The sequence below is a fragment of the Shewanella sp. SACH genome, from assembly GCF_001887095.2.
Taxonomy (GTDB): Bacteria; Pseudomonadota; Gammaproteobacteria; order Enterobacterales; family Shewanellaceae; genus Shewanella; species Shewanella baltica.
The window spans coordinates 1,071,803-1,129,473 of the sequence record NZ_MPDG02000001.1 but is presented as its reverse complement, the minus strand read 5'-3'; the positions used below and the strand labels follow the sequence as shown (position 1 = coordinate 1,129,473).

At 45.4% G+C, this 57,671-nt stretch carries 44 protein-coding genes and 1 tRNA gene (1 of these 45 cut by a window edge); 19 read left to right on the top strand and 26 right to left on the bottom strand.

The window, feature by feature from the left end; translation table 11 throughout:
* The 3 genes from BM607_RS04970 to BM607_RS04960 all read left to right on the top strand — a co-directional run.
* Positions 1 to 83, top strand: the final stretch of a protein-coding gene (locus BM607_RS04970) for an alpha-amylase family protein (RefSeq protein WP_071939789.1). The gene continues 2,191 nt to the left of window position 1, outside the view; the window shows 83 of its 2,274 coding nt (coding positions 2,192-2,274); the start codon falls outside the window, past its left edge; the stop codon is at positions 81 to 83.
* A gap of 472 nt (positions 84 to 555) precedes the next feature.
* Entirely contained in the window at positions 556 to 939 is a 384-nt protein-coding gene (locus tag BM607_RS04965) for a VOC family protein (RefSeq protein WP_006081510.1), read from the top strand.
* Positions 940 to 1,266: 327 nt separating this feature from the next.
* Positions 1,267 to 1,476 (top strand): hypothetical protein, encoded by a 210-nt coding sequence (locus BM607_RS04960; protein ID WP_006081509.1) that lies wholly within the window; start codon positions 1,267 to 1,269, stop codon positions 1,474 to 1,476.
* A gap of 21 nt (positions 1,477 to 1,497) precedes the next feature.
* Here the strand turns inward: BM607_RS04960 and BM607_RS04955 are convergent, their stop codons facing one another.
* The 4 genes from BM607_RS04955 to BM607_RS04940 form a co-directional block, all read right to left on the bottom strand.
* Positions 1,498 to 2,997 carry an FMN-binding glutamate synthase family protein gene (locus BM607_RS04955; RefSeq protein WP_071939788.1) on the bottom strand — a complete coding sequence of 500 codons (1,500 nt, stop codon included), beginning with the start codon at positions 2,995 to 2,997 and terminating at the stop codon, positions 1,498 to 1,500.
* Between the two features lie 9 nt (positions 2,998 to 3,006).
* On the bottom strand, positions 3,007 to 4,743 hold the full coding sequence (locus BM607_RS04950; RefSeq protein WP_071939787.1) for a thiamine pyrophosphate-dependent enzyme: 1,737 nt from the start codon (positions 4,741 to 4,743) through the stop codon (positions 3,007 to 3,009).
* A gap of 234 nt (positions 4,744 to 4,977) precedes the next feature.
* The gene (locus BM607_RS04945; RefSeq protein ID WP_249269551.1) at positions 4,978 to 6,675 is read right to left on the bottom strand and encodes an FAD-dependent oxidoreductase; all 1,698 of its coding nucleotides are present in this window, start codon (positions 6,673 to 6,675) and stop codon (positions 4,978 to 4,980) included.
* 47 nt (positions 6,676 to 6,722) lie between these two features.
* Complete coding sequence (locus BM607_RS04940) at positions 6,723 to 7,556, bottom strand: PRC-barrel domain-containing protein (protein ID WP_012587750.1); 834 nt, start codon at positions 7,554 to 7,556, stop codon at positions 6,723 to 6,725.
* Positions 7,557 to 8,621: 1,065 nt separating this feature from the next.
* Here BM607_RS04940 and proV point away from each other — a divergent pair.
* From proV to proX, 3 genes are read left to right on the top strand one after another with little or no spacing between them, the layout of a single operon-like run.
* Positions 8,622 to 9,848, top strand: coding sequence for a glycine betaine/L-proline ABC transporter ATP-binding protein ProV (gene proV / locus BM607_RS04935; RefSeq protein ID WP_170927449.1), 1,227 nt, complete (start codon positions 8,622 to 8,624; stop codon positions 9,846 to 9,848).
* 26 nt (positions 9,849 to 9,874) lie between these two features.
* Complete coding sequence (locus BM607_RS04930) at positions 9,875 to 10,726, top strand: proline/glycine betaine ABC transporter permease (RefSeq protein ID WP_006081503.1); 852 nt, start codon at positions 9,875 to 9,877, stop codon at positions 10,724 to 10,726.
* Entirely contained in the window at positions 10,723 to 11,757 is a 1,035-nt protein-coding gene (gene proX, locus BM607_RS04925; RefSeq protein ID WP_071939784.1) for a glycine betaine/L-proline ABC transporter substrate-binding protein ProX, read from the top strand. Before BM607_RS04930 ends, proX begins: the two co-directional genes overlap by 4 nt.
* A 165-nt stretch (positions 11,758 to 11,922) precedes the next feature.
* Here the strand turns inward: proX and BM607_RS04920 are convergent, their stop codons facing one another.
* The 3 genes from BM607_RS04920 to def all read right to left on the bottom strand — a co-directional run bounded on the left by BM607_RS04920 (position 11,923) and on the right by def (position 14,379).
* Positions 11,923 to 12,549, bottom strand: coding sequence for a LysE family translocator (locus BM607_RS04920; protein WP_071939783.1), 627 nt, complete (start codon positions 12,547 to 12,549; stop codon positions 11,923 to 11,925).
* 228 nt (positions 12,550 to 12,777) lie between these two features.
* Entirely contained in the window at positions 12,778 to 13,623 is an 846-nt protein-coding gene (gene rhlP, locus BM607_RS04915) for a rhombotarget lipoprotein (RefSeq protein WP_071939782.1), read from the bottom strand.
* Between the two features lie 264 nt (positions 13,624 to 13,887).
* Positions 13,888 to 14,379, bottom strand: coding sequence for a peptide deformylase (gene def / locus BM607_RS04910; protein WP_006081499.1), 492 nt, complete (start codon positions 14,377 to 14,379; stop codon positions 13,888 to 13,890).
* A 295-nt stretch (positions 14,380 to 14,674) separates the two neighbouring features.
* Between def and BM607_RS04905 the strand changes: the two genes are divergently transcribed.
* Entirely contained in the window at positions 14,675 to 15,112 is a 438-nt protein-coding gene (locus tag BM607_RS04905) for an MGMT family protein (protein WP_071939781.1), read from the top strand.
* Positions 15,113 to 15,328: 216 nt separating this feature from the next.
* Complete coding sequence (locus tag BM607_RS04900; RefSeq protein ID WP_086012652.1) at positions 15,329 to 16,120, top strand: DUF3108 domain-containing protein; 792 nt, start codon at positions 15,329 to 15,331, stop codon at positions 16,118 to 16,120.
* A gap of 438 nt (positions 16,121 to 16,558) precedes the next feature.
* On the opposite strand, the gene BM607_RS04895 is transcribed toward BM607_RS04900, so the two are convergent.
* Positions 16,559 to 17,338 (bottom strand): class II glutamine amidotransferase, encoded by a 780-nt coding sequence (locus BM607_RS04895; RefSeq protein ID WP_071939780.1) that lies wholly within the window; start codon positions 17,336 to 17,338, stop codon positions 16,559 to 16,561.
* Between the two features lie 243 nt (positions 17,339 to 17,581).
* On the opposite strand from BM607_RS04895, the gene fadE reads away from it, so the two are divergent.
* Positions 17,582 to 20,029, top strand: coding sequence for an acyl-CoA dehydrogenase FadE (fadE, locus tag BM607_RS04890; RefSeq protein ID WP_006087280.1), 2,448 nt, complete (start codon positions 17,582 to 17,584; stop codon positions 20,027 to 20,029).
* 47 nt (positions 20,030 to 20,076) lie between these two features.
* On the opposite strand, the gene BM607_RS04885 is transcribed toward fadE, so the two are convergent.
* From BM607_RS04885 to dnaQ, 6 genes are all read right to left on the bottom strand, one after another.
* A protein-coding gene (locus tag BM607_RS04885; RefSeq protein ID WP_087486476.1) for an IS3-like element ISSba4 family transposase occupies positions 20,077 to 21,305 on the bottom strand; the annotation gives its coding sequence in 2 pieces (ribosomal slippage) (positions 20,077 to 20,954 and positions 20,954 to 21,305; 1,230 coding nt in all).
* A gap of 344 nt (positions 21,306 to 21,649) precedes the next feature.
* On the bottom strand, positions 21,650 to 22,939 hold the full coding sequence (locus tag BM607_RS04880; protein WP_071939779.1) for an acetamidase/formamidase family protein: 1,290 nt from the start codon (positions 22,937 to 22,939) through the stop codon (positions 21,650 to 21,652).
* 92 nt (positions 22,940 to 23,031) lie between these two features.
* Positions 23,032 to 25,014, bottom strand: coding sequence for a sodium:proton antiporter (locus BM607_RS04875; RefSeq protein WP_071939778.1), 1,983 nt, complete (start codon positions 25,012 to 25,014; stop codon positions 23,032 to 23,034).
* Positions 25,015 to 25,289: 275 nt separating this feature from the next.
* A tRNA-Asp gene (locus BM607_RS04870) sits at positions 25,290 to 25,366 on the bottom strand.
* Positions 25,367 to 25,653: 287 nt separating this feature from the next.
* Positions 25,654 to 27,027 carry a TIGR03503 family protein gene (locus BM607_RS04865; protein WP_071939777.1) on the bottom strand — a complete coding sequence of 458 codons (1,374 nt, stop codon included), beginning with the start codon at positions 27,025 to 27,027 and terminating at the stop codon, positions 25,654 to 25,656.
* Positions 27,028 to 27,037: 10 nt separating this feature from the next.
* Entirely contained in the window at positions 27,038 to 27,766 is a 729-nt protein-coding gene (gene dnaQ / locus BM607_RS04860) for a DNA polymerase III subunit epsilon (RefSeq protein WP_063884330.1), read from the bottom strand.
* A 70-nt stretch (positions 27,767 to 27,836) separates the two neighbouring features.
* On the opposite strand from dnaQ, the gene rnhA reads away from it, so the two are divergent.
* Positions 27,837 to 28,307, top strand: a complete 471-nt coding sequence (gene rnhA / locus BM607_RS04855) for a ribonuclease HI (RefSeq protein ID WP_006081489.1) — start codon at positions 27,837 to 27,839, stop codon at positions 28,305 to 28,307.
* A 167-nt stretch (positions 28,308 to 28,474) separates the two neighbouring features.
* Here the strand turns inward: rnhA and BM607_RS04850 are convergent, their stop codons facing one another.
* Both BM607_RS04850 and BM607_RS04845 read right to left on the bottom strand, forming a co-directional pair.
* Positions 28,475 to 29,413: a LysR substrate-binding domain-containing protein gene (locus BM607_RS04850; RefSeq protein WP_006087268.1), complete on the bottom strand. Its 939-nt coding sequence runs from the start codon at positions 29,411 to 29,413 to the stop codon at positions 28,475 to 28,477.
* 33 nt (positions 29,414 to 29,446) lie between these two features.
* The gene (locus tag BM607_RS04845; protein ID WP_006087266.1) at positions 29,447 to 30,184 is read right to left on the bottom strand and encodes a class I SAM-dependent methyltransferase; all 738 of its coding nucleotides are present in this window, start codon (positions 30,182 to 30,184) and stop codon (positions 29,447 to 29,449) included.
* Positions 30,185 to 30,339: 155 nt separating this feature from the next.
* On the opposite strand from BM607_RS04845, the gene gloB reads away from it, so the two are divergent.
* Both gloB and BM607_RS04835 read left to right on the top strand, forming a co-directional pair.
* On the top strand, positions 30,340 to 31,131 hold the full coding sequence (gene gloB, locus BM607_RS04840; protein WP_071939776.1) for a hydroxyacylglutathione hydrolase: 792 nt from the start codon (positions 30,340 to 30,342) through the stop codon (positions 31,129 to 31,131).
* Between the two features lie 232 nt (positions 31,132 to 31,363).
* Complete coding sequence (locus BM607_RS04835) at positions 31,364 to 32,911, top strand: LysM peptidoglycan-binding domain-containing protein (protein ID WP_071939775.1); 1,548 nt, start codon at positions 31,364 to 31,366, stop codon at positions 32,909 to 32,911.
* A gap of 141 nt (positions 32,912 to 33,052) precedes the next feature.
* Here BM607_RS04835 and BM607_RS04830 read toward each other — a convergent pair whose 3' ends face one another.
* Genes BM607_RS04830 through BM607_RS04820 form a run of 3 tightly spaced genes read right to left on the bottom strand, consistent with a single transcriptional unit; the run spans position 33,053 to position 36,048 of the window.
* Positions 33,053 to 33,673 (bottom strand): BsuPI-related putative proteinase inhibitor, encoded by a 621-nt coding sequence (locus tag BM607_RS04830; RefSeq protein WP_071939774.1) that lies wholly within the window; start codon positions 33,671 to 33,673, stop codon positions 33,053 to 33,055.
* Complete coding sequence (locus tag BM607_RS04825; RefSeq protein WP_071939773.1) at positions 33,673 to 35,496, bottom strand: AsmA family protein; 1,824 nt, start codon at positions 35,494 to 35,496, stop codon at positions 33,673 to 33,675. Before BM607_RS04825 ends, BM607_RS04830 begins: the two co-directional genes overlap by 1 nt.
* 57 nt (positions 35,497 to 35,553) lie before the next feature.
* Entirely contained in the window at positions 35,554 to 36,048 is a 495-nt protein-coding gene (locus tag BM607_RS04820; RefSeq protein ID WP_071939772.1) for a putative 4-hydroxy-4-methyl-2-oxoglutarate aldolase, read from the bottom strand.
* A gap of 232 nt (positions 36,049 to 36,280) precedes the next feature.
* Here BM607_RS04820 and BM607_RS04815 point away from each other — a divergent pair, with 232 nt between their 5' ends.
* Positions 36,281 to 36,601, top strand: coding sequence for a hypothetical protein (locus BM607_RS04815; protein WP_006081481.1), 321 nt, complete (start codon positions 36,281 to 36,283; stop codon positions 36,599 to 36,601).
* Between the two features lie 249 nt (positions 36,602 to 36,850).
* Here BM607_RS04815 and BM607_RS04810 read toward each other — a convergent pair whose 3' ends face one another.
* A complete protein-coding gene (locus BM607_RS04810) occupies positions 36,851 to 38,623 on the bottom strand; it encodes a DUF885 domain-containing protein (protein WP_071939771.1) in 1,773 nt (590 codons plus the stop codon).
* Between the two features lie 588 nt (positions 38,624 to 39,211).
* Between BM607_RS04810 and BM607_RS04800 the strand changes: the two genes are divergently transcribed.
* Together BM607_RS04800 and BM607_RS04795 are read left to right on the top strand one after the other, a co-directional pair.
* Positions 39,212 to 40,615, top strand: a complete 1,404-nt coding sequence (locus tag BM607_RS04800; protein WP_071939770.1) for a DEAD/DEAH box helicase — start codon at positions 39,212 to 39,214, stop codon at positions 40,613 to 40,615.
* 97 nt (positions 40,616 to 40,712) lie between these two features.
* On the top strand, positions 40,713 to 41,213 hold the full coding sequence (locus BM607_RS04795; RefSeq protein WP_006081478.1) for a peptidylprolyl isomerase: 501 nt from the start codon (positions 40,713 to 40,715) through the stop codon (positions 41,211 to 41,213).
* A 297-nt stretch (positions 41,214 to 41,510) separates the two neighbouring features.
* Here the strand turns inward: BM607_RS04795 and BM607_RS04790 are convergent, their stop codons facing one another.
* Positions 41,511 to 43,307 carry a cyanophycinase gene (locus BM607_RS04790; protein ID WP_071939769.1) on the bottom strand — a complete coding sequence of 599 codons (1,797 nt, stop codon included), beginning with the start codon at positions 43,305 to 43,307 and terminating at the stop codon, positions 41,511 to 41,513.
* A gap of 346 nt (positions 43,308 to 43,653) precedes the next feature.
* Here BM607_RS04790 and BM607_RS04785 point away from each other — a divergent pair, with 346 nt between their 5' ends.
* The 4 genes from BM607_RS04785 to BM607_RS04770 all read left to right on the top strand — a co-directional run bounded on the left by BM607_RS04785 (position 43,654) and on the right by BM607_RS04770 (position 50,527).
* Complete coding sequence (locus tag BM607_RS04785) at positions 43,654 to 46,257, top strand: TonB-dependent receptor (protein WP_071939768.1); 2,604 nt, start codon at positions 43,654 to 43,656, stop codon at positions 46,255 to 46,257.
* 78 nt (positions 46,258 to 46,335) lie between these two features.
* Entirely contained in the window at positions 46,336 to 47,781 is a 1,446-nt protein-coding gene (gene yfcC, locus BM607_RS04780; protein WP_071939767.1) for a putative basic amino acid antiporter YfcC, read from the top strand.
* Positions 47,781 to 48,950 carry a beta-aspartyl-peptidase gene (gene iadA, locus BM607_RS04775; RefSeq protein ID WP_071939766.1) on the top strand — a complete coding sequence of 390 codons (1,170 nt, stop codon included), beginning with the start codon at positions 47,781 to 47,783 and terminating at the stop codon, positions 48,948 to 48,950. Before yfcC ends, iadA begins: the two co-directional genes overlap by 1 nt.
* Before the next feature lie 692 nt (positions 48,951 to 49,642).
* A complete protein-coding gene (locus BM607_RS04770) occupies positions 49,643 to 50,527 on the top strand; it encodes a DMT family transporter (protein WP_249269550.1) in 885 nt (294 codons plus the stop codon).
* A 348-nt stretch (positions 50,528 to 50,875) separates the two neighbouring features.
* On the opposite strand, the gene BM607_RS04765 is transcribed toward BM607_RS04770, so the two are convergent.
* The 5 genes from BM607_RS04765 to BM607_RS04740 form a co-directional block, all read right to left on the bottom strand.
* Positions 50,876 to 51,889, bottom strand: a complete 1,014-nt coding sequence (locus tag BM607_RS04765; protein WP_071939764.1) for a hypothetical protein — start codon at positions 51,887 to 51,889, stop codon at positions 50,876 to 50,878.
* Positions 51,890 to 51,994: 105 nt separating this feature from the next.
* Entirely contained in the window at positions 51,995 to 53,983 is a 1,989-nt protein-coding gene (locus tag BM607_RS04760; protein ID WP_071939763.1) for a GMC family oxidoreductase, read from the bottom strand.
* Positions 53,980 to 54,510 (bottom strand): hypothetical protein, encoded by a 531-nt coding sequence (locus tag BM607_RS04755; protein ID WP_071939762.1) that lies wholly within the window; start codon positions 54,508 to 54,510, stop codon positions 53,980 to 53,982. Before BM607_RS04755 ends, BM607_RS04760 begins: the two co-directional genes overlap by 4 nt.
* A gap of 19 nt (positions 54,511 to 54,529) precedes the next feature.
* Positions 54,530 to 55,846 carry a hypothetical protein gene (locus tag BM607_RS04750; protein ID WP_071939761.1) on the bottom strand — a complete coding sequence of 439 codons (1,317 nt, stop codon included), beginning with the start codon at positions 55,844 to 55,846 and terminating at the stop codon, positions 54,530 to 54,532.
* 763 nt (positions 55,847 to 56,609) lie between these two features.
* Positions 56,610 to 57,326: an SDR family oxidoreductase gene (locus BM607_RS04740; protein WP_006081468.1), complete on the bottom strand. Its 717-nt coding sequence runs from the start codon at positions 57,324 to 57,326 to the stop codon at positions 56,610 to 56,612.
* Between the last annotated feature and the right edge of the window lie 345 nt (positions 57,327 to 57,671).

The window sequence follows — 57,671 nt, the reverse complement described above, 5'->3', positions numbered from 1 at the left end:
CGCTGTCGTCGGCGATTCTCTCGCTCACCGTTGTAGCAGATGAGCGGAAAAGTGAGTCCGCGAGTAAGCAACTGAATGAGTAAGCGGCTGAATAAGTAAGGTCAAATGCGTTCGATAAATGCTGTGTTCTGCTTTTACGAGATAACACGTTGCGAAATAAGACCCGCCATCTTAGGATGATGGGGCTTAATCTAATAAGAACATATACCAATCGTATAAAATATCTGTTCATTCAGCGGGAGTTCAACGCGCTTTAGACAAGGCGAAGGCTTGAAGGCATAGTGGTGATCTGTCGAAAGCCTTAAACGCAGTATAAAGCGCGTTGCTACGCCGTTAACATCAGCCGCCCTTCGGGAGCCTCACAGGCATCCCACTCCCGTGTTGCATTGACTTAAAAGGGAATGACCATTTCTGCGTCAATGCGCCTTGGATTGAAATGCCTGTGAGGCTCTGAACTGATTAGATATTTAATGTGATTGGTATTACTCTGCACAAAAGAATAAATACTTAGATGCACTGCTAAGACAATATCTTAAACGCGATATTAGGAAACCTATGTTACTCGGCATACACCACGCGGCGATTATTTGCAGCGACTATGAAAAATCCAAACACTTCTACGTGACAATTTTAGGGCTCAAGCCGCTGGCGGAACATTATCGGGCGCAGCGCAGCTCCTTTAAACTCGATCTACAATTGCCGGATTTAAGTCAAATCGAGCTGTTCTCTTTTACCAAGCCGCCACAAAGACCGAGCTATCCCGAAGCTTGCGGGCTTAGGCATTTAGCCTTTCGGGTACAATCCATTGATGCAACCGTTGCACACTTGCAGTCACATAATATTGAAGTCGAAGCCATTCGTATTGATGAGTACACAGGTAAACAATTCACCTTTTTCAGCGATCCTGACGGTTTACCCCTAGAGCTTTACCAAGTGTAAAATCCCAATCGGAACTCAAACGAGCTGCAAATATGAAAGCGTGTTTAACGCCGCTATGAGGTCAAAATCCGAAGTCACTGTATCAAGTGCGAATCTCAAGTTGCCGTTCAAATGCCAATTACAAGTAGCAGTTCAAGTCACAGTGTGACGTCGCAATATGAAGAAAGCTTAATCGCCGAAAGTCTGCTTTAGGATTACACTCACTATGCTTAAGAACTCATTATGAGCAGTGACTAAGCGCTAATGCGATGGGCTAATGTGATGAGCTAATGTGATGAGCTATTACGACAAACTTAAGTCGATGCAGAAGATAAAAAGGAACAAAGCGTGCTAGATAATCCCGCGGTACTGATTTGGAGCATGCTATTTGGTGTCTTCGGCATAGGTTTCTTCACCTATGGTAAACGCCAAGGCGCGCCCATCCCCCTCGTCGTTGGGATAACCCTGATGATCTACCCTTATTTTGTCAGCAACCTAATCTTACTCGTCTGCATCGGCATAGCACTCATCGCACTACCGTATTTTGTGAAGTTGTAAGCGTAAGAGTCAGTGCAAAATTCATAAAATCCGCTGAGTTTTTACCACTTCAGCATAGGAATGCCATTGCTTATCCACTTTCCTATAAATTAAATTTCGATTCATTTCATCAAGTGAATGGCAGCCCGAAGCGGCCAATAATGCCAAGAAATCGTCCAACATATGTTGGTGATAATTGCGGACTCTTTTCCACTTTTCTGCAACCACTAAGCCTCGCACTAATGTGGGGTTATTTGTGGTGACGCCTGTAGGGCATTCATTGGTGTTGCATTTTAGGGACTGAACACAACCCAAAGCCAGCATCATACCCCGAGCGGAGTTACACACATCAGCACCAATACAAAGGGCTTTAAACAGATCAAAAGCGGTAAAAATCTTAGTCGCCGTAATCACTTTTATGTCTTTTTTGAGCTTGTAGGTATTGAGCGTATCCACGGCAAAAATCAGTGCATCTTCCCAAGGCATACCGACATAGTTTGAGAAATCGATGGGGGCGGCGCCAGTTCCCCCTTCCGCTCCATCCACAGTGATGAAATCGGGTTTGATACCTGTTTCGAGCATTTTTTCACATATTTCAATAAACTCTTGTTTACTGCCTATGGCAAGTTTGAAGCCGACTGGTTTTCCGTTGGATAACACTCTCAATTGCTCAACAAACTGCAATAACCCTTCTGCATCGCTAAAAGCGGAATGGCCGGGAGGTGAAAGCACATCGGTATGGGGTTGAACACCTCTTATTTCAGCAATTTCCTGATTATTTTTAGCTGCGGGAAGTACCCCTCCATGCCCGGGTTTTGCACCTTGTGAGAGTTTGATTTCAATCATCTTCACCTGCTCCCAATTGGCCTTTTGTTTAAACTTTTCCACATCGAAACAGCCATTCTCGGTGCGACAACCAAAATACCCAGTGCCGATTTCCCACACTAAATCGCCACCTTGTAAATGGTATTCGGATATCCCGCCCTCGCCGGTATCATGAAAAAAATCACCTGCTTTAGCGCCCAAATTTAAGGCTTGAATGGCATTTTTGCTCAAAGCGCCAAAACTCATGGCTGAGATATTAAACAGGCTGGCACTGTAAGGTTGTTGGCAATCTTTCCCGCCAATGATAACCCGTGGCGGAGTGTCCATTTTCTTCGCCGGATAGATGCTGTGCTGCATCCATTTATAATTATCATCATATACATCGAGCTGAGTGCCAAAGGGGCGTGTTTGATTTTGCTCTTTGGCTCGCTCGTAGATGTAATTGCGATGATTCTTGTTAATGGGTTTGCCATCAGTATCGGACTCAACGAAATATTGATGCAGCTCTGGGCCTATCATTTCTAATAGGTAACGCATATGTCCGATGACAGGAAAGTTTCTCAGTATCGAGTGTTTTGCTTGAAATAAATCATACAATCCAAGCAGCCCGAGCGAAGCCACCAGCATAATCAAACCCGCTAAAGGCCAGAGTATAATGCCTATGATGGCGACAAAAATAACCAGGACAATTGTGGTGAATCGAATGGCTTGCTTCATGATGTTTTATCATAACTCCCGTAAGTATTTTAAATCGTTCTTGGTCGTATCGACGATTTCGGCAAATTTTCCATTGACCATTAATTTTGTCATCGATGCTGCAAAGCCTTTTACTTGCTCGAAGTTTAGGGTGGGTGGCATTGCCAACGCATTGGGATCAGTAAAAATATTGATTATCGCAGGTCCCTTATGCTTGAATCCATTTACCAGTGCGAGTTCCACATCTTTGGACTCCGTCGCCTCCCATGCAGCAATGTTCATCGCCTCTGCCAATTTTATAAAATCAGGATTAACCATATCCGTCTGCCACTCCATATAACCTTCGACCCGCATTTCAAGTTTCACCATGGCTAACGAACGATTGTTAAAGATGATGATTTTGACAGGAATTTGATATTGGCTAATGGTCATTAAGTCGCCGAGCAGCATTGAAATACCGCCATCGCCACAAAACGCAATCACTTGCCGGTCTGGTTGTGATAAACCAGCCCCCATAGCCATAGGCATGGCATTCGCCATCGATCCATGATTAAAGGAACCGGTCAGATAGCGATTGGCTCCCGCCTTTAAATAACGCGCGGCCCACACGGCGCTCATCCCCGTATCAACGGTAAATATCGCATCGTCATCGGCAAGTTTATCCACCAAATGGGCAACATATTCTGGGTGAATATTTTTTTCAGAGCCCTTTTCTTCCACATAGCTCTCATAGATAGCTTCAATTTCTTGATGCAGTGAACGGGTTTTATCGAGGAAATCCGTGGATGTTTTAGCATCAATTAACGGCATGAGATCTTCAAGGGTTGATTTAATATCACCACAATAGCCAAAATCCACTTTAGCTCTACGACCTAATTTTTCGGGTTTAGTATCGACTTGAATAATTTTGCATTTTTCGGGAAGGAACTCACTATAAGGAAAATCCGTGCCCAGCATCAACAGGACATCGGCTTGATGCATGGCTTCAAAACCGGATTTATTGCCTAACAGCCCATTTAATCCAACGGCATAAGGATTTTCTTTACGCTCAAAAAATATTTTGCCTCGAAAACTATATCCCAAAGGAGCGTTAAGCCTTTCGGCCAATGTCATCACTTCTTCAACGGCATAGCGACAACCATGGCCACAAAACAGCATCACTTTGTCATGTTCATTAATGACGTTTGCCAGTTCTTGAAGCTGTTTATGGCTTGGGGTTATTCTGGGTTGGGTGTAGAAATTTTTATTAGCAGTATGCACAGATTCCAGACTTGCTGAAGCCACATCACCGGGAAGCCCGAGCACAGCGACCCCTTTCTTGCTGATGGCATGCTGAATCGCCGTTTGCAAACCATTGACAGCTTGTTTAGGGGTATTGGCGAGAAACACATATTTTGAACAATCTTGAAATAACGCTTCGGGTCTTGTCTCTTGAAAGTTGTCCAGGCCCATTTTTTCAGTATGAATAGTTGAAGCAATCGCGATAACCGGATTTTCAGCTCTATTGGCATCATAGAGTCCATTGACTAAATGAACATGCCCAGGACCACTGCTGCCCATGCAGCAACCGATACCATTTAGCTCAGCTTCCATAGATGCCGCATAAGCGCCCGCTTCCTCGTGTCTGACATGGATCCATTGCAATCTGCCATCCCTTCGTACAGCATCATTGACCGGATTAAGACTATCGCCAGTCACGGCATAAACTCGCTTAACACCCGCTTCTACTAGCATTTCGACTAGATGATCCGCTACGTTTTTTGACATAATTGGCTCCAACGTTTAGATAAAAAATTTCTATATTAATGACCAAGCTAGCCTGCAACTACAAAGTGCGGTTTATCTTGCCCCAGACAAAACCTGCCCGATAAAAGAGGATGCCCATGGTCGCAATCCACGTCTGAAATCGCTGTTGAGCAATTCACGTCGAGCTTTGAGCCAACATTATTCTCATGGTCATGCAGACGCCCTGCGTTATTTGTGTTTTATATCAGCCACTCTTTATCCGGCAATCCCAAAGGCAATGGCGCTCACCGACAAAATAACAATGACTGCCAAACCAACATCCAACACGTTAGGAAGTTTGCAGTAATAAAGCACATCATCAATTTTCCCAAGGATGGTCAACACCAGAAAGTTCGACTGTGGAATGACCTTAAGTTGCGGCTCAAAAACCTTTACCGCCAGCTTGCCACTCTCGACCGCCGCCTCAATGCTCCACACATCCGCCGTCGTTTTGGTGTGAGCGCCTGCAAGAACTAGGTTGGGTATCGTCGTCTTTTGCAGTGGTAGATATTGTTGGGTGTGGGTCGAATTCACCCATTTGGGTTGCGCCGATGTTATGCCTTCAGGAGAAAACGCCCATTCATGCCAAACTGTGATGTTTACGATGGAAAAATCTTGCCAACTTTTACCGCCGTTAGCCTTTTTGACCAATTCATCGAGGGCATGACTCTGTTTTAATTGAAATAACACTTCATCCAGAAATTGTTCCTCAGTGCATTGTTCCAGACACAGGCCATGGACTGGGCCAGGGACTTTTGAAACACACGCGGTGACTGTCCACAGTGATTGAATATCGTCCCCCAGAGGACTCGACTCTCCCCACGCTTGTTCCTGAGCAAACAGTGTCAGGTTAAAGGCGGAGTCTGAAATAACCAGCGCGCATCGTTTTCGCGGCCAAGACATTGGTTCTTTGAAGCCAATTCTAAAGGACACTTGGGTGTGCGGCCCCTGTTGTACCAAGGGTTTAAAAAGATTGAGTTGCGGTTTATTTTGAAGCAGCGGGGTTCTGTCTAGAACATCTGCCGCAGAAAAGGGATTGAGTGCGAGGACATAGATATCGGCCTGAATGGTTTCGCCATTGGCGAGCTCTGCCGCTGTGATGCTGTTATTTTCAAAACTCAAACGATGAAGTGGGGTCTGCCAATGAAACTCAACCTGCTTTTTCTTCAGATCATCGACCCATTTATCAAACCAAACCTCACTGCTGGGTCCGTTAAGCAGCAACCATCCCATACGGGCCTTGTGTTCCCACGGCCCGCCTTCACTGTCTGCTTGATGATGATACGAATACTTGGTGACTAATTGCTTACGGAAAAAATGCGCCACATGATGGAAAGAAACATGACACCAGTCGGAACCTACCCAAGGGCCAAAAGTGGAACTCCAGGTACTCAGTGTCGAAGCGGCTAAATAAGGTCGCCAAGCTTCTTTCGCATTGATGTTGCTGTACTTTTGGCTACTTCGGGTATTTGAACACCATGCTTTTCCCATTAGCCAACACCAAAGCCATTTTTCTTTGGTCGTCATACTAAACAGGTTTTCCACATCGACATTGCTGGAGTGAGAGTCACCAAAATGAGCCGAACCTGAGTTAGGCGCTAAGCCGAATACCACGGGCCGAGAAAGTATGTTGTCATAGAGACTGGAATTCTCATCAAAGGGGATCTCCTTGATGAGTTCGAAAAAATTGTTATACCAAGGGCCCATTCCATGCCAAGAGTATTCAGAAGGCATGCCTTGATCTTCTTTCCTTCTGGCACTTCTAAAAAAACCACCCGCATCCGCATTCGCCTCGAACACCTTGACTTGATAGCCAAGTTTTGCAAATTCATGGGCTGCCGTTAGTCCAGCAATACCACCACCAAAAATAGCGACACTTTTCGATTCTGTGGCTGATTTTGTAGATGTAGACATAGATTTGGCTACCATCGATCACCTCTTAATATTGTCACCGCTCGCTCTTACGCGGTGCTAGGGTGTGATTTTGCGGTTTCATGTTGCTCTTCATCCAGCCAATAACCGGGACGACCATAATGACGGTAGATAACCATTTCAGTCTTACGATCCACTGGCATCAATGGGTTATACGGCGGAGCGTCTTTTACTGCCTGTCGTGTTAGATTGACTGACGCCTTAGCATCCGGCCAACTCACATCTTCAATCCAATCTGCAGGAATGAGCACTTGATGACCTAGCCACCAGTTACTGGTATTCACTATCAGATATCGAATGGCCCAAGTCTCTTCATCGATAAGCAAGTCCTCTATGTGGCCAATGTCACCGTCGCTAGCATGAATGCGGTAGTCGATTACCGCCTGAGAGCTACGCAGATGTGTATCGTCATCTTGGTGCTGCTCGGCTTTAACCGCCCTAACCGCTTGTGGATCTTCGTCATTGGGCCGCGAAACCAAGTCGACGTATCCCGTTAACATCAAATTCGGGTACACACTGTCGCCCCACATCCCATAACCGCCCCAATAATATGGATAGCCGTAGTACTTAAGTAAGCGGATTTCTTGCTGGCGAGAGACGGGAGTTTGAGTGTTAATGTCGGGGCTGTTCTCAACTTGCTCTTTTGTGATCGAGACGGGTAATTGCTTGTCAGCCCAGTTTGCTTGGCCTATCGAGATAGGCGAGATCAATACTTTTCGACTCGAAAGCCAAGTGCCTGTATCAACAACGAGATAGCGAACGCACCAAGTTTCGTCATCAAAATAGACATCTTTGACATGCCCAATATTGCCATCTGTAGCACTGATTACGTAGTCTTCCATATGTTTAACGGTGCGTAACATAAGTACTGTCTCCTTCACATGCTTGATTTTTTAACAGAGGATGCAATATACGAATCATCGTATGCAAAAAGCAGTATTGCTGTCGGTGCGCTATAGAACATGGGAGTGATATTAATGCAGTTATTAGTGCAATTGATGCGCCGCCAAATTCCTATGCGTCGAGTTCGCAGCTAAATCCACCCTATCACACTGAGACCAGAACCACACTGACACCAGACCTCAAGTCATTCGCCATAGAGAAAGACAATCGGTAATGTCTAAAACTGTGGAGTTCATAGCTATGGAGTTATCGCAGTAAAAAATTTTTTGTGGTCTTTTTTGAGATTTTTTCTGAGGTCAATGTTGAGATCAATATCAACAATGACATAACGCACTTTGGGTTTAGGTTCAAACAAAGCAAATAGACGTAGTCGTTTAACGTCAGTCCGCTTTTAGGTGCTGACAATCACTAGATAAATGTCGTCCCTGTTTTTAAAAATGTTCACACGAGATCCCAGCGATAAATCCAACCGCGCCGGCTTGTCATGACATTCATGATCAGACACCTATAAGTATGTCCCAATCACTCGCTCACTCGACCTCTATTGTTATAGTGAATGAGTGTCATAATGAATTTTTCCACGGTTGTTGGCGCTGTCCACCACACGCCTTACATGGGTTCCTAACACAAATTACTGAGCAATTGTCGCTGTTTTTGTGTTTGCACCCGCTTTTTCTTTTTCTTGGATGACTTTCAGTTTTCTACGTTTTTTTTCGTTGTTGGAATCGTTCAGCCTTTCAAGGTTTTAGCCGCCAACTGAGTCATTAAAAAAATGTTAATGTACGAAGAAAATAAATAAATATTTTTATTTTCAATAATTTACATTCTGCTTAATTGCGTGGATTCGTTGACAGATAGGCCTGTAAGACACTAGTGTAGAAAGAGACTACTCGTGCTGTGCATTTTTTATGAACTCTGTGAGTTCATCATTCAATGTTTAATCGAGCAGAATTTATTCATGTGTTTTTTATGTAGCGTTAGTGCAAAAAAGCAGAACGGCGTAAAAGAGCGTCATGGAAAATGTTATGGAAAAAATAGTGATAAAAAACCTGTATAAGGTTTTTGGTGCTGAGCCTCGCAAGGGGGTGAAGTTACTTGAACAAGGGAAAAGCAAAGAGGAAATTTACGAACAGACAGGGCTGACGGTTGCCGTACAAGGTGCCAGCTTTACCGTAAATAAAGGTGAGATTTTTGTCGTTATGGGGCTATCCGGCTCAGGAAAATCAACTCTAGTAAGAATGTTAAACAGGCTCATTGAACCCACGTCGGGAGAGGTATTAGTCGATGGCCAAAATATCCTCAACATGAATAAGGATGAACTGGTCAGGTTTCGCAGAAGTAAAACCAGTATGGTGTTTCAATCCTTCGCGCTTATGCCCCATCAAACAGTGTTAGAGAATGCCGCATTTGGCCTCGAACTCGATGGCATGGATAAAAAACAGCGTGAAGAACGAGCCCTAGATGCTTTAAAACAAGTCGGACTCGAAGGTTTGGAGAAGGCCTATCCCAATGAGTTAAGTGGGGGTATGCAGCAGCGAGTTGGATTAGCGCGAGGCTTAGCGGTTGATCCTGATATCTTGCTCATGGATGAGGCATTTTCAGCGCTTGATCCGCTTATCAAGACAGAAATGCAAGATGAACTGTTGAAACTGCAAGATCGTCATGAGCGCACCATCATTTTTATCTCCCATGATTTAGACGAAGCATTACGGATTGGCGACCGAATTGCCATTATGCAGGGCGGCAGAGTGATTCAGGTGGGGACGCCGGAAGAAATCCTGCAAAATCCCGCAGATGATTATGTACGTGCATTTTTCCGTGGTGTGGATCCAACCGGTGTTATCTCCGCTGGGGACATTGCCCGCGACAGTCAGCCAACGGTCGTTTGGCATACTAAAGCCGGTAGCCCACGCGCCACCCTAGAAATGTTAAGTATTAAAGATCGCGAATTTGCCTATGTACTTGACTCAGAACACCGCTTTTTAGGTGTGGTCTCTTCAGACTCCCTGCGCGACGCTGTTGACCAAGGAAATGGTGGTAGCAAACTTGAGCATGCTTTTCTGACAGACGCTAAATCAGTTCAAGAAACAGATAGTCTTCAGGATATCTTACACTTGGTCGCCTCCCATGCTTGGCCTATTCCAGTTGTAAACTCAGAAAGTAGATATCGCGGCGTTGTTTCTAAAAATCTGTTTCTTCGTACCTTAAACCGTGCGGAAAAGGGGACCTATTTTGAGCAGTCAGCATCTTAGAATACTCACTTCAGGAGTTTTATATCATGTTCAGTTTTGATGAAAGAGTGATTCCTTTAGATGTGTGGATCACCAATATAGTTAACTGGTTGGTTGAAGGCTATCGATGGTTTTTCCAACTGATCAAATGGCCCGTCGACTTTATCCTGTCTGGTGTGTCAGACGGTCTACTGGCAACCTCCCCTCTACTTGTTATTGCCCTGTTTGGCGCCATTGCTTGGCGAGTGTCAGGTTTAAAACTGGCCATCTTTACGCTGTTATCATTGGTGCTCATCGGTCTGCTCGGTTTCTGGTCAGAAACCATGATAACCCTCGCCATGGTCTTTTCATCCGTGGTGTTCTGCACCCTTGTTGGTGTGCCATTTGGGATATGGGCTGGACGCAGTGATCGTGTTAACAACGTTCTGCGACCCATTTTGGACGCGATGCAGACAACGCCAGCCTTTGTCTATTTGGTCCCCATTGTGATGCTTTTTTCTATTGGCAATACCGCGGGTGTGCTGGCAACCATCATTTTTGCCCTGCCACCCTTGGTGAGATTAACCAGCCTCGGGATCAGGCAGGTACACCCAGAGTTAGTCGAGGCTGCGCTCGCCTTTGGGGCAACAAGCTCGCAGGTTTTACTTAAAGTTCAGATACCCCTTGCTTTACCGACCATCATGGCGGGCCTGAATCAGACCATCATGATGTCACTCTCCATGGTGGTCATCGCTGCAATGATCGGCGCGGGTGGCCTCGGGGCACCTGTCGTTCTGGGCTTAAATACACTTGATATTGGTTTGGCCACGGTGGGCGGTCTAGCGATTGTTTTATTAGCCATCATTCTCGATAGGATCACCCAATCAATGGCGACCAAAAAAAATAAGGACGTAAAATGAGACTTAAAAAAGTAATACTGGGTGCAGCGTTAGCTGCAATGACAGTGACGGGATCCGCAGCGCTTGCAGATACTCTCAAGCCAGGGGAAGGGATAACCGTTAAACCCGCTCGGGCAACATGGGACACAGGTTTTTTTCAGGAAGCACTTGTTCGACGCGGCCTTGAAACGCTTGGGTATGATGTCGAAAAACCTAAGACATTGGTCAATCCCATCTTTTATAAAACCGTCACACTCGGTGACATTGATTATTGGGCCAATGGTTGGTTTCCAATGCATAACGATCAGCTACCGAGTAATTTCGACGAAAAAGCCGAAAAGATTGGTTATGTAATTAAAGCCGGTGGATTAGGTGGATATTTAATCTCTAAAAAAGAAGCCGATAAATACAACATTACTTCTCTTGCAGATTTTAAACGCCCTGAAGTCAAACAAGCATTTGATACTAATGGAGATGGTAAAGCGGATTTGACTGCATGTCCTCCTGGTTGGGGATGCGAAAAAATCATCACTCACCATATGGATGTTTACGGTCTGAAAGATTCGATTAATCCAGTGAAAGCGGCCTATGCTGCCGGGATGGCATCCGCTATGGCGGGTTATAAAAATGGTGGCCCGATATTTTTCTATACTTGGGCGCCCAACTGGACCATTTTTAAAATGAAGCCAGGCAAGGACGTGGTATGGATAAACGTGCCTGAAATCAAACCAACAAATGCCCAGAGTGCTGCCGTTGATCGGATGACGGTAAAGGGACTCGAAGGCGCGGTTTCCGATCCGATAAAACTGGGGTTTGTCGCTTCTGACATCCAGATCGTTGCCAACAAAAAATTCGCTAAACAAAATCCCGCCGCGAGGAAGTTTTTTGAGGTATTCACACTACCGCTCGCCGATATCAACGAGCAGAACACGCGTATGAACGACGGTGAAAAGAGTAAGCAAGATATTCAACACCACGTAGATGGGTGGATTGCCAAGAACCAAGATAAATGGAACGGTTGGCTTACTGAAGCACGAAACGCGGCTCAATAGTCTCAAGCTGTAACCCTAAATCTGGCCAGTGATAATAAAACGCAAACAACATCCACTTTCGGTTTGCGTTCTATCATCACTGGAACTTGCTTTCGGGGTCTTTCATCAACTCAGATCCGCTTATTTGAGCCGTGTCTCAGCTCTTAGCGGCCTAACCTGATTCCACTATCTATCACTGGTCATGACTTTACTGGCCAAGCCAATAAGCAACACCCCTGATATCCCCTCTAAGGCTCTGGAATAACGCTGGGAATTGGGCCGACTAAATACCCAGCTTCCTGCCGACGCATAAAGGACGTTACACAGGGTCGCTAACAAACTGAAAATAAGACCAAGGGTTAACAGCTGAATTGACGTTGAACCTGCTAACGGATCAATAAACTGCGGCAAAAAAGAGAGAAAAAATAAAGCGACTTTAGGATTAAGTACACTAACGACAATGCCTTGGTAAAATACGTTGCCGTTTGGTTTGCTATTGTCATCGACCACCATTTTATTGTTGCCACGCCACATTGATATTAACGCTTGAATACCTAAATACACTAGATATGCGGCCCCCAACCACTTCACAATACTAAAAGCCAACGCTGAGCTGAGAATGATGGCAGATAATCCCAAGCTAGCAGCAAGCGTGTGAACGAAATAACCTACACCTAAACCCATCGCAGCTTTAAGACCACTGATCATTTTCCCTTTCATTGTGTTAGATACAATGTAGATAACATCGGGTCCAGGGATAAGATTGATAGCAAGGCAAGCAACTGCAAACAGTAATAGTGAATTTAAATCCATTTAATTTTTCTCCTTGTTAAACGCCTAATGTATCACGCCCGCGTAAGTGGTGTCCGACGCAATACCGCAGCCTCAGCAAACCACTTTAAAAATAAAATCAAAACGTTAACTACAAGTAAGTTGATAACCAGAGCCTGTGCTCAACTTTATATACTTTTTGCCCACGTCTTGATTCAAAGCAAACCTCAATTTGCTCATCCTTAACGATCTTAATTGGCGCTTAATTATTTATTCACGGCAAATCGTTAAACGGCGCAGCGCAAATATTCCCAGTATAGAAAGGATTAATAGCGATAAACTGCCACCGCCGCTGTAACCTTGTTTATGTTCTATGGTGGCAACCTGCTCTTCTTTAACCCGTGTTTTAAAGCGGGCGAGCTCATCGTCTAAATTGACTATCATATCGTTCACCGCAAGATCAAAACCCTCATAGGATTTCTCCCTTAAAGTTGTTGTCACGCCAACAGCGGTTGAACTTTCAGTTAACTGATTTATGCCCGGCGCCCTAAATAACATCTTTTGGCTGCGCATATCGAACACCGCAGTATCGACAAAGGTTTGGATTGCATTCTCATTGCCGGGGATTAAATACATGCCCACGATAGTCCAATAAAGGATGGCGGATTTGTTCTCGTGGCTTTGCATCAGTTGATCGTAAGATACCAGCGCCATCACATCGACGTCATGCAGGCGGGCAACTTGCTGCAAGGTATTAAAACCTTTACCATTTTTAAGATAGGTGCTCGGAATGATTTCAATACGATCGATATAATCGTATTTAATAAAGGATTGTTTCACCTTGTTGAGCAAAGCGACTTGGGCGCGACTGTCCATGGCATCGGCTTGCCAATGGGATGAAGGTAAAAAAGCAATACCGACGGTAATAGGCAAACGCAGCACAGGTAAGGATGGCTGCTGGGCTTGGCGGCTCTTCTCATCTGGGTATAAGTATTCGACTAAGCTACTCGATACCGCCTTTTTATCTGTGGTATTGCCGTTAAAAAACGCGCTGCAGCCACTGAGTGAAAGCATTGCGAGTGAGATTATGCCGCTGGTTATGATCTTAAGTTTCATCTGTTTCCCTACCGTATCCATACACTGCCGCTAATGATGCAACTGAATTTATTACTAGCGGATATTGCTGGCTACCTTATCCACTCATTACAGTTAAAACAAGTCGTTATGTTCACATATCAAGTCAAAGACATTCAAACTCAGGTTTTACATACCAATTTTAGATACAAAAAAGCCGCATCATAAAATGCGGCTAATCAGGAGGCGCAACAGGCAAATCAGCGCGCTCATACACTTTTTTGTGCACGCTTTTATGCAATAGGCTTAAGCGTATTTACGCACTTTTTTAAGCGCAATTTGTTGTTTTAACATGGATAAATGTTCGATAAACACTTTGCCATGTAAATGGTCGATTTCATGCTGTAATACTATGGCTAAAAACTCATCGGTTTCGATTTCAATAGCCTTGCCTGTTCTGTCTAAGGCGGTCACTTTGACCTTCTCAAAACGTGACACTTTAGCGCGATAACCGGGGATCGACAGACACCCTTCTTCACCCACAAACTCGCCAGACTTTTCGACGATTTCAGGATTGATCAGCACTTGAGGCTGGTCGCGACCGTCAGATAAATCGATCACAATAATTGCATCCGTACTGCCGACTTGCGTTGCCGCTAAACCGATACCATCATCCGTGTGATACATGGTTTCGATTAAATCATCGATAAATCCCTGAACAGCTTCAATATCTTTTACAGGTTGCGCTTTACGTTTAAGGCGCTCATCGGGAATTGTTAGAATATCGAGTACAGCCATGCCAGTTATCTTCTCTCATCGAGTCAAAAAAATTGGCGCTATTATGGACTATTTGACCATTTACACAATATTAAAGCTAAAAACAGTTTAAATATTTTGTTAGCAATCGAGATAGTCGATAAAAAATGTCGAGTAATGCATAATCCATTGAACGCTTAATGTCCTCACTTCTTCCGCTAAACCAGACTTTGCCGTTACACTAACCCAACCTCGTCGCGGGCGACTTTTACTGTGTGACCTTTTAAGCCTGATTTTCTAAGCATGAACACGCATTTAGCTGAGGGCCAACTATTCAATGGCATCGTTTCCGAAAGACAAATCGCCGCTGTATCGCTATCTTGAAAAAGATAAACAAGATGAACAGGATTTAGCGAGTCACCAGCCCCAAGCGGTGGACTTGTCTCCCATGGCGAAAATCTGGCATATCGTTGCGATGATCCCGCGGGGAAAAATCAGCAGTTATGGCAAAATTGCCGATTATGCGGGATTACCGGGGCGAGCACGTTATGTGTCCAAGGCACTCAAATCGGCACCCGAGCATTTGTCTCTGCCTTGGCACAGAGTACTCAATAGTCAGGGTAAAATCTCCTTCGAGAAAAATTCAGTCTCCTTTCAGGAACAGATGGAATTATTAAGAATCGAAGGGATAACAGTGAACTGCGGCAAAGTTAGTTTGTCTGAGTACCAGTGGCGTCCCGATCTGGTCACTTTAGTCATGGCAATGCCATTTTAGTTTAATATACTGATCCATAAACTGTTTACATCGCTATTTACAGAAGTGTCGGCCTCGGCTATAACCTGCTAACCGTCGATTCCGATTTTTGATTTACGCTGAACTGATTTACCCTGAACTGTGTAAGTAAGCATGCTACTCGACACTTTTTTATCAACCACTACTGAGCGTTTTGTAGTGATACAAGGTGAAAACCTGCGACCCAAGGAGCATTCTTTGCGTACCATTCCGACATTTTTAGTGAGCTTAACTGCCCTCACCCAAAGTATGTTTGCCATAGCCGCGCCGACGCCGCTCACGCCGCAGACGGCTGAATACCAAGTCAACTATGGGGATATCGAACTCGGTAAAGCCAAATACACGCTGCCCAATCCAGAAGATGGGGTTTATAAGTATCGTTTTGACAGCGACCTTAGCCTGTTATTGTTAACCGATGTGCGCCACATCTTGAGTGAATTTACTCAAGAAAATAGTCAACTCAGCCCTTTGCGTTACTTACAGCAGCGCCAAGGTGTCGGCCCGAATTACACAGAGCAAACCGCGTTCGCCAAAGCGCAGGGCTTTATTCATACCCGTTATAAAGACGAGAAAGGTAAATTCCCCTATGAAGGCGAGATTTTCGATCCATTAATGGTGCAATTGCAATTCAGGCTCGATATGGCCGCGGGCAAAGAAGCGCTTGACTACAAGATGGTCAAAGATAACGAACTGGATGAATACAAGTTCCATGTGATTGGCAGAGAACGGATGAACATCGACAGTGGCAGTTACGACACAGTCAAAATTGAAGTGGTGCGTGACAATAAAAAACGCCAAACCTTCTTCTGGATGGCGCCAGACTTAGCCTACCTGCCCGTGCGGTTAACACATTTTGAAAAAGGCAGTAAGCAGCTGGATATTAAGTTACTTAAATATCACTTCGATGAAGTTGTGAGCCAAGAAAGCAAGCCTGCAGATATTGCTGAGCAACCGCAAGTACCAAAACTGCTCGGTACGACAGAAGGTTAACTGGCAAAGCATTGAGTTAAGTTAAGGAAATCAACTTAGCTCAATGATACAAAGCCTTAGCTGAACTCACACCGATAAAACCAAACCGAAGTTATACCGAACCGAATGAATATCTAACCGAGCTAATATTTAACTGAACTAATATTTAACCGAACTAATATTTAACCGAACCTAGGGCCAGCCTCTAAGTTCGGTTAATGCTCATAGCTAATGGTTCATTGCCAAAGTTCAGAACCAATATTCCTGCACTGCTAGTTCATAGCGAACAGTTCGTTACCGCATGTTCGTTGCTAATGGTCTATCACTAACCATTCATTGCTAGAAGATGTGTTGGATACTGACTCAATCTTTTTAAAAAGTGACCTGAACAAACCAAAGTCAGCCGCAAATCTGCTCGCACCCATTTTTTAGCGCTGGTGTTAGCACTATTGGATAACATCAAAGATCGATTAACAGCTCGCCTAATCTAAACAACTTCCAGTTGCCGGGCTGCATGACATGCCACTGTTCGTTCTCAGTCAATGGACGAGTCGCAATCACAGTCACGACATCGTGGGCCGTGGTTTCCTTATCAAAATCAATCACCACATCGGTATCGATAAGTTTCGCTTTGCCAAACGGCGCGCGGCGAGTGATATAACATAAGTTGTTACTGCAATAGCTCATCAAATGCTCGCCATCGCTCAATATCATGTTGAACACACCTAAGGCACGGATTTGCTCGGCCAACGTCGCGACATAATGGAACACAGTCAACATATCCTCGGGTTTAGTGCCGCCAAACTTCTGGGCAACTTGTTCCAAAATCCAGCAGAAAGCGAGTTCGCTGTCAGTATCGCCAACGGGTTGATAGCGAGAAACGTTGAACTTGGGCAGATAGTCCGTCAATTGGCCATTGTGGGCATAGGTCCAATAACGTCCCCATAATTCGCGGGTAAAAGGATGGGTGTTCTCTAAAGATACGCAGCCGCGATTCGCTTGGCGAATATGGCTTATCACCACTTCACTTTTAATCGGGTAGGATTTGATCAATTTTGCAATATGCGATTCGCTACTCGGGCAAGCATCTTTAAAAGTACGACTGCCTTTGCCCTCGTAAAACGTAATACCCCAGCCGTCCACGTGGGGGCCCGTTACGCCTCCACGTTGTGCTAATCCCGTAAAACTAAACACAATATCGGTTGGCACATTGGCGCTCATCGCCAGTAACTCGCACATATTTCTCGCCCATCATCAATCAAAAATCCACTTGTTAGCATTGTAACTAGTTGATGACATTTGTGGAATGATCAAAGCTGACAAATAATTTAAACAATTGTTTGAAAAATACTTGTATTAAAATTGTCTTAGGTTTAACTTTTATGCGACACAGGTCTGACCACAAACTATAATTGTGATCGCAATCAACAAAACACTCTATGACCTGTGGTTGGCACTCGGTCATATTTAAGGAGAATTACAGTGACTACCCTACTTTGGATCATCGCCATGATCTTAGTGCTAGGAGCCCTAGCTTACCTTCGGGTATCTTTGCTCACTGCCACTATTGCAGCCGCTGTTGTGATGACAGCAGGATGGACACTCGATGTTGTCGGCCCTATCTCTTGGATCGTTTTCCTTGTGGTAGCCTTGCCGTTAAATATCAGTGCATTTAGACAAAATGTGATCAGTCGTCCACTGATGAAGGTATATCGCGGCATCATGCCGGAAATGTCTTCAACAGAGAAAGAAGCGATTGAAGCAGGCACCACTTGGTGGGAAGCCGATCTGTTTGCGGGTAACCCTAACTGGAAAAAACTACATAACTACCCAGTTGCGCGTTTAAGTGCAGACGAACAGGCCTTCCTCGATGGCCCTGTTGAAGAAGTGTGCCGCATGGTGAATCAACACCAAGTGTCACATCAACTTGCCGATCTACCAGCCGACGTATGGCAATATCTGAAAGATAATGGCTTCTTCGCCATGATCATTAAGAAAAAATACGGCGGTTTAGAATATTCAGCTTATGCCCAATCGCGCGTGTTACAAAAACTCGCAGGTTTGAGCAGTGAGTTGGCATCCACTGTTGGTGTGCCTAACTCTTTAGGCCCTGGAGAGCTGCTGCAACATTACGGTACGCCAGAACAACAAAACCATTATTTACCACGTTTAGCCAAAGGGTTAGAAGTACCTTGTTTCGCACTGACCAGCCCAGAAGCCGGTAGCGATGCAGGCTCTATTCCTGACTTTGGTATCGTGTGTAAAGGCCAATGGGAAGGTGAAGAAGTTCTGGGTATGAAACTGACTTGGAACAAGCGTTACATCACTTTAGCCCCTGTCGCGACAGTATTAGGCTTAGCCTTCAAACTGCGCGATCCAGAGCATCTACTTGGCGATAAAGAAGAACTCGGCATTACTTGTGCTTTGATCCCTACCGATATGGAAGGGGTTGAAACTGGTCGTCGTCACTTTCCGCTCAACTGTATGTTCCAAAACGGTCCAACTCACGGCAATGAAGTATTCGTGCCATTAAGCTTCATCATTGGCGGCCCGAAAATGGCAGGTCAAGGCTGGCGCATGCTGGTGGAATGTTTATCAGTGGGTCGTGGTATCACACTGCCATCAAACTCAGCTGGCGGCGTGAAAACCGCGGCACTGGCAACAGGTGCTTATGCTCGCATTCGTCGACAGTTCAAATTGCCTATCGGCAAGCTTGAAGGTATCGAAGAGCCAATGGCACGCATCGGCGGTAACGCTTATCTGATGGATGCGGTAACCACGTTGACCACTACAGGTATTGACTTAGGTGAAAAACCGTCGGTTATCTCTGCGATTGTGAAATATCACCTGACAGACAGAATGCAGAAATGCGTTATCGATGCCATGGATATTCACGGCGGTAAAGGCGTGTGTCTTGGTCCGAATAACTATTTAGGCCGTGGCTACCAAGCTGCGCCTATCGCGATTACCGTTGAAGGCGCAAACATCCTGACCCGTTCTATGATCATCTACGGCCAAGGCGCAATTCGCTGCCATCCGTACGTGCTTGCAGAAATGGAATCAGCGTTTGATACCGAATCGGGTCAAGGTTTAGCTAACTTCGATGCGGCCATCTTTGGTCACATTGGTTTCGCTACCAGTAACTTCATCCGTAGCTTCTGGTTAGGTCTGACATCAAGCCGTTTCTCTAACGCGCCTTATTCTGATAAAACCAAACGTTACTATCAACAGATGAACCGTTTCAGTGCCAACCTTGCCCTGCTTTCTGACTTAGCCATGGCAACCTTGGGCGGCAACCTTAAACGTAAAGAGCGTATCTCTGCCCGTTTAGGTGACCTACTGAGCCAACTGTATCTGGCATCTGCCACGCTGAAACGCTATGAAGATGAAGGCCGTCAAACCGACGACTTGCCGTTAGTGCAATGGGCGGTTGAAGATGCGCTGTACAAGTTACAAGCCTCGTTAGACGATTTATTGGATAACTTCCCTATGGGTCTTGGCGGCGCATTACGCGTGGTTATGTTCCCATTCGGTCGTCCACTGAAACGCCCAAGCGATGTGTTAGATCATAAAGTCGCTAAGATCATGCAAACACCGTGTGAAAGCCGTGACCGTTTAGGTAAAGGCCAGTTCTGGACCAACTCTGAGCACAATGCTGTGGGTATCCAAGAACAAACGCTGCTCGACATCATCGCGTCTGAGCCTCTGCATGACAAAGTCTGTAAGGCGAGCGGTAAACGTCTACCCTTCATGTGGTTAGATAAAGTAGCCGCTGAAGGTAAAGCACTAGGCGTGCTGAGCGACGATGAAGTTAACTTGCTAGAAAGAGCGGAAATCGGTCGTATGAAGTCAATCAACGTTGATGACTTTGACCCAGCTGAACTGCGTCCAGAAGTGGTTTCTACCACTTCACAGGAACGCGCAGCGTAATCCACTCAGTAATATTTATGTCCCGTCCTAAGATAGGTTGACAGTTTCTAGGCCAGCTCCAGTAGCTGGCCTTTTCTATTATGCACTTGATTGGGTGTTTCCATATCCAAACTCAGATGCGGTCTCATTTCGTTGTATATCGCTATCGATTCTCTAACAAGTCTCTTCAGCTCTTCCAGCGTTTTACACCGGTAGAGTAAAAACTCCTGCTTCAGGATCCCGTTTACTCTTTCTGCTAACGCATTTTGATAGCAATCATAACCGTCTGTCATCGACGGCTGAATATGGTTGGCCTGCAGTTCATCTTGATAAACGGCTGAGCAGTATTGCGAGCCTCGGTCTGAGTGATGGACCGCATTAGCGCTATAGCGCTTATCTTTGACCGCCATTTTTAGTGCTTTCACTACGCTTTCTGCTTTCATGTCCGAACTCAAGTGATGACCGACTATCTTACGTGTCGCGGCATCGGTCACTAGTGACAAATAGTGCACGCCTTGGTCTGATTCGAGATAAGTGATATCGCTGACCAGTACATGCTCGGCATCGTGTAGTCCCTCTTCCTTCAGCAGGTTGGGATGCTTCTTCATCCAATGCTTGCTGAATGTCGTTTTTGTGAAACTTCTCTTGGGCTTAACTAGCAAGCCTTCACTTCTCAAGTAGGTAAAGAACCCGTCTCGCCCGAGTTTGATATCATGTTCAACCAGCTTAGGCTGTATCAAAGTATAGAGCTTACGCGTCCCCAATCGTGGCATATAGTTACGCCAATATTGGACCCAGTCTTTGATGACCGATAGCTCAGCGCTTCGGCTCGCCATTCGGGCGATAGCCTGATAAATACCTTGCCGTGAAATACCGACGGCGCGACACGCAACGGCGAGGTTTATTTTGCTTTGGGTTTTGGCTTGCCAGAGATACCGGATAAGTACTTTTTTCTGAGGCCGGCTCCGTATTCATTGTCCATGATATCGACCATACCATTGAGAATTTGGTTACGCAGCTTCGCTTCGGCTAACTCACGCTCAAGGCGCTTGATAGTTTCGGCTGGGGTTTCTTTTGAATGAGGCATAAGGGGATGCTGAAAGGGTTTCGACCAATCGAGTTTACCATGCTTTCTCAGCCAGACGAGTACCGTTGTTTTACCCTGAATGCCAAAACGAGTCTGCGCTTGCTTGTAAGTCATTTCGCCTTTTTCAACACGTTCAACAACGCCTAATTTAAAAGCTAAGGTGTAATCGCGTTGAGTACGCTTACGGCTTGAGTTACTTGATGTTGTCATAAAGAAGTCCTCTTTATGTCAACGTATTTCAGGACGGGACATTAAACCAACAAAAAGGAGGCTAACTAGCCTCCTTTTTTATAACAAGTCTATCTGCCTCTGTCACGAATCAACCGCTCAATATGATACAAGCTCAATCAGATAAAGCTTCACAACCAGATGACGAAAGCTATTCAGCGTTAACATAGCTTATCCTTTATCCTGCAAACGATGTCGCATAACAGCTAGTACCGCGGAACAAAAATAACAATGTAATGCCGTGAAGACAGTGCCAAGCGTTGTGCTTTAAAACTAAGAATACATCGTTAATACAAGCTTAAATACACTGTGTAGCGTATCAATACTTACTGCAAACGAGGCATAGTAAGAAGTGATTTATCAAGCTTCAAGGCAACGCCCACGCTACGCCCAGCGAGATTAGGAACAGAATAATGTGCAGCACTGCCGAGGAGAATCGCACATTCTGGCAGCGTCAATCCATAATCTTGTTGTAACCACTGAATAAGCCCTGTTGTCGCCGAACGTAATGCCTCATCTAATGATCCCGCCAGACCTAAGACCATGATCTGATCCGGTGATTCAACACGCGGCATCGCTATCGATTTAGCCTTGATCACATCAACCGTGAATTCAACATCCATAGAGGTTTCCAAAGCATACTGCGAGGTTTCCCCATCCCCTTGCAACGCATGAGCGTCGCCAAGATAGAGTAAAGCACCAGGTTGTTGCACGGGTAAATAAACAATATTGCCTTCAACTACTTCGTTAAAGTCCATGTTGCCTCCAAAGCGTCCGGTATCACCCGTAGATACAGGCGCAGAACCAAAACCTGGTGCAACAGCCAGCCCACCTAGCATAGGCCGTACTTTAATTGTGTAGTCTTTTAAATGCTCAGTTGGCGTTTCCAAGCTCGCCATTCCACGCTCTCTGTCCAATTTCCAGCGCACAGGCTTTCCAAGTTCGTCCGCTTGAGTTGCAAAACCTGCCCCCAATGCGCGCCCTACTATCGCATCCAAGCTATCAGCATAATCTCGATTCAATCTAAGTCGATTTATCCGTATGACCAGCGTATCCCCTGGCGCTGCGGTGGCAATAAAGAAAGGGCCAGTTTGTGGATTTCCAAATAGAGCTTTAGTGACGCCGTGCTCATCGACCCCACCCGAGTCAATCGTTTTTGTTTGTACTGTATCCCCAGGCCAAATCGTGAGGACGGGTGTGCGATGAGGATCAAATAGATTAGAATAGTTTGTCGGCATGAACTCATAACGCCGCGGTTGGCCTTCTGGACGCGTGGCTATTTTCCGTGCCGAAAAGGCATGTTTCACCCGAACATTTGGATGATTGGTATCAGGAAAATCGGCAATACCTTCAATGGTATTATCCTGCATCTTGCCCTCATAGTGATAGACCGCGCCATTCACATCAGTGCTTTCAAAGGTAAGACTTGTACCTTGGCGATGTCCGCTCAGCTTGTCACCGTCTATATCGCCACTGAGATTGTCACCCTTGGATGTTAATGTCAGTGTGCCATACACAGGATTACCCCAGAGATCCGCTGTCAGTAGCCATTGTTCAGCTGCGTGCGCCTGTCCAAACACAAGACTCAAGCACATGAGTGTGGAACATTTCAACATCGGTATTCTCCAGTTTAACTTGCGAATATGAGAGTGAGTTTGTCGTATCAACAAGATAAAACATGGCAGTAATACCTTATGACATGCTCAAGTTAACTCTTTATCATGTTATCCACCACACCCTTGTCAGCTTCGTCATTTATTACAGTGTTAGCGTCTGATTTCTCGAGCCTTAATTGCTCAGCCTCCTCTTCCGCTTTTACCTTCGCTAAAGCGGCTTCTGCGGCCGCTTTCTCTTGGGCTTCCAGTGCTTCTCGCTCTGCAATCGCTTGCTGTACTTTGGCTTCCTCTAAGGCTTCAATCGGCAACAGGCTAATCAGCTCAATACCATTCGGGAACACAGTATCATTACCTGACACTACAACGACCTTACCTTCCTTGGTTAAATAAACCAGTGGCATAGCCGTTTCACCGTAACGCTTACGGAAATGCTCAAAGCTGAAGTTTTCGGTTAGATTGGTCACTTTAAGTTGAGCGCCCCTCGCCATCAGGCTTGCTATCTTGGCATAGGACACGGCATCACCAAACAGACATAAACGCTGCTTATAAGTTTCTGAGAGCTGGTGGCGCGCACTGCCCACTTCGGTATTATTTAAGCCAAAAACCTTCTTAGTGCCAAAGAAATCTTGAAAATGGAAACTCACTAAAGGGTTCAATTGTCGATAAGGGGAAATGATCAACACGCGGCCAATCCCAGTTAAATCCATATAGGTTTCAGCATGTTCCGATGCGGGATTGCCAAAATACACTGGGATATTATCCATACGTGCCAGGCGAATATTATCCCAGTTATTATCAGCCAATAGCACTTTGACATCCTTTGCTTTTAAGATTTTCGCTAACTCACGGGAAAATTTAGAAGCACCGAAAATCAATAAACCTTGGGCAGAATCGGCTTTGACACCGAGGAATCGCGCCCAACGTCCCGCGGTTAAACTTTGGATAACGACCGTGCCGATAATAATTAAAAACACTAAGGGCACAATCGCATCGGCGCCTTGCACATTGTTGGCTTCTAACTTAATCGCAAACAATGACGATACCGCCGCAGCGACTATGCCTCGCGGCGCAATCCAGCATAAAAACCATTTATCGGCCCTCGACAAAGAGGTGCCGACACCAGAAACCCAAATACTCAGCGGCCGAGCTAACAACATAGTGACCGCTAAAACGCCTAGTCCGCCCCAACCTAAGTCGAGCATGGCATTAGAATCTAATCGCGCCGCCAATAAAATAAACAATGCCGAAATCAGTAGTACGGTTAAGGTCTCTTTAAACTCAAGGATTTCAGCAATATCCACACCGCGCATATTGGCAAGCCAAATGCCCATAACGGTCACAGTCAGTAGACCCGACTCTTCCTGTAATAGGTTCGAACCGACAAAGATGCCGAGCATTAAGGTTAAGACTGCGGTATTGCGCAAATAATGTGGCAACAGGTTGCGTCTTAATATTTGCCCAGTGAGGTAACCTGCTGCCGCTCCAAGCCCTAATCCTAGAGAAAGCATTGAACCTAGGGCATAAAGCACATGCGTTGTCTGATCGCCTGAAACTGTAATATATTCAAAAACTAATACTGCGAGCAGCGCGCCTATTGGGTCAATGACTATGCCTTCCCAGCGTAAAATACTCGCCAATTGGGATTTTGGGCGCACACTTCTGAGCATAGGCACGATAACCGTCGGTCCCGTTACCACCACTAATGCGCCAAAGAGGAGTGCAATTTCCCAACTAAAATCGAGTAAATAAAAGGTGGCCGTGCTGATACAAGCCCAAGTGATCACTGTTCCTATGGTCACAAGATGCGTCACCATACGACCATGATCTTTGATTTCTTTAAAGTTGAGAGTCAATGCACCTTCAAACAAAATCACGGCAACCCCGAGAGAAATGATCGGAAAGAGTAAATTGCCAAAAATCGCATCGGGATTAAGGAAGCCAAGTCCGGGGCCAAGGGTCAGTCCACAGAGCAGTAAGGGCAAAATCGCCGGTAACCGCAATTTCCAACCAAGCCATTGACAAAAAAGCGATAACACCCCAATCAGCGCTAACATACCTGTGATTTGTTCAACCATAAAAAATCCTTTAGGTGAGGAAAACAATGAGCTCGCATTATCTTTAATGAAATAGATGACATGAGCATGATAATGGCTCGGGAATTATCTATTTCGCTTAACAATAGCAGCAAATGCATAAACGCTATAAAGTTTATCGAAGACTGCATGACCTAAGTGAAACCAAGGCGCAACAGCGATGGACTGCAAGCTGCAGCGATTTTACGCAGCAATTATTTGATGAAAAAGATAGAAATAAAAAGGCCTTACATTGCTGTAAGGCCTTTTTATTAATTTGGCGGAGCGGACGGGACTCGAACCCGCGACCCCCGGCGTGACAGGCCGGTATTCTAACCAACTGAACTACCGCTCCAAATTCTTCCATATACAACATCTGACGAGTTTCAAAACCCGCTAACCCCAGCGTGATAGGCCGCTGAAGCTAAAACAGCCATAACGATAATTCAACAGAATCAAGGCTTCTGCTTAAGATGCGAAGAATAATAAGGTTGAGCCCTGCGGGCGTCAACCGTTTTTTTACTTAGATTTATCATTTGATTAAAAAAAAACCAAATCAATTTCCGACCTTGATTTATGTGCCAAATATCGCTGCTACGCCCTAGTTCAAAGTCATAACTCAAACACATCAGCGACACTTGGCTAACGATCTTTATCCGCCTCATCTGGCATAGTGAGATCGATTTCATCTAATGACGGCGCAGCTGCTGGATTCGCCGATGCTTCCTCCAATAAACGTAACTCAGCGGCAGCTAAGGCCTGCGCTAAACTTTGGCGTTTACGCCACACAATTAATCCCACGACGCCCAAGACCAATAAGATAGCGTTGATCGTGATGATCCAGAACATGGCATCTTTCTTCGCAAGTTCTTCTTCCTCTGCGGCTTTTTGTGCAGCAACGGCGGCCAACTCTTCAGCGCTTGGTGGCGGCTCTGGCGGCTGAATTAAGTTGAAAAACAGTTCTGGCAAATCCAGTACGATTTCTCGACCCGTAATCGTCGTCGTCGCCACGAAACCTTTAATTCGATAACTACCAAACTCAGTCACAGTCGGTAAATCTAATTCAGAGTCCGGCTCTGTAAGACCATTAACGGTCAAAGGCAGTTGTAAGCCCGCAGGACCCACTAGCTCAAAGGAAAAATGCGTTTCAGCTAGCTGCAGCACAGCACTATCGACGTGCAACATGATTTTCCATTGCCCCGTTAACGGATCGTCTGGGGTAATGACTTCTAAATTAATTGGCCGCGGCGATAATCTAAACGGAAATGAAATCTGCCGCTCAAACACGTTGTTGCGAGCCTGTACCACAAACTCATAATCACCCCAAGGCTGCTTTACATTGAGATTGCTGGTAAATACGCCATCATCGGGTTTTTCATCATAATCTTCACCATTGTCTTTATAGGAACCAACAATAATGTCACCCGCGGCAAAATTCTCATCGCCGGCCCTGTGCTTACTCACAAAATGAGCCGTCCATTCCACCAGAAAGTCGAGTCCCGGCATGCGCACACGCTGGGCATCACCCATCAACTGGGCGACAATTTTAACTTGCTCACCTTGGAATAGCGGCTGCGGCAAAGGCTGCACTTCGATTTCGAGTTTAGAGAGTTTTTTGAGGGTCGAACCTGGGACGACTTTACCCACCAACTGCCAAGGTCCAGGCATAGGCGACTCAATGTAAATAATATCGCCGGTAATGCCATCGACCCACTTGACGGTTTCAGGATGGCGATTGGCGTACCATTTACTGCCATCAGGCAACACTATCACTACAGGCGCAGAACCGTATTCGCGCTCCACTAACAGCGTCATGTTATCGACCATATGGTCGATGCGAAAACGGTTTTTAAGCTCAGAAGCCGTCTCCAATCCTATAATCGGCGCGGCCTTGGGCGGCTTGACGACTTTTTTAGCGGTTTCAGCCTCGGCGGCAAACACAGTCGTCACACTCGCAAACAGCGTAGTGACAACAAGGCAAAGCGCTAAAATGGGTTTATGGCGCGACATCGGCATAGTGATTTTTCTATCCTCTCCAGAGGCATTTGCCTGATTTTGCGACTAAATCAAGGCGTTGTTCATGCATAGTCAATTCATCGGCCGATGCGCCGATCACTTTAAGGTTAAGTGATTGCGGATCAAAACGTTGAATCCCACCCGCTTCCTGCCCCGCTTCCTCGTTAGACAAATTAAACTTTGTCTGCCCGCCAGTCATGATCAGATAAACATCGGCGAGGATCTCGGCATCGAGCAAAGCACCGTGATATTCGCGGCGCGACGTATCCACACCATAACGCTTACAGAGGGCGTCAAGGTTGTTTTTCTGACCAGGATGCAGGAACTTAGCGATGACTAAGGTATCGAGGATCTGACAAATATCAGCGGTTTTCGGTCCACGCGGCTGCAACAGTGAAAACTCATGATCCATGAAGCTCACGTCGAAGTTGGCGTTATGGGCGACGATTTCTGCGCCGTCGATAAAGTTGATAAATTCTTGAGCAACTTGATGAAAACGCGGCTCTTTGGAAACGCGCTCATCGGTAATACCGTGAACGGCAATGGCTTCAGGATCGATGGCTTGACCTGGATTGATATATTGGTGGTAATAACGCCCCGTCAAACGACGGTTCACCACTTCCACACAACCTATCTCGATGATCCTATGGCCTAAATAAATGGCGCCGCTGCCCTGGTTCATACCTGTGGTTTCGGTATCCAAAATAACCTGACGGCTAGCGTTAGAGATAATATTCATTTTTTTATGCGCTTCTTATGACAATTTTTGGTTATACTCGGCCGAAATTCCCGGCTATGGTAACAATTTGATGACTGAACTAAAACTGATCCACATCTTCACCGACGGCTCTTGCTTAGGCAATCCCGGTCCTGGCGGCTATGGCATTGTAATGAATTATAAAGGCCATACAAAGGAGATGTCCGACGGTTTTGCGCTCACGACCAATAATCGCATGGAATTATTAGCCCCAATCATAGCGTTAGAAAGCTTAAAAGAGCCTTGCCAAGTCGTGCTCACCAGCGACAGCCAATATATGCGCCAAGGCATAATGACGTGGATCCATGGCTGGAAGAAAAAAGGTTGGATGACATCAAACCGTACCCCAGTCAAAAACGTTGACCTGTGGAAACGTTTAGATAAAGCCTCACAGATGCACACTATCGACTGGCAATGGGTTAAAGGCCACGCGGGCCACGCCGAAAACGAACGTTGCGATGTATTAGCTCGCACCGCGGCAGAATCAAAACCGACCCAACCCGACTTAGGCTACCAGCCTTAACTCTGTGGCCCTTACTTAAACTAGCTAAGTTTGAACAGCCAAAGTTCATACAAGCTAATTCGAAAAAGTAAGTTCGATGCCATCACGCCTAAGCTAAACACTTAGGCGTAATGATTTATTTCACTATTCATCTCACCGTAAACCCACAGTTCAAATTAACCGCTTGCTCACTGCATATGGCCATTGCTATCAAACTGCTTATTTGGTTCCACGCCTGCGATATTGAAAAAATTCTCACAGAACTGCACAAAAGCTTGGCCAAGGGATGTCGCCTGACGGCTCTTATGGGTGATGCGATAAAACTGCCGCTCCAGCACTAATCCCTCAATCGTGACTAACGCCAACTCTTTGCGGCTGATTTCTTTCTCCAGCGCCAGCTCAGATAACACCCCAAGCCCAGCACCTTGTTTCACCGCCAGTTTAATCGCATCCGGCGTAGTAAAGCAGAACTTAGCTTCTGGCTGCATATCCAACTCATTGGCAGCATTGACAAAATACTCACGAGTGCCCGAGCCTTCTTCACGTAACACCCATGACTGGCCTCTCACTTGCGCCGGTTTAACCACTTTTCCCGCCAGAGGATGCGCCGGATGACAAAACACCAGCAGCCTATCCTTATGCCAAGCTTCAACACTCAAACGATTATCGGTGCAATGACCTTCGATAAAGCCCATTTCAGATCGGAACTGCGCAACCGCTTGGATCACATCTTGAGTATTTGTGATCGCCACATCCACATGGGTTTGAGTGTGCTGCTGACAAAATGCCACTGCGGCTTTCGCCATCAAATAGTTACCTATGGTCGAACTGGCACTGATACTTAACCGCCCAACCAAATCGCCACCATGGTAGGTAAATGCCTGCTCAATTTGCTCGACACGGTGCAATAAATCCGTCGCCAGTGGCAACAGTAAATTGCCCTGCGAGTTCAGCTGTAATCGATTGCCAATGCGCTCGAATAGGCGGGCATTAAGCTGTTTTTCTAACTCAGCCAAGGCCATAGAAGTGGCCGGTGGTGATAAATTAACCTGCTCCGCCGCCTTTGCGACTTGGCCACTACGTGCCACAGCTTCAAATACCGCCAGTTGTCTTAAGGTGATCCGCATATTAAAACCTGTACTTAAAAAGGAAATGGCTTATCAGTTTTCCGAATGCTCTGATAAATGCCCTGAACGTCCCGCGGTCGGTGCCGTGGTCCAATTCGTTTGCCGCACCTTACGTTTATCGCGAATAGGCGTGAGTGGCGACTCAAGCTTACGCGCCACAATCAAATACAAACTGCCCGCACTTGGAAGCCATGACGCTAAACTCTGTTGAAAAAATTTACCTTGGTTGAAATCACCCATTAAGGGGTGATAGACCAAACGCTCATCGCCCACCACTTGATAACCTAATAAACCTAACCAATCTCGCACCCTTGATGGCATAAAGAAGCGGCCATTCCATGGGAGACAATCCTGATACTTAGGCCATAACTTACCCAAAAATACTGGACTCAAGGGATTAAAACCGACGATAAAAAGATAGCCTCCGGCGATGAGTACCCGATCGGTTTCACGAAGAATACGGTAAGGATCGGGTTCAAATTCGAGCAATAGACTCATCACCACCGCATCTATCGCCGCATTCTGCAGGGGTAAATGGCAAAAATCGCCTTCAATCGAAGCGCCTTTGGATGGCGAGAGTGAAAAATGATGGGCGACTGGCGATGCCATACTCGACAATTCGGCACTCAAAGGCCCTAACTTTAATAAATGATAACCAAAGACTCTTGGCCACCAATCTTCAAGTTGTTTAGCAACGGCTTGTTGCAACGCCTCACCATTGGGTAAGTCGCTCCATTGTTCGGGTTTGAGCTCAGTACTAAAATGCGACACAGAGTTCCTCCGTTAGCTTGGTAGACAAGTATCCAATTGGGTCAAAGATTGCTTGCCATTTTGCCACAGGGCAAAAGCGGCAAAGGTCGCCAAGGGCCGTTCACTCATGGATAATACCTTTATCTTCGAATTGAAATACAGACATAGGCGGTTCTATGCTCACTATAACAGCGATCAAAGCCTTTAATGACAATTATATCTGGGTATTACAACAACAACCGCATACACAGGTTTATGTCGTCGATCCCGGCGATGCGAGTGTGGTGATTGACTATCTAGAGGCCAATCAACTCACGCTAGTGGGCATTTTACTGACCCACCACCACAATGACCATACGGGTGGCGTCGCTGAACTTCAAGCCTACAGTCAAGACCGACTCACAGTGTATGGCCCAGATAATGAGAAGATTGAAGGCATCACCCATCCGTTGAACGCAACAGCACAGCCCAGATTTATACTCGACTATATGAGTGGCGAGCTGCAAGTCTTAGATGTACCGGGGCACACAGCAGGACATATTGCCTACGTTATTGCAGATGCCTTATTCTGCGGTGATACCTTATTTAGCGGTGGCTGCGGACGCTTATTTGAAGGTACGCCAGCGCAAATGCTCAACTCACTACAGCAACTTGCCCAGCTTCCCGCCGACACTCGGGTGTATTGTGCCCATGAGTACACACTTTCAAACCTCAAATTTGCCCTCGCGGTCAATCCCAACAATCGCGCGCTGCAAGACTATAACGAACGCGCCATAGCGTTGCGTCGCCAAGACAAAGCGACTATCCCCTCCACCATCGCCTTAGAACGCGCCATCAATCCCTTTCTACGTGCCAGCGACACTGAGATTGTTGACAGCATAAAACAGCATTTTAGCGATCTAAATCATGCCAATTTAGACGAACTTGGCGGTTTTACCCTGCTCAGACAGTGGAAAGATAATTTTTGATCACAAAAGCAATATTATAGATTGAAATTTAAACAGTTTTTTCCATTTTTGATGATGTAAATCAAAAATGGCCTTACATTATGTACGATAATTAAGGGACAAGATCGAAAAGATCCCATAGAATGGCTCGTTTTGCGTGAAAACTTTGCGCGCTGCGTCGTCTTTATCTTCATATAAAACATACTGTTACTATAAAGAAAAGCTATGCACTAACAGAGGACTACCGTTTTCAATGAGAGTATCACTTTATGTTGTTTTAGGGGGATTTGCCCTACTCACGGGTTGTCAGACATTAGACAACCATGGCGTTAATCAGACAGAAGTTGAAGCCGTCACAACCGAAAATACAGTCCCAGAATATTACCTCGCAACTGAGGCTCCGTCGGCGCAAATTACCGATGTGTGGGAGCGAATACGTCAAGGTATGCAGTTACCGGTTCCGGATCAAAAATTGGTAAACCAATATCGCGATTGGTACATCAAAAATCCGCAGCATCTAGAGATCATCTCAGAGCGGGCTGCACCTTATATGTACCTGATCGTGGAAGAGCTTGAAAAGCGTCATCTTCCGATTGAGATCGCCCTATTACCTATTATAGAAAGCGCCTTTGATCCATCGGCGTCTTCAGCAAGTGCGGCATCGGGTTTGTGGCAGTTCACCACGCCTATGGCCAGCCATTTCGGTTTAGAAATGAACTGGTGGTACGACGGTCGCCGTGATGTGCCCGCTTCAACGACTGCGGCGCTCGACATGTTGGAATATCTTTACGATAAAACCAATAACAATTGGCTTTATGCTATTGCGGCCTATAACTCGGGTGAATCTCGGGTGCTCAATGCGATTAAACGTAACGAGAAGAAAGGCTTAAAAACCGACTTTTGGTCATTGGATTTACCCAGTGAAACCGAACGCTACGTGCCGCAACTGCTTGCGCTGGCAGAAGTCATTAAACACGCCGATGAATATGGCATCACCTTAGCGCCAATCAGCAACAATCCTTCAATTGAAGTAGTTGATATTGATAGCCAAATTGATTTAGCCATGGCGGCAGGTTTAGCAAACATGACCACACTTGAGCTGCAAAAGCTCAATCCTGGTTATAACCGCTGGGCCACTTCGCCACTGGGGCCGCACACTTTAGTATTGCCGATTGATAAATCGGAAGAATTTAAGAAAGCACTTGCCGAAACAGAAACCGAAGATAGGATCAGTTGGCTACGCTACACGATCAAATCAGGTGACAGTATTGGCAAAATTGCGAAGCAGCACCACACGACTATTAATGCAATTCGCGCCGCCAACGGCATGAAAAACAATACCATAGTCGCGGGTAAGCATTTGATTATTCCTGTCGATGCGCAAGACAAACAGCTCTATGCCCTGTCGACTCAGCAACAATTGCCGAAGAAATCGCACGCTGCGACTGAATCGACAAAAATTGCCTATCAGGTTAAGTCTGGTGACACACTTTCTGAAATCGCCCAAGCCCATAAAGTGACAGTGAAACAACTTAGCGTTTGGAACAAATTAGGTAAGAGTGACAAGCTACAAAATGGTCAAAAACTGGTGATCTTAGCGCCGAAAAATCTTGAGCAAACTGCGCAAATTCGCACTGTGAGTTATAAGGTCAAATCCGGTGATTCACTCGCCCGTATCGCCAGCAAATTTAACGTGACTGTGGCCGAGCTATTAGAATGGAATAGCCTAGCGCAATCACAATATTTGCAACCAGGCCAAGTGATTAAATTAGTAGTCGATGAAAGTAAGTTAAACGCATAAGGCTAAACAGGTTCATAGTTCGAACTGATTGGTGCAATATAAACCCTTAGCAAGATTGAGCCACAGATAACAAAAAGGCAGCAACCCTATTGGATTGCTGCCTTTTTCTATTATGAGCTTTCCCGATTATGAGAGTCGGCGTTATTCCATCGTCAGTAATAAGACAACAGGCGCCATAACGACGGCATCAGACTCTAATGCTTTAGCGGCAAAATGCGCTTCTAAACGAGCACCTCCAGCGGGTATTCCAGCAAACGCTTTGGGCGGAATGCTAAAGGAAGTGGTGATCACTTTCCCCGCTGCCAATTGGCTATCGCGTAACGCTTGGGTAAACATCATATCATCGGACCAAGCCCACAGACGTTTGCCCTCTTGCGTTACCAGCCACAAATCCGCCGTCATCCCTGAGTTATAACGCAGGCCGACGGCATAGGTTTGTGGATTGGTCACAGTCAACGTTGCCTTAACTGGCTGCTTGAAATCCACAAATGGCTCTAAGGCTAACTCGCCGCGAAGCAGTCCTGGCGTAGCATCAGTCGTCATAGGTTCAACCTTTAATGTCGGTGTACTTTTGAGGCCTGAAACATCGAGCGCCAGATCGGCAGCGCGAACAATCTCAGGCTGAACCGCTGCGGCTGTTGTCGTCTCGCCCTTGGTAGACGGACTCGTGTCAGCGGCTTCAGGCGCCGAGCAAGCAACAAGTTGCCCGCCGACAAAAGCACTCGCGCAAACAAGCAATGCGTAGCGCATTGGAGCAACCATTAGAAACCTCCTAGTTTTTTCAGTAAGGAGTCTTTTAATTTTTCCTTAGCTTTGTCGGTTTCTTCTTTTAACTGATTATTCAGTAACGCTTTAGTATCCAAGGCATATTCAGGTTTTTGGAAAGTCCCGGTAATAGCCAACGGAATGTCAATTCCAGCCAGCGCATCTTTGTCGCTACCGCCCTGACCTTTTAATGAATTCACTAGGCTAGTCGTCAACCTGTAGTCTAAGGCTTCAGTCAATAAATTCGCCGTACCTTTGCCCGCCAAACGCAATAAAGGTGAAGACATAGCAAGATCTGGGTTAGTGGCAACACCATTATCCAGCGAGAAACTGCCGGTCAAACTCGAGAAGTCGGTTTTGCGCTCTTCCTTGGTTTCTGGCGATAAGTCACCCTTTAACTTAGCTTGGGCGCTACGGATCATCTGCGGTATGTTAACCCCGTACAAAGCCCCGTCATTAATATCAAAATGGCCATTGGCTAATAGATTTTTCTTTAACTGCTCAGGGATCAAACTCCTACCTTTACCTTTCACATCAAAGTTGGCTGTACCCGCCAGTAAATCCACATCCGCCGCATCTTTCAGCAAAGGACGAATTTGTACACCCGTCACTTTTTTATCGAATTGATAACTTGCCACCGCTTGACGTGCATCGACCTGAGCGCTCACCAGCAACTTACCTTGGTATAAATCCGCATTCAGTTTCGTTAGATCTAACACGCCATTTTTAATTCCCACATCCATCAACCAATTTTGAGTCGACAGATTAGCGACCTTAATAGACTTAACGGTCAACTTGAGTTTTACATCAAGCTGCTTAAGGGCAGAGAGATCAGGCTCAACTGCCGGAGTGCTGGCAGCGGGTGCTTGTTCTGTTGCGGCAGCGGTCTCCGTTTTAGGTAACAGCGTATCTAAATCGATATCGCCGACTTGAAAATCAGCATTGATTTGCGGAGTTTTCGTGGCGTAATTCACGCCAACTTTACCCGCAGCGGTAATGCTCGCCGCGCTAAGCTGCGCAATATCGACGGACAATTGCTGTTTATCTAACGCGATTTGAGTCGCTAAGCTAATCGATGTTTCGAGTTTCTTATTGGGAATACTTTCACCTTCCACCACAGTGTCAATTTTGAGTTCATTGACGACGAGTTGCGTAAAGTCTCGGCTTAGTTTGATCTCACCTTTGCCTTCACTGCTTACCGTCATGTCCGGCATAGTTGCACTGAATTCAAAGGCGATGGGCGCAAATTGTTCTAAAGCGAATTCACCTAAGGTGAAGCTTTTTAAGGTAAAGACTTGAGTTTGCTTTTTCGCTTCGTCAATCATATTAATTTGGGTATTGGTGATTGAAATACCGCCAATATTAATATCGTTCAGTTTGGCATTTGAGGAAGTTTCGGCCGCTGGAGTTGCAGCTTTCTTACTATTATCACCACTTAATCCATCAAAACTGCTGGTGCCATTCTTGCGAGTCACTAAATTAATGGTTGCGCCATCGAGACTCAGCCCCGCAATTTCAATTTGCTGACTAAACAATGGCATCAACGCCACTTCGGCAACGGCTTTGTTGACTTCTAACATAGCCTTAGGGGTAAAGCCTTCAGGATTAGATAAAGACACGCCCCCTAAATTAATGCCGATAACAGGGAAAAAGGTCCAGGATAAATCGTCAGCGATGACTAATTCACGACCCGTTTGTTTTTTTACGGCATCAACTATTTCAGGTTTAAAATCATTAGGGTCGAAAAATACGGTGAGATACACTGTGACTAAAAGAATGAGCGTCACCACTAAGGCCAGGAGCCACTTAATGAATTTCATATAAATATCCTTATCAAAAACAACTTGAATTTAAAGCAACTAATTCATTTAAAAATGTTAATTTAAAAATGCAAAGTTCAACATCTCATCACTTACTGCAATACCATTTTCATCGGCATACAGCATCATACCGGGCGTAACCATTACGCCGCCCATATCTACAGCAACATTAATTTGGCCTTGATCTAACTTCTCGGTTTTTATGGGCATGGCACCTAAGGCATAAACACCTAAATTAAAAGTATTTAATCGGGCTACATCACGAACACAACCATTGATCACTATCCCTTGCCAGCCATTATCTAGCGCGCTTTGCGCAATGATATCGCCTAACAATGCGCGGCGCAGAGAGCCGCCCCCATCGACAACCAAAACTTTTCCTTGCCCATCCTGTGCAAGTATTTCTTTTACCTTAGAATTATCTTCAAAACACTTGACTGTGACTATCTCGCCCCAAAAGAGCCGCTTACCGCCATAGGGTTTAAATTCGAGGGGAAGTAACTGTAATTTAGACGGATAGTGGTCAAATAAATCTGGTAGTAGATCAAGCATTTGAATCTCCATAATAGCCTATCACTTTAGACTACCCATAATTGTAGACCCCGACAAGGTCAAAGCAAAAATCAGCGAATTTTTTATTTAATTTTAACCAGCAAAGGCTTGGTGTATATTGGCATAGGCACTATAATCTGCGATAGTTAACGTCCTATGACACCCTTTAATGTTTCATAAGAAAGTTTCATCAATCTGTTCTCACACCTCTTTGTTATAAAGCGAAAACCAAATGACTACTGATCTTGATTTGCAGAGCGCAATCGCGGCTCTAGATGAATATGGATATGATAAAAAAGTCTCAACGGATCTTGAGCAAGCACGTAACAAGCAACAAATGGGTAAATATATCAAATCCCTCGACTATAGTTTACGTCGATTATTGATATTACAAGAAACAGTTAACGAGTTAGTTGAAGAAAAGAAACATCAATTAGCCCAGCAAGAAAACATTCAAACCTACAAAACAAAAATCATTAACTTGTCGAGAGAATTTAACATTTCTTACGATGAAGTCTTAGCGCTGATGACATCATCTAAATCTAAGAATTAAACATAACGCTATTCTGCTCTATCATTAAGCCGTCAATTTTTGACGCTAACACCTGCATATGCCATATAACGAAATATATAATTTTTCAGTTATATGGCAATAGGATCTGCTTGCCATTATTTGCTGAGTGTTAACGATTTCATTTCATCAGTAACTGTATTGACTTCACTTCCTCACAGTAATGTGTGCAACGATTCGGCACAAAAAAAGCAGAGCCTGAGCTCTGCTAATTTATATCAATATGCGAACTTATTTGTTTTGCATTAATTGACGAATATATTTCACTGGCGCGCTGCCGTAACTCAAGAATTGTTCGTGGAAGGTTTTAAGATCAAAATCTTTGCCTTGCGCTTTCTTGTATTCGTCACGGAAATCATAGATTTCACGATAACCAGAATAGTAGCTCGTCAGCTGAACTTGGCTAAGCGTAGCGCGGCGCCACTTGCCTTCGGCTTCTGCCTGCTGTTGGAAGGCTTCGTTCATCATCAGGGCAATGGCTTGCTCTTCAGTCATGCCTTTCACATGGATGCTGTAATCCAAAATAGTGTTACAGATAACACGTAAATTCCACTTGTAGTACATCAACCACATTTCAGGCTCAAAGTTGCCATAGCCTTCTTCTAGCATCATGCGCTCGGTATATACCGCCCAGCCTTCGACCATAGCGCCATTACCAAATAAACTTTTCACTAAACTCGGTGATTGGTTCGAGTAAACTAATTGAGTGTAGTGCCCAGGGATAGCTTCATGAATATTGAGAATTTGCAGGATCCAGTGATTATATTCACGTAAATAACTCTCAGCTGAGGCATCACTCATGCCATCGAGCGGCGTCACGTTGTAATAAGTATTACCAGATTTATCGTAAGGTCCTGGTGCACTAATAGAAGCACCAGCATAACCACGCATATATTCGGGTGTTTCACGGACGACAAGTGGCTTTTTAGGATCTAATGTGACTAGGTTTTTCTTATTTACAAATTCAATTAACTCTGGAATTTGCTTACGCACTTCATTCACGAATTCATCGCGCTGAACATGCTGAGTCGATAATTTATCGATTAACTGGCGAATGGCGAGCTTACTGTCAGCAGGTTTTGGCGTAGTAAAATATTTAGGCCATAACTTATCGGTAATTTTTGCCATTTCCCCTTGAACACGGTCTTTATCGGCCACGGCTTTTTGATAGAGCTGTTTTGCTGTCATGCCCGCTTGGATATCAAAGGCAAATTTTTGCTCGTATAGTTCCTCGCCAATTCTAAAACTACGGGCACCGTCTTTTTTGAGTTGAACCACTAATTTGTCTAACCAAGCGATATGGCCGTTAATTGCAGCAGTGGCAGCATCAAACCGTGTGTTAAATAACGCTTTTTCCGTAGCCGTCAGACCAGAATCGGCGACCTGTTTTAATAAGTTATCGGAAAACACCGAAAATGCACCTTGGTTTTGCATCACAGCTAATTCGGTATGTTCCAATGTTGGCTTGCTAATGTTTGCCTGCGCGGCTGCATAATAAGCTGGTACATTTTCTAAACGCGCTAATACAGAACGTAATCTGTCATCTAATGGGGCAAAGTTTTCATTGATGATTTGGGCAAAACCACCCGATACGTTGTAGCTTGAAGGATCCCACTGCCAAGATTTAAAACTGTCAATTTCCCATGCCATGCTGCCGAGTAAATTGTCGATCAGATGATAATCAATCAGTTCATTAGGCGTCAGCGACTTTTGCTCGAACTGGGTCAATTTGGCTTGTTGTGCTTTCACAAACGCTAGTGTTTTCGCACGACCAGCCGCATCGGGGATTTCAAGATAGCCATCATTAACATGCTTGCCACTGTATAAGGCCCACGTCGGTGATAATTCCCACAATGAATCAATAAAGGATACTGAAAATTGCTCAAATGACTGGGCTTTAACTTCAGCCGCAACCACAGGTGTAGTTTGACTGGTATGGGATTGACAACCAGCAAGGCTGGCCAGCGATAACACTATCGCAATTGAAATAGCGGATTTTTTCATTATTATGGGTCCTTTGTTGATATTTAACAGGCATGCAAAAATTACCTAAGTTAATCATATTGTCCCAATAATTGCAGCAGTGTTAGCCGTGAATACATCTACGGTTACAAAATTGTGAGTTATCGATATTTATGCCGCCTATCATTCGCTTATTCGAGGTAAAATTCCCACTTTGCCAAACGAACTCAGATAACGATAATCGCCAATTCTGTTTCACCTCCTGATATACCCAAGCTACCTGAATATACGAGTTTCAGAGCGCCTAGGGGGCTCCAATTCAAGGCACATCAATGACAGAATGTCGGCTACCTTTTGAATTGATGCAACATAGAAGTGGAGTGCCCTAGGCGCTCCGTTCCGGCGGCTGATGTTAACCACGGGGTAACGCACTTTATGCCGCGTTGGTTATTTTTAACTTAGCCCACTAGGTCTGTAAATAACCGCCTTGCCCAAAGTGCGTTAAATTACCGCTGAATCCTGCATCTTCAGGTTGTTTGGGTATATAATATCGCCCTGCTCCGCTGTTAACGCGTTGGCGTAACAGTTTGCTTATACATTATTGACCTGACCCTTTACCTGAGACATTCAATGCCATTTTCCAAACTTGGATTAAGCGATCCGATTTTAAGAGCCATCACTGAGCTCGGCTATTCACAACCTACTCCAATCCAAGAAAAAGCCATCCCGGTGATCTTGAAAGGTAAAAACCTGCTCGCTGGCGCACAAACGGGTACAGGTAAAACCGCCAGTTTTGTGTTGCCAATACTGCAAATGTTCGCCGAGATGCCGAAAATTCGGGCTAAACGCGTTCGCGCCTTGATCTTAACCCCAACCCGCGAATTGGCCGTTCAGGTTGAAGACAATATTTCCAAATACGCAAAATACCTGCCGCTGACCTCTATGGCCATGTATGGTGGCGTCGATGCCGCACCACAGAAACAACGTCTTATTGAAGGCGTCGATATTCTGGTAGCGACACCCGGTAGATTGCTCGATATGTACACCCAAAGAGCGATTCATTTCGATGAAATCTCGGTATTAGTCCTAGACGAAGCCGATAGAATGCTTGATATGGGATTTATCGAAGACATCAATAAAATCATCGAACGTCTGCCAACAGAACGCCAAAATCTGTTGTTTTCGGCGACCTTATCTAAGCAAGTGCGCTTTTTAGCGAAAACAGCGGTTGAAAACCCTGTTGAGATTGAAATTGCCCGCGACAGTGCGAACGCACCGCAAATCGACCAATGGTTGATCACTGTCGATAAAGATAAAAAGTCTGCCCTGTTAAGCAAACTCATCACTGAGCAAGCTTGGGAACAGGCACTGATCTTTATCCAGACTAAACAAGGCGCCGCCAAACTGGTCAGCCAACTCGAAAAACGCGGTATTGCCGCCGAAGCCATTCACAGTGGTCGCAGCCAAGCGGTACGCGAGCAATTATTAGTCGATTTCAAGTCCGGAAGACTGCGCTTTTTAGTTGCGACCGGCGTGGCTTCTCGCGGTATCGATATCGACGCCCTCACCCGCGTGGTCAACTATGATCTGCCCGATGAAGCCGATGATTATATTCACCGTATTGGCCGAACCGGCCGTGCTGGCGCCTCCGGCGAAGCGATCTCCTTTGTTTCCAAAGATGATTTTAGAAACCTGTGTGCTATCGAGCGCCGTTTAGGCCACATCATAGTGCGTAAAGAAATTGAAGGCTTTGTGCCGAACAAAGAAGTGCCAGTTTCTATCCTCGATTTTGTGCCGAAAAATACCACGCCAAAAACCTTTAAAGCCCGCGCACCTGATGCTAGAACCTCACGCCCCGCGAAAGAAGGCTCCTTTGAAACCGCCCATGCGAAAAAGCATCGCAGCGCGAAATCAAAGCCTGAGGCAAAAGCCACTGTAGCGCGGCCGCAATCCACGCAGACTGACAACAGTAGCGAGACTACGGGTCGCAGTGCGCCCTTTAATCCGTGGAACAGCGGTTCTAAAACGAACTGATGGCCTAATACAAAGTCATGATCCCGTAAAAAGTCATGATCTAGTACCAGTCATGACTTATTAGAAATAAAAACTCATTAAGATAGAAGATATTAGCATGATTACATTCAGCACCAATTTAGGCGACATCACCATAGCACTCGACTTTGAACATGCGCCTGTCAGTTCAAAAAACTTTGTCCGCTATTGTGAAGAAGGCTTCTTTGAGCACACGATTTTTCACCGAGTGATCAAAGGCTTTATGATCCAAGGCGGCGGATTTACCGCAAAAATGAAAGAAAAGCCGACCCACGAGCCTATCGTGAACGAAGCCAACAAAGGCCTAAGTAACACCATAGGCACTATCGCTATGGCTCGCACCGATGCGCCTCATTCGGCCACGGCGCAGTTCTTCATTAACACCGCCAATAATGACTTTTTAGACCACACTGCCACCACCAATAACGGTTGGGGTTATGCGGTATTTGGTAAGGTCACTGCGGGAATGGATATTATCCAGCAGATTGAAAAAGTCAAAACCACCACAGTTGCCGGCCACGAAGATGTGCCCCGCGAACCCATCGTTATCGAGAAAGTGACGATTAATATCCAAAGCTGATCGTTAAAACGATAAAAATTTCTTTTGATATAATGTATCGCTCAGTTTTGCTGAGCGATTCATTATTTTTCTTAGCGGTTTTGAAAATTAATTAGTTCGCAAAAAAATCATACTTAATAAATACTGCTTAATATAAATTTACTTTACCTAATTTAACCTCAATCGCTTAACTTAAAATCAGTAGATTAATTATCCTCTCAACTTTTTAAAATCTACCTAATATATACTTAACCTTAATAAATTTAGCCTATCCTATTGATATCATAGCTATCCAACTAAAATTAATTCAACTTACTGTCATTTATCTAACGCTTTTAGTGTTAAACCCATCGACTGATATCCGCGTTCTTGATTTAAAATGCCTTGGCAACTTAATACCGCCATTGGAGTAATGGTTAATTCGTACTTATCACTCAGTGATGTTGAATATATACCTTGCCGACACGCATTGCTGACCCAAGTAAAAAAGTCACTCTGTTTACTCATTATTGAAGTCAATTTGGCAGTCTGAGCTAGGCGGATATGAGTCAAATGCTCACCAGTGGCGTCGATTTCAGCATAGGATCCCGGAGTGAGATAGTGCGAAATCGCATTTATTTCAGAGTTAGCTTGGCTTTGTTTCAATCGCTCAACTTGCGCTAATGCCCATACTCCATGCTCACCGACCACTGAGAGCGAACGATGTGATAAATCGACCAATAATGCTGTATTTTCATCGACCCCAAATGCCATTTTGCTATCGGCATTGGCGGTAAGGAGCAAGAGTCTTAAATAACGGTCTCGTTGTGAAAAGTGTGTGTCGGGTATACCAAAGGGGAAAAATCCAAGCCCACCTTGCTCGCGATAAGTGACCGCCGTTGCAGGAACTGAGGCATCACAATTAGCGACTTCACAACGCTCACTTGGCGCTTCGGTCGCGAAAACGCCAAAACTCAGGGCACCCTCACTCGTGCCACCGGTGATCATATTTTTATCAGCCATCACAGCAGTGCCAGCGCTGGTGCCACCGATGACAATTTCTTGTTTGGAAAGACGTTTCTTGATGATGGTTAATGCTTCACTGGGTGATTCATCCGGCGTCGTCCAAGCCTTTAAAGTCAGACTCTGATCGCCGCCATTTAAAAAGAGTCCGTCGATTTGATTAAGCAATTGATAGAGTTTAATGGGGCTGGCACAGAAATCCTTTTGCAGCTCAACTTGCTTTGGATAAAGCCTCGCCCTATCCGTATTACCTTGTATTTGCTGTCTAAACATTTCGAGTTGGTCACACTGACGGGTAGCGATACCTGCTTGCAACGCTGCATCTAAAGGCAGCCAAATAACCTCGGCCCCCATTTGCTCAAATACGCTGACATAGTAATGGGCCGCTTCAAAGGGATCGCGCGCAGAGGCGGTCACAACGGCGATCAGTGGACGTTTGGCATTGGGGTTGCTTTGCTGGCGCTTTGCCAACGCTTGCTGCGTAAATAATTGATAAAGCGTCGCGGCATGGGGATTGGTTGTGGAATCAAGTAACACTTGTTCTTGTAACAGCGTGCCGTCAGCAAGCATTTGCTTTTCTTCCAGTAAATCCAGCAGTGTGTAATATTGTTGGTCGCTCAAATGCGCCAGAAATTGCTTATCTATCTTTGCAATGGCTTGTTCAAGGCTTGCCAAGGTTAAGCTGTCACTATGTAAACGGCCAAGTGAACGGCCAATTTCAACATCGCTATTTTCAAGACTGTTACTGACAGGAGAAAGTGCTTTAGCCGCTTGCCGTAATATCACTTTCTGTTGCTCATTTAACGACTGCAATCTTGGGTGTTTAAGTGCACGTTCAAGCCACGAAACGTTGAACACATAACGTGTTTCGCGTTTGGCATCGGCTGAGAATTTGACTTCCGATTGGCAATTTGCGGGAGCTTGAGAGCTGCAGGTTTTCATCCCTCCGCCCACCAGCATAAGATCAAATGGTTGATGAGTGGGTATCGATAAACTCAGGGATTTCACTGGCGCTGACTGCACGCTTGGGGCGATAAATAGCAAAAGAGCAAAGTAAGAAATACTTAAGCTATTGAGCAAAAAAGATAAGTTTTTTAAGCAACGATTTTTCATAGTGGCACTCAATAAAAAGTGTGCGCCATGTATTGACTCAAGGCTCATGTTACGGATAGTCTTTTAACAGGTCAATAACAAAAGACTTCAGTTTATTACATGAAAACAGCAACAACTCTTTTCCAAAGATACCACTACCGCACATGGTATCTGTCCGAATGGTGGGACGAATAACCGCTAAACACCTTGTGTTTGGTGGAGTCTAGTCTAGCCGTCTTACTCCCCTCTCAATCATTTGATTGACGTTGCGCTTTCTGCAAAACATTAACTAATGCCATGCGTATTGACTCACGCGCAGCTTAGCCACGTCTAAAAATTCTAATAAGAGATTTATCGGGAGCTTATCATGAGAAGTTCTGTATTTTTGTGCGCTGTTTTTGGGTTGGCCTTGTCGCCCGTTGCTTTAGCTGTAGCCAATGAACTAGAAAAAACAACTGAGCAACCTGCCGCAGATGCACCGGTCGAGCGTGTCGCAGTCACAGGTTCACGCCTAAAAGGGGTGGATATGGAAGGCGCCAATCCACTGCAAAGTTTCACCCAAGATGACATCACTAAACGCGGTTACGAGAGTGTGAGTGAGTTTCTACGCGATCTCCCCCAAGCTTCAAGTGCGGGGACTTTCTCGGAAACTGGAGGTGTCGGTGGAGCCGATGGAGCACCAGCTGGCGCATCCGGTGTCAGTTTGCGCGGATTGGGTTCAAGCTCAACCTTAGTGCTAGTCAATGGCCGAAGAGTCGCCGTTGATTCCTTCTCTAATGGTTCTGACTCGTTTGTGAACGTCAATTCTATCCCTTTATCTGCCATTGAACGCATCGATGTGTTAACCGATGGCGCATCGTCCATCTATGGTTCGGATGCCATTGCCGGTGTAATTAACTTTATCCTCCGTAAGGATTTTGTCGGGCATGAGCTCAGTGCCCAATATGGGGATGATACTTCTGATCACGATGCCAGCCGTAAGAATCTGACCTACGCTGGCGGCTTTGCCACAGAAAACAGCAATACTACGGTTGTAGTCGATTATGCGACGCGAAACGCCATCTTTAATAGCGATAGACCTGTTAATGTCACCTTTGAATCTAGCACTCGTATGACCATAGATGGTGAAGATTACGCTGAGTCTTGGTGTGGCGATGATACCCAAAAAAGTGGTACACGTTGCAATTATGACTATGTTATTCAACGCGCTATCCAACCTGACTTTGAGAACATAGGCACGACCTTTAATCATATTTATCGTCTAGATAATGGATTGGAGTTTTTTGCTGAAGGCATGTATCAAAAGAATACCGGTTCAGCCTATGAGGCGCCTGCGGGATATACAGTGGATGTTGCTGGTGATTCTGCCAACATTCCCCAGTATGTTCACGACATTGACATGCTAGATGGCAGTGTCAGCGACGTTATCACTGTTCGAACTCGTTTCCCTGAGCGTCGAGTACAGGAATATGACACTCAGAGCTATCGAGTCCTCGCAGGACTGCGCGGTGAACTTGCCGACTGGAGCTGGGAAACCGCGGCGAGTTATGGCAAATCTACAAACGAAATCAACAATGTTGCTGGCTATATGAATGCCACTAAACTGGATGCCGCCGTGGCGGCGGATGAATTTAATCCGTTCAATTTAGGCCGTGATAGTAGCGCTGCACAAATTGCTGCCCTGCGCGATCCCGGCATTCGTAAAGGTGAATCAGAGGTGTTGTCGCTGGATTTTAATATCAGTGGCGATCTGTTTGCATTACCCGCAGGTGCAGTAAGCTCGGTATTTGGTGGAGAGCTGCGAAAAGAGCAAATATTTGATAGGCCATCCATCAACGCAGTGAATAACGAAATTATCGGCTTAGGCGCAAGCGATGCCGAAGCGGACCGGACGCAATATGCTATGTATGGCGAGTTTAATTTCCCCATTACCGACACCTTAGATGTGATCGCAGCTTTACGTTACGACCACTATAGTGACTTTGGTGGCGATGTTAACCCTAAAATATCAATGCGTTATCGCCCTCTTGAGGATTTAGTATTAAGGGCATCATGGAGTACAGGTTTTAGAGCCCCTTCCTTATCCCAATTAGGCGCAGGGACGTCGCTCAGCAGCCAGTATATCAATTGCGGTTCAGCTGAACCTTACAATGCCTTATGCGGTACTGCTGGCGCCGAGTTTGGCGAACTCGAGTTTGACCAAGAAACCATAGGCAATAAGGATTTATCCGCAGAAAAGTCTGCCGCCATTAACGTTGGCGTCTCTTGGAACCTCACCGAAGCACTACAATTGACTGTCGATTACTGGCGCTATGAGCACGATGATATTGTTGATATTGATGCCAACACCACCTTAGACGCCTGTATTAAAGACAGTACAAAAATCGTGACTAGCGTTGCAGAACTGGGGGATGAATTCGGCTGTGTTGTTGATGGCCAAGGGGATATCAGCTTCTTACGCACTGGCTATTTTAACGTCGGCAATCAAAATACTGATGGCATCGACTACAAGCTAGATTATCGCTTAGACACTGAAACCGCAGGTGAATTTAAGTTTTATGTTGCGGGCACTGAAACCCTGTCGTTTGAAAGACAAGTTACACCTTCAACCCCAGTGGAAGATTTATTAGGGCGGTTAAGTGGCGCCTCAGAAATTGCTCGTCCTGAAAGCGTGCTTGATCTAGGAACCGACTGGCAGCTCAACGATTGGAGTGCCAGTTTATCGGGTCACTACATCAGTTCATTGGGTGATGGTGACTTTAAATTTGATAACGAAACCGTCGACAGTTGGCTCACCTTCAGTGCGAGCCTTGGTTATGAGTTAAATGAGCACCATAGCTTTTTGGTGTCAGTGCGTAACCTAACAGATGAAGAACCGCCCTACGCCTCCTCTCCAACCAATGGCTATGCAAGCTCAGTCCATGATTGGTTAGGCCGTCGCTGGAACGTACGTTATACCTTCAAGTTTTAATGTACTGACTTGAGGCATTGGCCGCAGCGTTTAATTGTGGCCAATGCCTTATTCTGACCCTTTATAAAGGCACATAGGATGAAATTACCTACTGCAAGGGCAATGCCCGACGCTTTTGTTATTTTATTTTTTATCGTTTTAGCTGCCGCAATAAGCAGTTACCTGTTTCCAGCGGGTTGGTTTGCTATGGTCGATATCGTTGATAGCGCTGGCAACATCACTCAAAGAATCGATCCACAACAGTTTTTCATGACATACGATAACACGCATCATGTCAGTCTATTTTCAGCCAACGACAAAACGGGGCTGACCAATTTTGCCTTCGACGGCATGACATCAGGCGATCGCATGGGCTCGGCCGTTGGCGTCATGGCATTTATCCTTATCGTGGGTGGTGCCTTTGGTGTCGTCATGGACACTGGCGCCATTACTCATTGCATTATGGCGATGATCGCCAAACTGCAGCGCAGCCAAGTATTACTGATCCCATTACTGTTTATAATATTTTCATTAAGCGGCGCGATATACGGCATGAGTGAAGAGGCCATTGCATTTTGCATTGTACTGTTACCGCTTTTTCAGGCTTTAGGTTATTCAGCAGCAACTGTGGTCATGGTCACCTACTTATCCACCCAAATTGGATTTGCTACCTCATGGATGAATCCATTTAGCGTGGCCATTGCGCAAGGGATTGCCGGTGTACCTTTAATGTCTGGCGCTGATTTACGGATTGCAGCTTGGTTTGTTTTCACTGTTGTCGGCTTAATTTTTACCCTGCGCTACGCTAAAAAACATCGCTCGGCAGTGGATGCCACACTCGTGCATGCTAAAGATAAGCCATTGAATAATAAATGTTCTTACTTTGACGTTCTCGTGTTGCTTTGTTTACTCGGCGTAATTATGTGGGTGATTTGGGGAGTGGTAAACCAAGGCTATTATATTCCGCAAATCGCCAGTCAATTTTTTGCACTGGCCTTGGTTGTTGGGCTGATTGCCGTTATTTGGCGAAAACGTAGCTTGAACCAAATCTCAAGTGCCTTTCAAAAAGGCGCCAGTGAATTGTTACCCGCTGCTATGATTGTGGGATTCGCCAAAGGTGTGGTGTTATTGCTTGGCGGCGATGACCCACAACAGCCCTCTATTCTTAACACTGCCTTACATTATGCCGGCGAGTCCTTGGCAACGTTACCTGATGTCACCTCTGCCATTGTTATGTATATATTTCAATCTATTATGAATTTCTTTGTCGCATCGGGTTCCGGTCAAGCCGCCCTGACCATGCCTATCATGGCGCCGCTTTCCGATATTGCAGGCGTCACCCGCCAAGTATCAGTGCTTTGTTTTCAGCTTGGTGATGGACTGACAAATTTAGTGATCCCTACTTCAGCCTCATTAATGGGCTGTTTAGGTGTGGCTAAAATTTCATACGCTCAATGGCTTGCGCTTATTTGGCGCTTTCAATTATTGCTGACCTTGATGGCCAGTACCGTCATCTTATTTGCCGTTATTACAGGATATAGCTGATGTTAACTTTAATCCGTAACGCCGCCGTTTATGCGCCGCAGTTTTTAGGGCTACGCGACGTGTTATTTTGCGAGACGAAAGTCCTTAAAATCGCCCCCGTCATTGATCTTAAGCATGCAGACTTAGTCACAATCATCGAAGCCAATGGTCGCCCTTTAATCCCAGGTTTAGTGGACCCTTTAGTGCATATCACAGGCGGTGGCGGTGAAGGCGGTTACCACACGCGTACTCCAGAGATGCAACTAACAGATGCCAGCCTTGCTGGGGTCACTACGCTCGTCGCAGCATTGGGAACCGACGCCATTAGTCGCAGCTTGAACGAACTTGTCGTCAAAGCGAAAGCGCTCACATACGAAGGCTTGTCTGTCTTTTGCTACACTGGCTCCTATGAGTACCCCGTAAAGACCCTTACTGGCGATATCACCCAAGATCTGGTGTTAATCGACAATGTTATTGGTGTGGGTGAGATTGCAATTGCAGATCACCGAGGATCGCAACTCACTGTGCCAGAACTCGCCAGAGTCGCAGCCCAAAGCCGCGTCGGTGGCATGCTCAGCGGTAAAGGCGGCATAGTGTTTGTGCATGTGGGCGATGGTGCCACTGGTATCCAAATTTTGCATCACATCGCGCAGCAGTCTGATATCCCTTTAACGCAGTTCTATCCCACTCACATGAATCGCTCCCAGCAGTTATTAGAGCAAGGGCTTGAATTTGCACGACAAGGTGGGGTTATCGATTTCACGACGTCGACTAATACTCAATATTTAAACGAGGGTGAAGTCGCGGTCGTTGATGCGGTCCATTTTGCAATCTCGCAAGGTATCAACTTGAGTCAAATCAGCTTAAGTTCCGACGGTAATGCTAGCCTGCCTGTATTTAATGCTGACGGAGAGTGTATTGGAATAGAAATGGGTAAAGTCAGCAGTCTATTTGAAGCGCTAGTGGCTTTAATTAACAGTGGTTTACCCCTAGAACAAGTGCTTCCTTTAGTGACCTCAAATGCCGCTCGTGTGCTCAAGCTAAAAACCAAGGGCGGAATAAGCGAAACACACGATGCCGACTTTGTGTTATTAACGGATAACTTTAATATCGATAAAGTATGGAGCAAAGGGCAACTACTCGTTGATGAAGGTAACGCACTGAAATGGGGAACATTTGAATCGCAGTAACTCAATAATGGCGCACGCCGCACGCGTGCACCACACTCATAAACTGTGTGCAATGCAAGTAGATTACCCGCAAACAGAGCGTATCAAGCTCATTTTCTCAAGGTGAAAGAGTTTGCATTGGTAAGCGCACTCCGATCATCGCTGATTGACTGACATTTTAAAACGCGTAACGTTACGCCATCGAGACCCGAACTGCACCATTACAGTTACCGCGCTTCAGCCAAACTATCCCATAAAAACTGGGCATCTTATTGCCCTATTTAAGAAAAGTATTTTATATTCGGCAGATTAACGCCACTGCCAAAGAGCTTGTTCTCTATCCTCTTTACAGATATTGGACCTACAAGATACGCGTAACGGCGTTAGGCTAAATTAACCATCTGATATAGATGAAAAAGCCATTTCTGTATCTATTATAGTGTCTTGCTTACTCTTATTATCCCCTTTCCTTTCAAGCCCAAGATCACTGCGAACTTGGGCTGCTAATCCGATTAGGATGAGCAAAGAAACCTGCAGTAGCGCGCATAAAATGCTGTTTAACTTAGAGCGCAGGATGTTTAACTCGAGTCACATGATGTTTAACTTGGGTCACAATAAGCTATACCATGACTTCAGCGGCCTGCTCCATCGAGCCAACACTCTCAAGTCGATACTTTTTCAGAGACGCAGTCTACACATGTTAGGAAGAGATTTTGAATAATACAAAAGGTAGTCTGTTTATGGTTGCTGCTATGGCAGCATTTTCTATTGAAGACATGCTCATCAAATCTGCAGCAGAAACCACCTCTATCGGCCTCATTTTAGCGTTATTTGGCCTTGGTGGAATGTTGATATTTATACTGTTAACTTGGCGCAAGGGCGAAACTGTGCTTCACCCTGCAGCATTGTCGACCCCCATACTGTTACGCGCATTGTGTGAAGTGATCGGCCGCTTCTGTTTTGCTTTAGCTATCACCTTAACACCACTCTCGAGTGCATCCGCTATTTTGCAAGCCACACCTCTGATCGCCATGATTGGCGCAGCCTTGTTATTCGGTGAACAAGTAGGTCATAAAAGATGGCTTGCGGTATTGGTTGGTTTTGTGGGCGTGCTGATGATCATTCGTCCAGGGCTTGATGGCTTTGAAGCCACCTCTTTATTTGCCGTTATCGCTACCTTAGGTTTTGCAGGCCGCGATCTCGCAACACGTGCCGCATCGCCCGTGTTATCTAACATGCAACTTGGGGTGTATGGCTTTTTTGTGTTAATTCCGACAGGCTTAGCCATACTGATGTACCAAAATGAGCCCTTACAGTTTAGTACCACTGCGGCAACACAAATTCTGGGAGCCATCGTCTTTGGTGTCATGGCCTACAATGCGCTGACAATCGCGATGCGCGCTGGGGATGTCTCGGTAGTCAGCCCCTTTCGGTATACACGTTTACTGTTTGCCTTAGCATTAGGCATATTAATATTTGGCGAATCACCAGATTTACTGACACTTCTAGGGAGCTTACTCATAGTATTAAGTGGCGGCTATACCTTAGTCCAAACGCGTAAAAGAACCACGACGAATAACATACCTAATGCGGCATGAGATGAGTAAAACAACAACGTAAGTTGAAATCTCGGCTAAATTCTTCGCAAGTAAACCGACTCGACGAGGCGCAGAAACAAGCGCGATACACTCAACACAGATTCAGTCTTTGGTGATTTGCTATGGCATTAAAGCGTGCTAACGCTTAAGTACTTTTTGAGAGCTAACTTTTAAGCGCTAACTCTGAGCGTTGGTGAATCAAAAGTAATGCCCCATTAATTTTAATTATTCAAACAGTTAAACAGCAATGCTCGCGACGGCGAGCTTGCAAGTCATGACACCAACATAACGAGTAAACTCTCTTATTGAATCTGTCCAAGCGGCGCTGCGAGGACGGCGTTAGTCATCTTATTGTGAACGACAGTAGTTGATGTTGGTTACAGCAAGTGCCTGTGGTTTTAATGCAATACTGCATTCCAATGGCGGCGCAATTGTCTCTAAGGGGCCGCAACGTCCCACACCGTAAGTCGCAAACTGGTTGGGGTTAATGTCCGCATGGAAGAACTGATTCGGAACCCGCACCTTCAAACCACTGTGTTCACCCAAAGAGTCGGTTAGTTGGTCGCCGATACTCATTAGCCAAAATACCTTCCGTTCAGCTTCCAGCGCCTCGCGCACAATATCTTTATATGCAACATTGGGTGCTGGTGTGGGTAAATTGCTGCACACCAGTTGTTTAGTGTTGCGTGAAAAATAGGTGAACCTATCTACGACCTTAGCATCAAGGCCCATGTTATTTTCAAGCCAATACTGAGTGGGTTTAGCACTTTGGTTTTCACAATTACGGGCCGTGACAAAATAACAATCAACACCGTCTTTAAAACACCATTGTTTCGCAAAATCAACCATGCCCTGAATTGCTGGCCCCTTGCCCGTTGGGTCGGAATCAATTGCAGCGCTAAACTCCAGTGTATTATCAATATCAAACATCAATGCTGGCGTTCTTTTCTGCTGTTTGAGTGCATCGATTAAGCCGCTTTTTTTAAAGGACCACATCAGATCATCTAACCGTTTGCGCAAGGTTTCAATATCAGTGGCATACTGGGATTGCGCACCATAGTGAGAAAAACCTGCACTATCCTGCGTGAGCTGATAATAGTTTTGGTCATCACTATTGGTCATCAATGGGCTGGGTGCGGGCACAGTGATGGGCTTGCAGTTATCGCCATCAGCATCGCACTTCGCATCTAAACAGATTTTCTCGGAACCGCTGTATTGATTTGCCGCCCCAATACGCACATCTAATTGCGATTTATCGCGGGTCAACTCGCGGTACAAACTGAGCGGGTCTGGTGTTGTTGAATGCGAACTGCACGCACTGAGAAAACAGGATATCAGTATTAATAAAATAATATGTTTCATCGTGATACTCCGATAACAGATGACAGTGAAAAACCGCGCCGATTGAGCACGCGGTTATTTACTGGCAATTAAAAGCAGGTTAACGACTCAATAAACGAAATGGCATTAACTTGCTTTGAGATCTGCTAACACATGATCTGCTGCCTGAAATGCCAACGCTGCCAAAGTGAGGGTGGGATTACCCGTCGCAACTGTTGGAAACACGCCGCTACCGACTAAAAACAGATTGCTATGATCCCAAGATTGCTGACGAGGATTCACCACCGACGTATCTTTGCAGTCCCCCATTCGATACGTCCCCACAATATGTCCAGCACCGTAAAACGTAAAATTATTGCCCTGATATTCAAAATTATTCGAGGTTACCTCACGCTTATCACCATAAAAAACCGGCGCAGGCGGAGCCTTGGTATATTCGCGCGCACCAAGGGCATCAAAGAGTTTGGTCGAAATATCCTTAGCCGAGACAAATGCGTTGCGCACATAATCTTCGCGGACTCGATAGGTTAATTTTGGGCGCGGTAAACCTAAATTATCAGTCAAGGTCTCAGACAGTTCGACACGGTTTTCCGGATCAGGCAATTGCTCAATTAAATAGCCCATACGAATTTGCCGAGTGTAAATACCATTTAAGGTATTCACCAAGGAGGCACCAAATAAGCTGCTATTTGCAGGCATAGCAGGGTCAAAGCGCAATGGAATACCCTGTTGATTGACAGAATCCCCATTTAATTGCGAATTATTTTGACCAAATACAAAGTCGGCTAAGGTAGTGAATGGATCGTTCGCAGCCCACTGCCAACCCTCATTGCCGATTTCGATACGATAGGCGGCACGGTCTTTACGAAAGGCGCCATCGCGTAAACTTTCAATGCCCGCAGTAGATAGAGGTCCTCGAAAACCATAGACAGGATCTTTAGCCAAACCCCAGGCCAAATACATGATGTGATCCATCAAATTACGCCCAACTTGATCGCTATGGTTTGCGACACCGTTCGGACAGGCTTTATTACGCTTAGACATGAGCAATAATTTTGGTGTCTCAATCGCGTGAGCGGCAATCACATATTTTTTAGCCGTAACAGTACCGCCGCCCGTTGCTACCCCTCCGTGAGTTTGATAGGTCACATAATCAATACCAACAACATCCTTTGTGTTTTCATCCACTTGAATATTTGTCGCAACGTGACGATAAAACACATCAACATTGCCGGTTTGCAATGCTCGCCCGAGCGTCACAGTGGCATCGTATTTGGCTTGGATTGGGCAAATAGGAATACAATTTGTGTTACCCGCGCATTGACGGCGTTCACCCGGTAATGAATTACGCCCCTGAGGGGTTGGCGTGACTGACAATTTAATCCTGTCGTACACCATATCGCTCACCGCTTGTTCGTATTGTTGATCGACTAAAGATGAAACAATACCAGGCATGGGATAATCGTAATTCGCGCCATAAACGCCATTCGGTGAAACATTAAATCCGCGATAGAGCTGATCCATCGCCTCTTTGTCACCGGCGACGCCAATCTCATTGGTCGCCTGTTCATAGTAAGGAACCAGCGCCTGATAAAATTGTTTTCCACCGGGCCAATCCACGCCCTGCTTATACTGGGTTTGCAATTCAAAATCATTGGGCAATAAATGCAAACTGGTTCCCAGCCAATGCCAAGTTGTGCCGCCACCAATGCGCTCATAGGAACTGGCAAAAGCAAACTTTGCTTCAGGACTGTCAGGTTTCAAATGCTCTGGTTGCGGCGTGTAGTCGAAATAACATTGCTTTGGATTACGCCATGCGCCAATTTGCAACACGGTATAACGCGGCACATTCTCCTTCGCAGGATCAGGCAGTCCGAGTGGATTATCCGCCGTCGATGCCGCTGGATTTTGCGTCGTAGGAGGATAAGGTGATTCAGGTGTTTTGGCATTGGCTTTAAAAAAGGTTTCCATGTAACCACTGCGGTCAACAGGCACTTCCTGCCCTGCTTCGAGGATTAATACTTTTTTCCCCGCCATCCCCAGTTGATAAGCCATGATAGAGCCCGCAATACCAGAGCCCACAATAATGACATCGTAATTGGTTTGAGCGCTCATACTGCACCTCCTTGATGACCCGTATATGCCGACAGTGCTGCGGGTGGTTTTGCCCAATAGCCGTAACGATAATTTGAATCCCCCATAGGATGAGCCTGCATAACTTGCCAGACTAGACCCGTGGTATAACTTTTTGCCGAAATCATATCGCTAACTGTGGTCTCCGGATCTTTATCCGTCGCGGGAATAATGGTTGGCCATGCACCTGAGTACCACATAAAAATCAATTTACGACAGGCCAACACAAAATTCGTCCCGTTGTCTGGCGCCAGCATTTGCGTGTCAATTTGTTGATCTGATAATTGCTGCGCTTTTAACGCCGCATATTTTTGCAGAATAGTAGTCACTAAGGTTGGGTCCTTCGATTCTTCGGTTATCCTTTGCGTAAATACAGGTAAGTATTCGGATTTAATATCCACGGGATCCAACGTCGGGGCAATAATACTGGTTGCAAAGCCGGTTAATACCGCGCTCAAACCAATAAAATTATTCATAGTATCGGCAGTCGCGCCTGTAATATCAGTCATGATGAGTTCCTTTCATAAATTATTGCGCGCGTTGCAGCAAGTAAGTGAAATCAGCAAAATTGCCGTTAGTGGTTGCCGCATTATTGTGACAAGCCATACAGCTGCTTGATGTTTGCTTTACCGAACCCTGTATATAAGTTTCGAGCGTGGTATTCGCTAAAAAAGAGGGAGCAGGCACGCCCGTTGGATCGGTGGGATTTTTAGCATCGGTAGGCCATTGCGTACTGACCAATTCGTAATTCATCCATACCGATCCCGGCACCACAGCATCGAGTGCAGCGTGATAACTGGCATTTAAGGCTTTAGCGTCGGCAGTAATAGGAATGACGCGTTCCACTTGAGTTGGTTTAGTGTGCGGGTTTGCCGGATCCCACGGGCGTGCAGGAGGTTCATTAACTTTGCAGTCAGTACATTTAGCATCGTAAAAATTATATGCCGACAATGATGCAGACTCACCTTGGGTTGGCGCGTTAGCAACATGCTCAAAGGTAGACCAAATCCATTGTGGTTCGCCTGTGGTTTTGTGAGCAATGTGAAACCCGACTAAACCGACTTGTTCAAGCGCACACGCGGGCTTGACCCCATGTTGCTCTTCGGGATTGTTATAAACTAGCGCATAAGTCGTATAGTAGTTCGTCGCATCAAACTTGCCGCCCATTTTTATCCATGAGGCCTTAAGCATGATAGAACCTACCTGCCCGGTTTTACTGTCGCTCGCGGTAAAATCAACATCGGCATTAAACTGTTTCTGGCCTTTTTTACTGTAGAGGTTATTGTCCAAAATAAAATTGAACATGGTTTCATTGGTTAATATTTCATAACGGGTATAAAGCCCGTTTTGATCAATCAATGGACCTGTTGTAAAAGGCTCACCACTTTCATCCAACACATTCGGGGTTTTCCCTACTTGCGTTAAATAAATAGTCCCTTGAGGAATGGACTTGGGATCAATACTTTTGCAAACATCCGGCACATTATTGGACTGATCCCAACCAGGTGGTTTTACGCCATCGGGTAAAAAAATCTCCCGGCTTTCCTTCCAATGCAGCCACACGACTGGCTGGTTAGTTTTTTGCCCAATGGTGGACATGGTATTGGGTGTGCCATCGGCATTGGCAGGCCAATTCAGTGCGATAAAGGATTGCCAAGAAAAATCATCAAAATCATGTTGCAAACTATCAAGAGAGAAAGGCGGTTTTGCAGCGATTTCCAATGGTATAACCGGGCTTAAGGTTGGTAAACTGGCGGCAGCTTTGGTAACGGCTGGCGATTCCGCTTGCACGGTCGCACTCATACACAAGAACAACGCGCTATAACTAAAGTATTTGATATACATGAAATTAACTCTCCTTGTTGTTGGAACTTATCACTCACCATCATTACTGCTATAGAAACGATTAATCCTCTGTTGTTTGCCTAAGGTGCATAAGCCAGCAGAACTCTGCTATGTAACAGTGTGATGACTTCATCACGGACTCGCTCGATGCATAAAACACGTTCGATGCATAAAACAATCGCGGTTTAGCTTGCTTTAACCTTACTTTGATAACGAAAAATATAAGTATTCTGCAGCATCTCTGCATACCTAGCGCCGATATCAAGGTACAAATCGCGTGCAGGACTTAGCCTCTGCCAAGTCCAGATAAATGGGTATGCATAATGCGATTGAAGTTTATTTTTTGATCGCCCCCGCTGGTCTACAGAACAGATCTGAAGCAACTGATATGGATAATGATGAACGTCTTTCATTGAAAATCCTTTTCATGACAGCGTTTTATCACGATACCTTGAGCCTAGATAATTCAATCAAAACCAGATGCTTAATTGAAATCCTGTTAGCTCCGTGAAAGATAAGATATACCTACATTTTTACAGTGAAACTAATTCTATTCTGGTAGAAGAAAAGTTACCTTCTGAAAACATGCTAAGTTAAAAAATTGTTTACAATTGACTTATTGTCAAGTTTGAAACGGGAGATTTGTTGGATTTGCAGAAAGGAAGAGGCTGTACTTAAACTAAGGTATGGTTACTTGGTAAAGCGGACATAAAGCATGAGCCAGCGCATGTAACGCAGCTGGCTCAATACTGTTTATCAAGACTTAAAATCTTTCATCACGAATCGCCGGAAGTAACAGTTCACGCACATAAGATGCATCTGACAAGCTCAGGAGAGTTCGAACAAGGTTGACAACATCGTGCACTGGCACAAGGGTGCCATCACCTCGCTGAGCAGCTTCGTCAATGGATGTTGCAAGCGTATCCTCCGTATTGAGATAACCCAGCTGCAAGCAAGTTACAGCCAGACCCTCTTCTCTAAAACCCTCTCGCAATGCGTCACTAATACCGGTAAGAGCAAATTTTGACGCATTAAACGTCACTTCTGGACGCCCGCTTTGGCGTAGTCCAGATGTTGAGCCCGTAAGGATTAACTGAGGTTTAGAAGAGTTGAGTAATTTAGGGATCAAGCGCTTAAGCAGAATAATTGTGCCCGTGATATTAATATTTACCATATCGACAATACTTTGATCCTCATCGTCAAGGAAGCTGTACTCGTCGGTGAAGGCTGAAGGTTCCCATACTCCAAGATTATAAATGAGTACATCCAGTTGCGCCGGAGTTTGCTGCTCAATCAATCGAACGGCTTCTAATGGCGAACTCATGTCTACATTGATCCATTCGACCTCAACGCAGGCGGGTAAATTGAGATCACTGGGTTGACTGCGTGAAACACCAATAACAGTGTCACCCGCAGTACATAATCCCTCAACAAAAGCGCGGCCAAGACCTCTACCCGCTCCAACAACCATCAATTTCATAATGTTAAACTCTCCATCGGATCGAAACCATTAACGAGTACACAAGCGTATTTATGCTAATAGGCCAGCAATACGCACATGGTTAACTAACTGTATTAAATGAAACTGAACAGTTTGCAATTGAGCATTTGACCCAAGGAAATAGGGATATACGGCACCCAAAGTTATCACTCAAATTGATGCTAGAACTCTGTGAACACGCATTATGGTGGTATCAAGCAGCATTAAACCTAATCAACTGACAATGTTCTGGTCTAATCCCATCGAACACTTAATTTTGAGACAGTATGGTCAATAAATTAAGAGGTCTATATGAGTCTGAAAAAATCACATAAGAGTTATCCG

Excerpts from the sequence above, each read along its gene's own strand:
- BM607_RS04810 (WP_071939771.1), bottom strand. The coding sequence starts at position 38,623 with ATGAAAAAATCCGCTATTTCAATTGCGATAGTGTTATCGCTGGCCAGC.
- gloB (WP_071939776.1), top strand. The coding sequence starts at position 30,340 with ATGCTCACTATAACAGCGATCAAAGCCTTTAATGACAATTATATCTGG.
- rhlP (WP_071939782.1), bottom strand. The coding sequence starts at position 13,623 with ATGAAACTTAAGATCATAACCAGCGGCATAATCTCACTCGCAATGCTT.
- BM607_RS04750 (WP_071939761.1), bottom strand. The coding sequence starts at position 55,846 with ATGTATATCAAATACTTTAGTTATAGCGCGTTGTTCTTGTGTATGAGT.
- BM607_RS04865 (WP_071939777.1), bottom strand. The coding sequence starts at position 27,027 with ATGCCGATGTCGCGCCATAAACCCATTTTAGCGCTTTGCCTTGTTGTC.
- BM607_RS04790 (WP_071939769.1), bottom strand. The coding sequence starts at position 43,307 with ATGAAAAATCGTTGCTTAAAAAACTTATCTTTTTTGCTCAATAGCTTA.
- BM607_RS04765 (WP_071939764.1), bottom strand. The coding sequence starts at position 51,889 with ATGAAACATATTATTTTATTAATACTGATATCCTGTTTTCTCAGTGCG.
- BM607_RS04940 (WP_012587750.1), bottom strand. The coding sequence starts at position 7,556 with ATGTTACGCACCGTTAAACATATGGAAGACTACGTAATCAGTGCTACA.
- BM607_RS04895 (WP_071939780.1), bottom strand. The coding sequence starts at position 17,338 with ATGTGCGAGTTACTGGCGATGAGCGCCAATGTGCCAACCGATATTGTG.
- BM607_RS04825 (WP_071939773.1), bottom strand. The coding sequence starts at position 35,496 with ATGAAATTCATTAAGTGGCTCCTGGCCTTAGTGGTGACGCTCATTCTT.
- BM607_RS04795 (WP_006081478.1), top strand. The coding sequence starts at position 40,713 with ATGATTACATTCAGCACCAATTTAGGCGACATCACCATAGCACTCGAC.
- proX (WP_071939784.1), top strand. The coding sequence starts at position 10,723 with ATGAGACTTAAAAAAGTAATACTGGGTGCAGCGTTAGCTGCAATGACA.
- yfcC (WP_071939767.1), top strand. The coding sequence starts at position 46,336 with ATGAAATTACCTACTGCAAGGGCAATGCCCGACGCTTTTGTTATTTTA.
- BM607_RS04820 (WP_071939772.1), bottom strand. The coding sequence starts at position 36,048 with ATGCTTGATCTACTACCAGATTTATTTGACCACTATCCGTCTAAATTA.
- proV (WP_170927449.1), top strand. The coding sequence starts at position 8,622 with ATGGAAAAAATAGTGATAAAAAACCTGTATAAGGTTTTTGGTGCTGAG.
- BM607_RS04880 (WP_071939779.1), bottom strand. The coding sequence starts at position 22,939 with ATGTTGAAATGTTCCACACTCATGTGCTTGAGTCTTGTGTTTGGACAG.
- BM607_RS04815 (WP_006081481.1), top strand. The coding sequence starts at position 36,281 with ATGACTACTGATCTTGATTTGCAGAGCGCAATCGCGGCTCTAGATGAA.
- BM607_RS04950 (WP_071939787.1), bottom strand. The coding sequence starts at position 4,743 with ATGTCAAAAAACGTAGCGGATCATCTAGTCGAAATGCTAGTAGAAGCG.
- BM607_RS04905 (WP_071939781.1), top strand. The coding sequence starts at position 14,675 with ATGGCATCGTTTCCGAAAGACAAATCGCCGCTGTATCGCTATCTTGAA.
- dnaQ (WP_063884330.1), bottom strand. The coding sequence starts at position 27,766 with ATGAATATTATCTCTAACGCTAGCCGTCAGGTTATTTTGGATACCGAA.
- BM607_RS04850 (WP_006087268.1), bottom strand. The coding sequence starts at position 29,413 with ATGCGGATCACCTTAAGACAACTGGCGGTATTTGAAGCTGTGGCACGT.
- BM607_RS04830 (WP_071939774.1), bottom strand. The coding sequence starts at position 33,673 with ATGGTTGCTCCAATGCGCTACGCATTGCTTGTTTGCGCGAGTGCTTTT.
- BM607_RS04755 (WP_071939762.1), bottom strand. The coding sequence starts at position 54,510 with ATGACTGATATTACAGGCGCGACTGCCGATACTATGAATAATTTTATT.
- BM607_RS04875 (WP_071939778.1), bottom strand. The coding sequence starts at position 25,014 with ATGGTTGAACAAATCACAGGTATGTTAGCGCTGATTGGGGTGTTATCG.
- BM607_RS04835 (WP_071939775.1), top strand. The coding sequence starts at position 31,364 with ATGAGAGTATCACTTTATGTTGTTTTAGGGGGATTTGCCCTACTCACG.
- BM607_RS04920 (WP_071939783.1), bottom strand. The coding sequence starts at position 12,549 with ATGGATTTAAATTCACTATTACTGTTTGCAGTTGCTTGCCTTGCTATC.
- BM607_RS04965 (WP_006081510.1), top strand. The coding sequence starts at position 556 with ATGTTACTCGGCATACACCACGCGGCGATTATTTGCAGCGACTATGAA.
- BM607_RS04800 (WP_071939770.1), top strand. The coding sequence starts at position 39,212 with ATGCCATTTTCCAAACTTGGATTAAGCGATCCGATTTTAAGAGCCATC.
- BM607_RS04955 (WP_071939788.1), bottom strand. The coding sequence starts at position 2,997 with ATGAAGCAAGCCATTCGATTCACCACAATTGTCCTGGTTATTTTTGTC.
- BM607_RS04760 (WP_071939763.1), bottom strand. The coding sequence starts at position 53,983 with ATGAGCGCTCAAACCAATTACGATGTCATTATTGTGGGCTCTGGTATT.
- BM607_RS04785 (WP_071939768.1), top strand. The coding sequence starts at position 43,654 with ATGAGAAGTTCTGTATTTTTGTGCGCTGTTTTTGGGTTGGCCTTGTCG.
- BM607_RS04930 (WP_006081503.1), top strand. The coding sequence starts at position 9,875 with ATGTTCAGTTTTGATGAAAGAGTGATTCCTTTAGATGTGTGGATCACC.
- rnhA (WP_006081489.1), top strand. The coding sequence starts at position 27,837 with ATGACTGAACTAAAACTGATCCACATCTTCACCGACGGCTCTTGCTTA.
- iadA (WP_071939766.1), top strand. The coding sequence starts at position 47,781 with ATGTTAACTTTAATCCGTAACGCCGCCGTTTATGCGCCGCAGTTTTTA.
- BM607_RS04945 (WP_249269551.1), bottom strand. The coding sequence starts at position 6,675 with ATGTCTACATCTACAAAATCAGCCACAGAATCGAAAAGTGTCGCTATT.
- BM607_RS04740 (WP_006081468.1), bottom strand. The coding sequence starts at position 57,326 with ATGAAATTGATGGTTGTTGGAGCGGGTAGAGGTCTTGGCCGCGCTTTT.
- def (WP_006081499.1), bottom strand. The coding sequence starts at position 14,379 with ATGGCTGTACTCGATATTCTAACAATTCCCGATGAGCGCCTTAAACGT.